Source organism: Hymenobacter sp. IS2118 (genome assembly GCF_000715495.1).
Taxonomy (GTDB): Bacteria; Bacteroidota; Bacteroidia; order Cytophagales; family Hymenobacteraceae; genus Hymenobacter.
In genome coordinates this window covers 1-57,671 of sequence record NZ_JNLX01000157.1, presented here as the reverse complement: position 1 = coordinate 57,671, position 57,671 = coordinate 1, and the positions used below count along the sequence as shown (strand labels likewise).

The following is a 57,671-nucleotide window of genomic DNA, read 5'->3' as shown; positions in this document are numbered from 1 at the left end:
CCATGCCCAACCCCATCGCATATACCCGGCCGTTGAGCTCAAACTGCGAGTAGGCGAAGAAATGGCTGCCGTTGAGCAGCGCCAGCACTCCCGCCGCCAGCCCCAGACCGAGCACCCCGCCCAGCAACGTCAGAAAGATGTTCTCCACCAGAATCTGTCCCACCAGCCGGCTCGCCGTGGCCCCGAAAGCCTTCCGCACCCCAATCTCGGAGCTCCGCTCCAGGGTACGGCTCACGTTGATGTTGACGAGGTTGAGGGCCGGCAGCACCAGAAACAGCAGCCCCAGCCCCAACAGCACGCGCAGGAAGCCGCCCACGCCGCCATCGGCCCCGGCATCGCCGTTGTACTGCGCCGTGATGGAAGCCAGCAGCGGATGCGCCCACGCGTTAATTTTGCTAAACTCCTTCGGGTCGGGCAGCGGCACGCCGGCCAGCACCCGCTGAAACTCGTCCTGCACGCGCGGCACTTCGGCCGGGGTGCGGGCCAGCACAATGGCCTGGAAGGAGCCCTGGTAGTTAGGGTCACGCAGGTTGTAGGTCGATACCGTGTTGGGCAGCCACACATCGGCGTAGGAATGAAAGCGCGCGAGGCCCACGTCATGCACCACGCCCACCACCCGGTAGCGCACAGCATCGAGCACCACGAAGCGGCCCACCGCCGTAGCCGCATCGGGGCCGAAATAGCGCCGGGCGCTGGTTTGATTGAGCACGGCCACGTGGGCGGCTTCGCGCACCTCCTGCAGGTTGTAAGGCCGGCCGGCCACGAAATCAAAATCCAGCACCTGCCAGAATTCGCCGTCCGTAAACTTGAGGTCCAGCTTCAGCACCTGATTGCCCACGTACGCCACCGCCGGCTTGAAATTGGCCAAACTGAGCGACACCTTTTCGGGTGTTTTCAGGGTACGGACCCACTTCTCCAGAAAAGCGTAGCCCAAGCTTGAGTTGCCGGTGCCACCGTCGCGGTACACCAACTGAATACGACTGATGAACATCAGCCGGTCGGTGCGCAGCTCGGGCCGACGCGGGCCGGCCGTGTAGTCAAACATGGCATAAACCACCAGCAGAATCATCAGCGTGAAGCTGATACCAAACAAACTAATGGCGGTAAAGAACTTGCGGCGCATCAGCACCTTCCAGGCAATTTTTAAGTAAGAGAGGAGCATGGGTTTGAATTAAAAATTATGAATTAAAAATTAAAAATGAGAGCAAATCGAGCCTGTTCAGAATCGTCCTGTCGACTCATTTTTAATTCTTCATTTTTAATTTTTAATTATCCTACCCCACCTGGCTGCCGTCAAAAAACCGCACCACGCGCTGCGTTTTCTGGGCCTGCTGCTCGTCGTGGGTCACCATCACGATGGTCACGCCGTCCTGGCGGTTGAGGCCCAGCAGCAGGTCCATAATTTCCTCGCCCATCACCGAGTCGAGGTTGCCGGTGGGCTCATCGGCCAGAATGATTTCGGGGCCGCCGGCCAGGGCGCGGGCAATGGCCACCCGCTGCCGCTGCCCGCCCGAGAGCTGGCCGGGAAAGTGGCCGGTGCGGGCGCTCAATCCCACTTTGTCGAGCGCAGCCATTGCCCGCTGCCGACGCTCCTTGCCGCCCATGCCGGGCCGGTAGAGCAGTGGCACTTCCACGTTGTCCACCACCGACAGGTCGTTTATCAGGTGGTAGCTCTGGAACACGAAGCCAATTTTGAGATTGCGCAGCCCGGCCAGTTCCCGGTCCGAGTACGAAGTCACGAGCCGGCCATCCACGGCAATGGTGCCGCCGGTGGGCTCGTCGAGCAGGCCCATGAGGCTGAGCAGCGTGGACTTGCCGCAGCCGCTGGGCCCCATAATGGACACGAACTCGCCCCGGTTAATGGTCAGGTTCACCCGGTTCAGCGCCACTGTTTCGATGGTGCTGGTCTGGTACACCTTCTCGATGTTGGTGAGCTGAAGGACCGGCGTTTCCGCAGCGGCCGGGCCGTTGGGCAGCAGCTCCGGGTGGGTATCGAACGAGGTGGCGAGCAGGTTTTCCATATTAAAAAATCAAATAGTGAAAGGTGCAGAAAAGGTGAGAAAAGCGCGAAGAGAAATCAGGTAGTTTGGAGCTGTCATGCTGAGCTTGTCGAAGCATCTCTACCGCTTCGTTGAAATTAGTTGCGCGGTAGAGATGCTTCGACAAGCTCAGCATGACAACTTACTTATTGGCAATCAGCGAGTAGCCACGATGGGCACCTGTTTATCAAAGTCGTATAGCGTGAGGGCGCGTAGGCGGTAGTGGGCTACCCAGCACGCCCGTAGCGCGAAAATGCGGGTGCGCTTGGCGCTGTCCTTGGCGTTGGAGGCCAGGCTCAAATCGGTGAGGCTGAGGCGGCCCAGCAGGTAGGTGGCCCGCGTGATGTCGTAGCGGCGCTGGGCCAGCGAGTCGGCCCGCTCGGCCAGGCGCAGCTGCTCGGCCAGGGCCGTAAACTGGCTGGCCTGCGTGAGCACGGTTTGCTCGAAGCTGCGCTCTTCCTGGGCTACGGCGCGCTGCACTTGGTCGCGGGTCAACTCGGCGGTTTTCACAATGGATTTGCGGCGGCCCCAGTCCACGAGCGGAGCGGAAAACACCAAGCCCACCTGCTGCTGGTTTTGCAGGTTGGCGTAAGTATCGGTGAAGGAAGTGGCTTGATTCACGTAGCCCAGGTTGGCCGTGAGGGTGGCCCGGAAGCCGGTGGTGCCCCGCGCCTGGGCCACGTCGCGCTCGGCCTGCAGCAGCCGGCGGCGGAAGGCCAGCGTGGTGCTGCGGTGCTGCCGGGCCTGCTCCAGCGCCCGGGCCGGCAGCACTACCGGCTGCGGCGCCGGGGCCGGCTCGGCCAGGGCCGGAGCTTCGGTCAGGCCGGTGTAGGCTTGCAGCTCCACGGTGGCGTTTTGGGCGTTGAGCTGGGCCTGCGTCTGGGCCTGGCGGGCGTCGAGCAGGTTGAGCTCCAGCTGCAGCAAGTCGCTCTGCGAGAGCCGCCCCAGCCGGTATCGCTCCTGGCCAATACGCAGCAGCTCGGCGGTGGCTTCGGCGTTTTGGCGGGCCACTTCGGCGTTCACCTGCTCCAGCAACACGTCAAAATACAGCTCCGTGACGCGCTGGGCAATGGTTTCGCGCTCTTCCACGTACTGGCGCTGGCTTTCCTGGTAGCGCAGCGGCTCGATGCGCCGGGCCCAGCGCAGGCCGTTGAACTGGCCCAGCGGCTGCGTGAGGCCCACGGCAAAGGGCTGGTTATTGTAGCGCCGCAGCTGGCCATTGAAATCATCGAACCGCTGCACCACCGACCCCACGAATACCTGCCCGCCGGTGAGGCCAATGTTCTGGCTCAGGGTTAAACCCAAATCCGAGTTATTGATGCGTACCGACTGGAAGCTGGTGGTACCATCGGGCTGCACCACCGGCGCAATGGCCCGGCTGAAATTGGGCAGCGTCCCCTGCAAGCCCAGCTGCGGCCGGTAGTTGGCCTGGTAGCCGCGCCAGGCCCAGTAGCTGGTTTCGCGGGTGGTATAGGCCTGCTGGCCCACGGCCGACTGGCTCAGCGCCAGGGCAATCACGCCGTCCAGCGTGAGGCCGCCGGGGGCGGTCTGGGCCCCGGCCGGCAGCTTGGGCAGCGCCAGCAATACGAGCAGAAAAAGAAGTCGAATTTTCATCACCGGGCCGTGTTATTCCTTAATGAGAAGCTCCGGCGTTTCGGCGTGGCTTTTCATGTCCGACACCACCACCTCATCGCCAGCTTGCAGGCCGTCAATAATTTGCACGTGGTCGAAGTTGCTGTCGCCGAAGCGCACGGTGCGGCGCACGGCCCGGCCGTTCTGCACCACGAACACAGCCTGCTCCTTTCCTCCCTGGTAAAACGGACCGTTTTTCAAACGCAATACCCCGTGGTGGGCGCGGGTCACCACAAACACATCGGCCCGCAGGTTGGGCCGCAGCACCGGGTGCCGGGGGTTTTCCAGTTGGGCATAAAAGGTAACCACGCCCTTGTCCACACTGGGGCTGATGCTGGCAACGCTGCCGCGCAAATCCGTGTCGTTGATGCGCACCACCACCGGGTCGCCGGCGCGCAGGGCCTCGGCGTAGGAATCCGAAATCGTGGCCCGCACCCGGAAGCTACTCAGGTCGGCCACGCGGGCCAGCGGGTCACCAGCCTGCACCGTGGTACCAATGTTCTCGTTCACCCAGGTCAGCACGCCCGGCTGCTGGCTGCTGATGTTGGCCTGCCGCAGCTTGGTGGCCAGCTCCGAAATGCTGCGCTGCTGCATCGACACGGTGTAGCCCAGCTCGCGCACATCGGCCGCGTTGGACCGCTGCTGGGTTTGAATCTGGCGGGCCAGGCGCTGGGCTTCCAGCTGGGCCACGGCTAGGTTCAGCTCGGCCTGGCGCACGTTTTCGGCAGTGCCGCCCCCTATTTTTAGTAGTTGCTCTTCGTCGCGCAAGGTCGATTGCAGGCTGCGCACTTTCACGGCCTGCACCTGGGCTTGCACGCGCAGGTCGTTGAGGCTGCGCTCCAGGGTCAGCTGCAGCTGCGAGTTCTTGTTTTGGTTACGCAGCTGCTCGTCGTCGAGCTTGGCCAGGGCGGAATTGGCCAGCTCCTTATCCAGCTCCAGAATGGTTTCGTTGGGCTGCACGCGGGCGCCCACCGCCACCGCCACCCGGCGAATCGTGCTCTGGATGGGACTGGTCAGCACCGCTTCCCGGCCCGGAATGATGGTACCCGCGGCCGTTAGCGAGGCTTCCACATCACCGGTCTCTACCCGCGCCGTGAGAATGTCGTTGCGGCTGATACTAGGTTTCAGCACCGTGCGAAAGGCCAGCACCGCCACCAAAAGCACCGCCACCACGCCCGCCCCTAGCAGCCAGCGGCGCCGCTGTCGTTGGCTTTGAATTGATGGGGCAATGGCTCTGTCCATTTTCGGGCGGGAATAGGTATGATTCCACTACCTATTGCCAAGGCCCGTGCCATTTATATAACCATCTGATTACCATTAAATAACATATAATTAAGCCGAGTTGGTTCTCCTAAAAAGTGTCCGTTACCGGACAACTGCTTTTAAATCGGACAGTACGCCCGCTTACTCCCATCAGCCGAGCCCCACTCACGCAGGCTCCAGGCCCGGCTCGTCGCCATATAGGTTGTCCTTTAGCGCCCCTTTTATGAATTGTTTGTCGTAGTGACGGTTGCGCCGGCTTTTTTTAGCCTCGGCCCGCTTGCCGTTGCGCTTGTCCACCACAATTTCGCCGAGCCGGTTGAGGTCGCCAATTTCCCTAATGTCGTTGGGCGAGTTACGCTTGGCCATGGCTTTTCCTTCCCGAACCCGGCCACGCCCGAAAAGTTAAGCCCGGCCCTTTCGGCGCACGTTATGGGCTGTTAGGCCAGCATCTGGTACACCGCCAAGGCCGCCACGTAGGCCAGCCCGGTCATGTACACCAGCTGAGCCATCGGCCACTTCCAGCTCTTGGTTTCGCGGTACGTCACGGCCAGCGTGCTCATGCACTGCATGGCAAACACGTAGAACACAAGCAGCGAAAACGCCCGGGCTGGCGTGAAGAACGGCTGCCCGTTGGCGTCTTTCTCGGCACGCAGCTTGTCCTGCAGCGTGCCCATGTCGGCGTCCTGCCCCACGCTGTAGATGGTGGAAATGGTGCCCACAAATACCTCCCGCGCCGCAAACGAGGTGAGCAGTGCAATGCCAATCTTCCAATCGTAGCCCAGCGGGCGGATGGCCGGCTCCAGGGCCCGCCCAAACGAGCCAGCGTAAGAGTTTTCGAGACGGGCTGAAGCCACGCGACGGCTGGTTTCCTCCTCGTTCCAGCCCTGGGCGGGCACTTGCTGGCGCACCTGGGCTTCGGCGGTTTCCTGCTTTTGGCCGGGGCCGTAGGTGGCCAGCACCCACAGCAGCACCGAAATGGCCACAATCACCTTGCCCGCCTGCATCACAAAGGCCTGCACTTTCTGGTAGATAGTCAGGCCCACGTTTTTCCAGCGCGGCCACTGGTACACGGGGAATTCCATGATGAAGTAGCTCCGCTCCCGGGCTTTGAGCACGATTTTCAGCGCCCAGGCCGAGCCCAGGGCCGAAAATAGGCCCAGCAAATACAGCCCCATGAGCGTGACGCCGCGCAGGTTGAAGATGCCCCACGCAGCTTGGTCGGGCACCACCAGCGCCACCAGCACCGTGTACACCGGAATGCGCGCCGAGCACGACATGAGCGGCGTCACAAAGATGGTTATCATCCGGTCCTTCCAGCTCTCAATGGTGCGGGCGCCCATAATGGCCGGCACCGCGCACGCCAGCCCCGATATCATCGGCACCACGCTTTTGCCGCTAAGGCCAAATGGCCGCATCAGCTTGTCCATCAGAAAGGTAACGCGGGCCATGTAGCCCGTTTCCTCCAGCACGGCCAGGAAGCCAAACAGCAGCGCAATCTGCGGAATGAATATCAGCACCCCACCCAGGCCAGCCAGCACGCCCTCGGTGAGCAGGCGCACCAACGGCCCGTCGAAATTGTCCTGAATGGTGGCGCTCAGGGCCGCAATGCCCTGGTCAATCCAGTCCATGGGGTACTGCGCCCAGGCAAAAATGGCCTGGAACAACAGGAACAGAATACTCAGAAAAATCAGGTAGCCGCCGATGCGGTGGGTCAGCACCTTGTCGATGCGGTTGCTAATCGGCTCACGGGTTTCGGTGCGCGTCACCGTCACGGTTTCGAGCAGAATGTCGTTGATGCGGCCGTAGCGGGCAATGGTTTCAGCCGCTTGCCGCGCCGTAGCGTCGAACTCGTACTTGTGCGTCAGCTCCTGCAAATACGCCTTGTCGTCGGCGCTCAGGAAACCGATGTGGCGGTACTGCTGGGCGTAGTGCAGGGCCAGGTAGTCGTTATGCAGGTCGAAGTAGTAGCGGATTTGCCGTACCAGCGGCAGCAGCGCTTCATCGGGCTCCCAAAAGCGTTCCGGCGCGGCATCGAGCCGCTGGGCCATCACAATCTTGAGGGCCGCCACGCCAATGCCCTTGCGGGCATTCATCGGGATAATGGGCACGCCCAGCTCCCGCTCCAGCGCCGGCAAATCGATGCGGATGCCGTGGCGCTCGGCCACGTCCATCATGTTCAGAGCCAGCACGGCGGGCAGGCCCAGGTCGCCGAGCTGGGTGAAGAGCAACAGACTGCGGCGCAGGTTATTGGCGTCCACCGTCACCACCACAAAATCGGGGTAGTTACCCGCGGCCCGGTCGTAGAGCAGGTCCGTAATCACCTTCTCGTCCAGGCTCTTGGGGTAGAGCGAGTAGGTGCCCGGCAGGTCCACAATCTCGGCCCGCTGCGCCGGCGTGAGCTGCGCGAAGCCCGACTTGCGGTCCACCGTCACGCCCGGAAAGTTGCCCACCTTCTGGTTCAGCCCGGTGAGTTGATTGAATAACGACGTTTTGCCGCTGTTGGGGTTGCCAATGAGGGCAATGCGCAACGGCTGCGGGCCGGCAGCCAGCCCGGCCGGCGGGGCGAGGGACTCGGCCGTCGCGGGGGTGCGCTCTGTTGCCGCCATACGCTGCGCTTTACTCTTTCAATAAAATGGTAGCGGCCTCACTGGCCCGAACCGACAGCGTGTATTCCTGGTCGCCAAGCACCAGCATCAGCGGGTCGCCCAGGGGCGCCCGGCCGCTCAGGCGCACCTGCACGCCGGGCACGCAGCCCATCTCCAGCAGCTTAAGTGCCATTTCGGGGTCTTCGAGGCAGCAAATGGTGCCGGATTCGCCCAGGCGCAGGTCTTTGGCAGTACGGCGGGCGGCCACACCGGCAGCAACAAGCGGAGAGGAATTGCGGAAAAATGCCACGGGCAGGAAACGGGGAAAGCTTATTTAGAAAGAATACAAACAAAGGTACAATGCCAACCGCTTATTCGCCACCAGGTTTTTTTGAAGCAAAAAATGCCACTTTGCGGGCCTCCAATAAGGTTCATGGCCTTACACTCAAAAAGAAGGGTTGTTTCTCCCGAAATTTTACAATAACTTTCACCCCACTATTTGTAATTTTGTGCTTTCTACCCCTAATAATATGAGTTCACGCCTACTTCTTATAGCATTATTCTCAGTCATCACTGCAACGTCAGGTTGGGCTCAGCAGAGTCAGATAAAGGGCGTGATTGTGGACAAAGACACCAAAGAGCCATTACCCTTCACGTCTGTTGGGCTCAAAAGTGAACAAATTGGCGCGCTCAGCAACGAGCACGGCCAGTTTGTGGTACCCACGCCCAGCAAAAATGCGGAAGACTCCTTGGTCGTGGAGGCGCTCGGCTATTCCCGGCGGACGGTGCTGGTGCAGCGCGGCGTGGCCGTAGCCAACCTTACCATCGAAGTAGCCAAGCGCGCGGTTCAGCTGAGCAACGTGGTGGTGAAGGCGGGGAAAATCAAAAACTTAGGCCTTGGTGCCAAGTCCAATGACCCCGGCGAAGGCATGATTCAGGGCCTGCCCGGCAGTCAGTACGCCTTCTTTGTGAAAAATGATAAAAAGAAGCGCCTGGGCAGCGTGCGCACCGTATCCTTCTACATCGGTGAAAATGGTTTCCCCCGCGAGCCCTTCCGGGTGCGGCTTTACAAAGCTGACGGCAACTACAACGCCCCCAACACCGACTTGCTCACCGAAAACGTGGTGGTTTCCGCGCCGCAAGGCGGGCAGTGGTACACCGTCGACCTGACGCCCTACAACATCATGGCGCCGGAAGAAGGCTTCTTCGTGGCCATGGAATGGGTGGTGAGCGGCGATAAGTTCTTCGCCACCAACTTCATGGACGACTACACGCCCTACGGCCAGATTATGCGGCCCACCTTCGAGTTTAAGGAAAGCCGCACCTGGAACTACTCCATCGGCAAGGGCTGGAGCCTCATCACCGCCGCCAACAGCCAGGGCCTGCGCTACAACGCCATGATTAAGGCCGAAGTAGACATGATTAAATAAGCTTGCAGCTTTTGACTTGTAGCTTATTTAGAGAATAACACTTTGCTTGGCTTGTCCAAATCAACCAGCCACTGCCGAATCGTTTCCTGTGCCACAGGCGAAAACAGGGGACTCAATTCGCCATTCATCAGTGTCCATTCCGATTTCGCGGGCTGAAAAAGGTGGTTGACGCCCGGCAAACGCTTGGCAACCGTTTGGCGATTGAAGCTTTTCAGCTCTTTTTCCAGCGCTACCTGATGCAGCTCGGCGGGAGCCACTTCATCGGCAGTGCCGCTGAGCAGCAGCACCGGGCAGCGCACTTCGTTCAGGTCCTCCAACGGGTCGAAGGCCAGAAAAGAGCGCTGCCAGGGCGTCAGCAGCTGTGATGCCGCCTTTTGAATAGCCTGAGCATCAAGGCCGGGCTGGTCCTGGCGCAGCATGTTGCTCACAATGGCGCGGGCCTGCGCCGGATTAGTTAGCCGGATGATGCTGTACATCGTACGCCGCCGCTCGTAGGCCGCCTGCATCGCAGCAGGTTCCAGTTTCTGGGCGCGCTGCTGCATCAGCAGCTGTTGCAGCAACGTTTGTTCGCCCGTGAGGCCGTAGCCCGCCAACGAAACCACGAAGGCTGGCGGCAACGGCTGCCCCGCAGCCAATAAGGCCACGTTGGCGCCTTCGCCGTGGCCCACCACACCAATGCGGGCAATGTTGACTTCCAGCCGGGAGCGCAGAAAGTTGATGGCGCCTTGCACGTCGCTCACCCGCATGGCGGTGGTGGCGGTGGCCGTGCTCCCGCCCGACTGCCCCACCCCCCGGTCATCATAGCGGAGTACGACGACGCCCCGGCGGGTAAGGTAATCAGCCAAGGCGCCCATCATGCGATAGTTGCCCACGGTACCGTCACGGTCCTGAGCGCCGAGGTCGCTCACCAGCACCACGGCCGAGAAGGGCCCGGTGCCGGGCGGCACCGTGAGCGTGCCGCTAAAATTTAAGCGCGATACGGCATTATCAAATGCAACCTCCTCTTCGCGGTAGGGCGGGGCCAGGCGTGTGCCGGGTCCGCTGAGGCTTGGCATTGGCGCGTACCGCAGCCGCAGCGGGGACTTTACCCCGCCCTGGGTCCAGACGCCAATCAACTCCCGCTTGGCGGCATCGAAGCGGGCGGCGTAGCGGCTGCCCGCCGCCGGCATGTACAACAGCACGGAATCGCCGCGAACGGTCATTTCCGTGACCATGCGGTTCACCTTTTGGGCGGGCACGTCGAGGGCGGCAAAGTACTGGCCGTTCGCCAACGGCACCACGCTGATGGTCAAATCCAGCTGCCCCCCTAAAACGGACAGTTTCCCCTTCCATAAGCCCCCCAGAGGCAGGCTTTCTCCCCTCGGCGCGCGGCCGTTGGCCCAGGCAGTACCAATGCTGCATCCAGTCAGCAACAGTACCACCCAAATTACCCACCTTTTCATTGTGCACTTGTTGTAAATAGACTTATGGCACCCGAAAGATAAGCAATAGCATAACTCCCGCCGTAACCAGCGCCACCGCCGGGCCTTCCGTCTCAGCAACAAACGCTTCAATCAGTTCATTATAAATATATTGCATTAAATATTTAACATCACCTTCGCAGCCAAGCCAAAGCCCGTCTATGGTACCCGCCCTGTGCCGGAAGCATTGGCCCTGATGTCCCTTGATGCAAGTCGTGCCAATCCGTTTTCAACCCTGCCACGTAATGAATTTCGAAGCAATTACCGGCAAATAAGGAAAATGTACTGTGGTCGTAAAACTCTGGTTAGGCAGAAAAAACACTTTTCGTTACTTTCGATGTGCAGTACCGGGGCCTTTTTTTTCAAAACCTAAAGGCTTGATTAATAAATTTTTGCCCAATATTTATCTTCTTTTTAATGGTATTGGCCCATTTAATTTGGATTTAACAAATCATTTGTTGCGCTCCCTGGCCATGGATGGCGATATAATGACTGAGAACTAGTAAATTTGCCAAACTACATCCATTATTATTATCTCCGGCGATGATGAAACGCATACCTGTTCTTGCATTTTGGGCTTTGTTGCTGTTGCCAGCACTGGGCTGGGCACAGGAAAACCGTGTTACGGGCCGGGTTGTGGATGCCAAAACCAAAGACCCGGTTCCCTTTGCCTCCATTAGCCTGCGGGAAGAGGGCACGGGCGCACTAACCAACGAGTACGGCTACTTTCAGCTGGCCGGCCTCGAAAAGGCGAGCCAGGATTCCCTTATTGTTATGACGCTAGGCTACGCGCGCAGTGCCGTCGTAATCAAGCGTGGCGGTACCGAAGACCTTATCATCGAACTTGATAAGCGGGTTATTGAGCTCGCCAACGTGACGGTTAGAGGCGGTAAGGTGAAAAACCTTGTGCTCGGCTCCAACTCAAACAACCCCGGCGAAGGCATGATTCAGGGCTTGCCCGGCAGCCAGTACGCCTTTTTCGTGAAAAACGAGAAGCAGAAGAAGCTGGGCAACGTGCGCACGGTGTCCTTTTACATCGGGGAAAATGGTTTCCCCCGCGAGCCCTTCCGGGTGCGTATCTACAAGGCCGACGGCAACTACAACGCCCCCAACACCGACCTGCTCACCGAAAACGTAGTGGTGTCGGCTTCGCGCGGCGGCGAATGGTATACCATCGACTTGAGCACCTACAATATTCCAGCGCCGGAAGAAGGCTTCTTCGTGGCCATGGAGTGGATTGTGGGCGGCGACAAGTTCTACACCACCAACTTCATGGACAACTACACGCCCTACGGCCAGATTATGCGTCCCACCTTCGAGTTCAAGGAAAGCCGCACCTGGAGCTATACTATTGGCAAGGGCTGGAACCTGCTCACGTTGGCTAACGACCAGGGCCGCCGCTACAACGCCATGATTAAGGCCGAAGTGGATATGATTAAATAAATCGCTGATTAGCGGTGATTAACCGTGATTTCGCTGATTGAGGGCGTCGTGTTTAACCATTGGTTTAGCTACACCGATAGTTCCTGTAAAACCCTGGTTCTACCGAGCCAGGGTTTTTTTATTACAGTTGATAGTTGCTAATCAGCGACTAAGCAGGTGTGCATAAGTAATCGTATTAAATTTGGGGCTTAGGAAGCAAACTTGGTTAGAGGGGCTGTTGGCGAAGTAATTTAAGGAGCAGTTTATAAAGGTCCTCGTAACGATGATTGAAGCGAAATTCAGACTCTTTCAGGTGCAGCAAAAAGGTGTGCTTGGGTACGCCCTTGAACTGCTGAAGGCGGGCTTTGGCGAAGCTCCAGAAGGATTCAATGACATTGATATGCGAAGCGCCGCCCACGAATTCGTTCTGGCCGTGGCGGACGCGGAAGTGGCGGTCAAAGCCCACGTCCACCAGCCCGTCGTAGCCGCGCCAGCCGTCGGTATTGACCATGGCGGCCACGTCGATTTTGCCGCGTATGATGGCCTGCAAGGTTTTTTTCGAGCAGTCGGGTACGATTTCCGTGTACACCTGCCCGCCACGTTTGAACAGGCCAAAGACGATGGTTTTACCGCCGGCCCCGCGGCCCCGTTTGCCGCGCACCCGGCGCGGGCCGAAGTAGCTCTCGTCGAGTTCGACGGCCCCGTCGAGTTCAGCCGGCACGGGGCTCCAGGCCAGGAGCCGGTGGCGCAGCCGCAGGTAAATTTCATTGACAGCCCGCACGCTCAGGCCCGTGAGCCGGGCCGTATCCGAGGCCGTCAAATCCAAGGCAAACAGGCGCAGCAAGTAGCGAAATTTGACCTCTGAAATTTTGCTGCACTTATAATAGCGGTTAGCTGATTGCATAACAGTAAGTTATGCCCCATTTTCTGGTTTTTGCTTCCTAAGCCCCTAAATTTTAACCGTCATGCTGAGCTTGTCGAAGCCTCTCTACCGCCTCGTTGAACAACTCCAACGGTGCGGTAGAGAGGCTTCGGCAAGCTCAGCATGACCCGCTTTTTTGCTACGGTTACTTTTGCACCACTGCTTAAATAATCGCGCACATGAAGCGTGTTGCGTGTGGTCATGTCGAGCGCAGCCGAGGCATCTTGCTCGCTTCATTGAGCGGTGCGAGCGAGATGCCTCGGCTGCGCTCGACATGACAGCCTGGAGGCTATGCTTACTCGTGCGTGCTCACTTATCAACCGTGATTTCGCTGAAGGAGAGTGGCACGCTCGACCACTGTAGAGCAGTGCTGCCAGCACATAAAAAAATCCCCTGACTCTACCAAGCCAGGGGATTTTTGAATCAGCGAAATCAAGGTTAATCACCGAGAGTCAGTGATTATTTTTTGCTCTGCGCCACAATCCATTCCCGGATAGTTTCCTCGGCTTCGGGCGAGAAGTTGGGCTGCTGCTGGCCGTTGATGATGGGCCACTTGGTAGCCTCCGGCTGAAAGAGGTGGTTGACACCGGACAATTTCTTGGCCGTCACATTCTTATTGAGCGCCAGTCCTTTTTGCAATGCTTTCTGGTTAGCATCAGCATTGATGGTCAGGTCGTTGGTGCCGTTCAGGAGCAATACCGGGCAGGAAACGCCCGTGAGCTGCTGCACCGGGTTGAAGGCGAGGAAAAACCGGTAGCGGGCCGACGTCATCTCGGCCGCGCTCGATTGGGCGGTAGCATTGTCGATAGCGGCGTTGTTCTGCTTGAGCATGTTGGCCACAATGGCCTGGGCCTGGGCGTTATCGGTCGTTTGCCGAATGATTTCGAGCATGGCCTGCTGCCGCTTGGTCGCGGCCTCAATCTGGTTGTTGTCGGTGCCCAGGGTGCGGAGCGTGGTAGCCTGTTGCTGCACCACAATTTCGCGGCCCGGCAGGCCGTAAGCGGCCAGGGCCACTACAAAAGCCGGCGGCAAGGGTTGCGCCGCCGCCAGCAGTGCCACATTACCGCCTTCGCCGTGCCCAATCAGGCCCAGATGTGCCAAATCAATTTCGGGACGGGTGCGCAAGAAATTCATGCCTGCCTGGGCATCGCTCACCAAATCGGCGGTGCTGACGGCAGCCGTACCGCCGGATTTACCCACGCCCCGGTCATCAAACCGCAGCACGGCGATGCCCCGGCGCGTAAGAAAATCAGCCAACAGGCCCAGTGGGGCAAAGTCGCCCACGGTGCCGTCACGGTCCTGCGGGCCAGCATCGCTGAGCAGCACTACGGCCGGAAACGGCCCCTGGCCGGCCGGAATGGTGAGCATGCCGCCGAGCCGCGTGTTCACGGTGAGGTTGGTGAAAGTGGCTTCCTCCTCGCGGTAAGGCGGGGTGAGGCGCACATTTTTAGCACTTATATCGGGCATGGCGCTGAAATTCAGCACCATTGGCGTTTTAAATCCCGGCGATTGCCAGGTGCCGTTCATCTGCTTGCCATCGGCAGAGAGGCGGCCGATGAAGCGGGTAGCGGCTTCCTCGGCGTAGAGGCGCACGGTATCGCCTTTCACTTCGGCTTTCACCGCCATGCGGCTCACTTTCTGCTGGGGCACGTCGAGGTCGCAGTAATAGTCGTTGCCCATCAGCTTACGAAGCCGAAAAATGACTTCGAGCTGCCCGCCCGGCACTTTCAGCTGGCCCTTCCACAGGCCATCGAGGGCCGGGGCATCGTCGGTAGCGGCCACTGCGACCGCGGCCGGCCGGGCGGCGGCCGGCAGAACGCCCGCGCAAATGAGATAAAGAATAAGACCGCCCGTCAGGCGGGATAAGCGCAGAGTATTAATTGACATAGTTAGAAAAGAAACGCTTTAGGACATGATAGCAACCCAAAGTTATTAAGGACGCGGGACGCCGACTGTAAAGTAGCAAAATAAATACCTTGCCAACATCTTATTTAAATGAGCACTCCGTGAATAATCACGGAAAGCGCCGGCCAAAATCAGCTGTACGCACCGCCCACCGGGCATTAATTCGGCCACCTACGGGTGAGCAGTGGCAAATTATCTTTCACGTTGAAGGTGCAGCAGAGAGCGCCGTTGCCCGCGTACGGCCAAAACCACGTGGCAAAATTTGTGCCGCTACTCGCTCACGAACACGCGCTTCACCCGCTCGCTCACGTTGGTCAGCAGCTCGTAGGCAATGGTGCCGATGCGGCCCGCCAGCTCCGGAAGCGGCAACCCCTCGCCGAACAGCAGGGCTACGTCGCCAGCCCGGGCCTGGGCAATGTGCGTGACGTCGACCATGCACATGTCCATGCACACCGAGCCCACCACCGGCGCCCGCTGGCCATGAATGAGCGCCAGGCCCGCCCCGTTGCCGAAGCGCCGGTCGTAGCCGTCGGCGTAGCCAATGGCCAGGGTGGCAATGCGCCGCTCGCTGGCGGCCGCCGCCCCACGGCGGCCGTAGCCCACGGTGTGGCCCGCGGGCAGGGTTTTGATTTGGGAAATGGTAGTGCGCAGCTGGCTCACGGGGTGCAGGGCCGCGGTGTCGCGGCCGCTGGCGTCTACGCCGTAGAGGCCGATGCCGAGGCGCACCATGTCGAAATGCGCAGCGGGAAACCGCAGGATGCCGGCGGAGTTCAGCGCGTGTTTCAGCACAGCATAGCCCAGGGCGGTCTCCAGCGCGGTGGCCATGCGCCGGAACGCTGCCAGCTGCGTTTGGGTGAAGTCGTCATGCGCGTCGTCGTCGGCGGCAGCCAGATGCGTCATAATGCTGGCGATGGGCAGCCGCGCGGCTTGCTGGCCCAGCAGCGCAACCAGCGCCGGCAGGTCGGCCTCATCGAAACCCAGGCGGCGCATGCCGGTGTCGAGCTTGAGGTGAATGGGCGGCCCGGGGCTGGCCGCGGGCGGAAAGGCCGCAAGGTATTCAGCCAGCATCTCGAAAGAGTAAATCTCGGGCTCCAGGCGGTAGTGCTGCAGCGCGCCGAAGGAATCGGGGGCCGGGTTCATCACCATGATGGGCAGGCTGATGCCAGCTTCGCGCAGGGCCACGCCTTCGTCGGGGTAGGCCACGGCGAGGTAGTCGGCCCGCTGAAATTCGAGCAGGCTGGCCACTTCGTAAGACCCCGCGCCGTAGGCAAAGGCCTTCACCATCACCATGAGCTTGGTGGCAGGCTGCAGCTGACGGCGGTAGTGCTGCAGGTTGTGGGCGAGGGCATCGAGGTTGACTTCCAGCACGGTGCCGTGCTGCTGGGCCTGCAGCGCCGCCACAATGCGCTCGAAGCCAAACCGCCGGGCACCCTTTATCAGGATGACTTCGCGGGCGAAGGCAGCGGGGTCGAGCTGGGCGAGGAAGGCCTCGGTGGTGGGGTAGGTTTCAATTAAAAATTGAGAATTAAAAATTAAAAATGAGTCCTGATTAGTCGAAGTATTCGGGGTATCGGGACCTTCTTCAATCTCACTTTTTAATTTATAATTTATGATTGTTAATTCCCTCGAAATCTCTTCTCCGATGCCTACCAGACGTGTGACGCCTGCGGCGGGTAGCAGCGCGGCTACGCGGGAGTACAACTCGGCGCCGCTCAGGCCCGACTCCAGCACGTCGCTCAGTATCAGGGTGCGGCGGCCGGGGCGGGACTGCCGGCCCAGAGTATTGAGGGCCAGCGCCAAGCCGGCCAAGTCGTTGTTGTAGGTATCGTCGAGCAGGTAGGAATCGTGGCGGCCCAGCTTCATTTCGAGGCGCATGGCCACGGGGTGCAGGCGGGCGAGGCGGCGCTGGATTTCGGCTGGTTCGAGCTGGCGGTGCAGTAGTACGGCCAGGCAGTGCAGGGCATTTTCTACCGAGGGCTCATCGGAGAAGGGCAACGTGAATGCGGCTCCCAGGCCCGTGCCGGCGTAGCGGGCGTGCAGGCTGGTGCTGCCGCTGGTGCTCTGGTCGAGGGCAAAATAGATATCGGCGGGCTGCCCGGCGTGGCGCGTCCAACTGAAGCCGGGCAGCTGCTGGGTGGCCACGGCGTGGCGCACCAGTTCCTGGTCGTGGCAGTAGAACAAGCGCTGGAACCGGGGGCCTTGGAACAGCTGCAGCTTTTCGAGCAGCTTCTCCTGGGCAGAGGCAAAGCCGGCGTCGTGCGCCGTGCCCAGCGTGGTGAATATCCCTTCGGTGGGCTGAATGACCGTGGCCAGGCGGGCCATTTCGCCAACCTCGGAAATCCCGGCTTCGAAAATGCCTAGGGTGTGGCGTTCGGGTAGCAGCTCCCACACGCTGAGAGGCACGCCCACCTGGGAGTTGTAGGAGCGCGGCGAGCGGCAGATATCCTCGTCGGGGCTCAGCAGCTGGGCCAGCCACTCCTTGACAATGGTTTTGCCGTTGGAGCCGGTGATGCCGAAAACCGGGCCGGCAAACGTGGCCCGATGGGCGGCGGCCACGGCTTGCAGCGCGGCCAGCGGGCTTGGCACCGCCATAATGCCCGCCTCCGCATAAGCGGCCAGGCCACCGGGCAATGCCCGCCCATCCTCCACGATGAACAAGCGCACGCCCTGGGCGTAGAGTTCGGGCAGGTAGCGGTGGCCATTGTGACTGGGGCCGCGCAGGGCAAAAAACAGGGCGCCGGCGGACAGGCCCACCCGCCGGCTGTCGAGCAGCAGGTGGCGGACTTCGGCGGTTGAGGCAGCTGGGGCTTGCAGCAAGCGGCCGCCAAGCAGGCCCGGGAGAGCAGAGAAGAAGAACACAGCGCAAAGGTCGGCGGTGGGTGGGAGAATGCGACGCAGGCCTTACGTCCACCTCACCCCCTAGCCCCCTCTCCAAAAGAGAGGGGGAACTGGGTTTTAGCTTTAGCCTTAGAAATTAAGGTTAGTCCCCCCTCTCTTGGGGAGAGGGGGTTAGGGGGTGAGGTGGGCGTTAGCTCAGTCAGCAACTACTGCAAGTGCAAGATTTTCTGTGACTTTGCCAAATATTACGTAAATCGGATTTACTTTCTTCACCCACTCCACACCTTTTTCCTATGAAACAATACCAAGTATTGGGGCGTGCCCTGCTGTGGGCACCGGCGGCAGCGCTGGCGCTGGTACCTGCAGCCCCAAAACCAGCACGGGCGTAACGGCGGCTTCGGCAACCAGTGCCGCACCAGCGGCAGCGCCGACTATGGCGACAGCGCCGGCCGGACCCGCTTTCCAGATTCCGGTGGACTACTACACCCTGCCCAACGGGCTGCGGGTAGTGCTCTCGCCCGACCACACCGCGCCCACAGCCACCGTGGCTGCGTACTACGCGGTTGGCTTCCGCACGGAGCCGCGCAACCGCACGGGGTTTGCGCATTTGTTTGAGCACCTGATGTTTCAGGGTTCGCAGAACCTGGGCAAGAACGAGTTTATCGGGCTGATTAAGAAAACGGTGGGGCGCTGAACGGCTCCACGCGCTTCGACTTCACGAACTACTACGAGGTGGTGCCCGCCCACAAGCTCGAAACCATTCTGTGGGCTGAGGCTGACCGGATGCGCGGGCTGGCCATCACCCAGAGCAACCTGACCAACCAGCAAGAGGTGGTGAAAAGCGAAGTGCGCGTGAACGTGCTCAACCAGCCCTACGGAGGCTTTCCGTGGCTGATGATGCCGCAGAAGGCCAACAAGAACTGGAACAACGCCCACAATTTCTACGGCGACCTCAAGGACCTCGACGCCGCCACGCTCACCGACACCAAGGACTTTTTCAAGACCTATTACGCCCCCAACAACGCCGTGCTGGCCGTGGTGGGCGACTTCGAGCCCGCCGAGGCCAAGGCCTGGGTAGAAAAATACTACGGCAACATCCCCAGCGCCCCGCAGCCGCCCAAGCCCGACCTGGCCGAGCCGCGCCAAGAGCAGGAGCAGCGCTTCGTGGAAGACGACAAGTTGGCCACCAAGCCGGCTCTGGCCTTCGCCTACCACATGCCCGAGCGCAACACTCCCGAATACTACGCCCTGATAATGCTGGACCAGATTCTGCTGCAGGGCAACGACAGCCGCCTCTACCAGGCCCTGGTGCAGAAGCGCGGCTACTCCGATGGCGTGAGCGGCGGCATCAACTCGGACCTAGGCAACCAGTTCAACTACAACGGGCCCATGCTCTGGATGGGCAGCCTGGTGTACGACCCCACCGTGCGGGCCGATTCGGTGGTGCGCGTGCTCGACCAGGAAATAGACCGCCTGGCCCGCACCGGCATCGACCAAGCCACCATGGATTTGGCGATGGTGAAAATCCGCTCGGCGTTTTACGACCAGGTAAGCGGGTCCGACAACTTCGGGCGGGCCGATTTGCTGGCCGCGTTCGCCTTGTTCGACAACGACCCGGGCCGCATCAACCGCCTGGAGAGCGAATTCCGCAAGGTGACGCCGGCGCTCATGCAGGCTACCATCCGCGAGTACCTGCGGCCCTCCAACCGCACCATCATCACCATCAACCCGCTGGCCAAGAGCTAGCCCTCCCTCCTTTCGACATGAACAAGCTAGTGATTGGGCTGCTCAGCACGGCCCTCGTAACTGCCGTCCCGGCAGCGTGGGCCAGCTTCCCGCCCGGTCCCGCCCCCAGCATCGAAGTAGCCAAGCCCGTGAACAAAGGCGAGGTGCTGACCCAGGACCGGCCCAACGCGCCGCAGTCGACCATTGTGGTGGGCCTGCCGGTCGTCGACCCCAGCCACCCGGACTACATCCGGCTGCGCGTGATGAACTCGCTGCTCGGTGGCTCGTTTGGCTCGCGCATCACCCGCAACATTCGGGAGGACAAGGGCTACACGTACTCGCCCTATAGCTACCTCGATACCAAATACCGCACCTCCAACTGGACGCAAAACGCCGACGTGACCACGGCCGATACCTACAATTCGCTGCGCGAAATCATGAAGGAAGTGGAGCTGCTGCAAAAAACGCCGCCTTCGGCCGACGAGTTGCAGGGCATTCAGAACTATGAGGGCGGCATGTTCGTGCTCCGCAAGTCCAACCCCGGCGGCATCATCGGCCAGCTCAATACCCTGGACCTGCACGGCCTGCCCGAAACCTACCTCACCGACCAGGTGAAAAACATCAATGCCGTGACGCCCCAGCAGGTGAGCGAAACGGCCCGCAAGTATGTGCGCCCCGAGGCCATGACCGTGGTGGTAGTGGGCGACAAAAAGGTGATTGAGCCACAGATAAAGAAGTTTCAGGCCGAGCGCAAAAAGGCACTGTAGCGCTGGCTGCCTGCTGATTTCGCGTGCATTGTTTCGTTCCTTTCCGTGGCAATTCGAAAGATTTGCGGCGGGAAGGAACTTTTTTTGCGTGGCAATTCCCATTTGGCCCAGCCTTTGCCTTGGCAGCTACTGCCTCACTCGGCTACCTGCCACGCCCACTTATCCCTATGAAAACACCTGTCCGCACCCTCTTTATAACCGTCTTCACCGCCGCGTCCGGACTAATTGCCGCTTGCTCCGATAAGGCCAAGGACGAAGCCCCCATGCCCGCCGACCCCACGCCGGCACTGCAGATGAGCAGCTACTTCGACTTTGTGACCATCACCCCCGCGGGCGGTACCGCCCATTCAGGCTACGGTACCGGCTACCGGCCAGCCGACATCAAAGGCACCGCCACCCTGGGGCCGCAAGTATTGGCGTTGGATTTTGAGGCAGGCACCGACAACACCTACTTTGAAGTAGACCGCGCCAAGATTTCGGCCAAGTGGACGGGCACCTACGCGCTGCAGTGCCGCAACCGCCCCACCGACCCGGTTTTTACCTCCTATATCTACACCGTGCGCACCGCCACTGGCAGCAGCGGCGCCATCTACCGCTTCAGCGAAACGACCCGCGAGCTCACCGGCAACGTCACCATTACGGCCTACGACGCCAAGCGCCAGCTGGTAAGCGGCACCTACGAAGTGCGGGCCCCCGAGCAGAATGAGCCCAGCGCAACCATCACGTTTGGCGGCCCCAAGTGCACTATCATCATGGAAGGCAGCTTTGAAAACCTCAAGGTGAAGGGCCAGTAAGCAGTCGTTACTTGTTTTCAGAAAAGCCGTTTTGAGCAATCAGAACGGCTTTTTGAGCAGTAATACCAGCAACTGTGAGTTCCTTCAGAAGCTGCAAGCGTGGAGATGCATGCGTTTACTGGTTGCGCGCTGGCCGGTGTTGCAACAGCAGCCCGCGCACAACCAGCGAACGCACGCAACGCCTGGCCTGACATACAATGTCAAAAGGTATCAGTTGGGATTTACCGAGGCCGACAGCGCCCCTATGCCATGCCAAATCCGGCCAAACTGTTTGCCGGGTTCACGGTCCAAATCCCCGCCTAACTTTGCCGGCCCTTGTTTGTCTGTTTCTTACATGAGATTTTTTCGATTGCTATTAGGCCTGAGTTTGATTGTGCTGTTGGCCGACTGTGCCCGCCGGCCCACCAAACTGGAAATTTACGACGTGGTAATCAACCACGTAACCGTGGTGGACGTGGTAACCGGCCAGCTCCGGCCCAATCAGGTAGTCACCGTTTCGAGGGGCAAAATTGTGGGTGTTGAGCCCGCCGACCGCGACAGCTACGCCGCCAAGCAGTACGTGAACGGCAACGGGCGCTACCTCATTCCGGGCTTGTGGGACATGCACGTACACTTTCGGGGCGGCGACAGCCTCATTGCCGCCAACCGCAAAAGCCTGACGCTTTTTCTGGCCCACGGCGTGACCACGGTGCGCGATGCCGGCGGCGACCTCACGCCCAGCGTGTTTCAGTGGCGCCAGGATATGAATGCCGGCAAGCTGGCCGGGCCGCGCATCTTTACTTCCGGCCCCAAAATCGATGGTCCCGGAGGCTACTGGCCCGGCTCGCTGGCAGTGGAAACGCCCGCCCAAATTCGCCAGGCCGTGGATTCGCTCAAGCGGCTGGGGGTGGACTACGTAAAAATTTACGATAGCAAAATTTCCGGCCCAGCCTTCCTCAACACCATCTCTGAGGCTCAGAAGCGGGGTTTGAAAACCACCGGCCACATGCCCTACTCCGTGACGTTGGCCGATGCCGTGCGGCGCGGCCTGGACGCCACCGAGCACCTGTATTACGTCTTCAAGGCAGCCTCCAGTAAGGAAGACAGCCTAACGGCACTGGTGCGCAGCAGCCTGAGTACCCCCAAGCCGCTGGGGCTTTTTGCGGTGCTGCCGGCCGTGTACGACACGTACAGTCCGGAGGCAGCCGACCGCATTTTCAAGCTCATGGCCAAGCGCAAAACGGCCGTGGTGCCTACGCTTTTCATTGGCAAGACCCTGAGCGAGCTGGCGGAAAACGACCACGCCCAGGATACGCTGCGGGCCTACATCGACCCCAAAATTCAGGCCACCTATCAGCGGCGGCTGGCCGGCGCCCGCCAGCAGTCGCCCGCCGCACAAGCATTCAGCCGCAAGCTGGAAGCGAAGTTCTACACGCTGGTGCCGCTGATGCAGGCGGCCGGCGTCAGCATTCTGGCCGGCTCCGACAGCGGGCCGTTCAACTCCTTCATCTACCCCGGCGCCTCCTTGCAAGACGAGCTGCAGCAGCTGGTGGTAGCCGGCCTTACGCCCCTGCAAGCCCTGCAAGCCGCCACCATCAACGGCGCCAAATTTATGGGCGTGGCCAGTAGCACCGGCACCATCGCCCCCGGCAAAGATGCCGACCTGCTGCTGCTCACCGCCAACCCGCTGGAGAACATCGCCAACATCAAGCAGATTGACGCCGTGGTGTCGCGGGGCAAAGCCTATCCGACGGCGGCGCTCAAAAACATGATGCGGGCGGTGAAGAATCCGTGAGGAGGTTTGGTTGAATTACATTCTGCTGTTACATTCTTCGTGTACATTAGCTTTTAGGAAAAGATTTTTGTCACTGCTATGCAACCCTGCTGTTGTCGCGTTGCTCATTCTTTTGCACTACCTCCAATTACATGAAACTGCTTTCTACTCTAACGGCTTTCCTGGGCATCTGCTTACTATTGGGTGGGTGTGACCGTTCCAAAACGCCGGAGCCTGGGCTGCCGTTACCTGCCGCCACAGCCGTTGGCGCCAATACCCTGGGTTTCCAAATCAACGGACGTGTTTGGACCACCCACGGGCAAACGTGCGTCTTTTCTGGACCCTGCCGAGACAATATGCTTTCGGCCCGCGTCGACCGCGGGCCAGGGGGGCTGTATAGATTGCTCGTGACCACCCGACTCACTACGGCGCAGCACGCAGAAGACTTCCTGCTACAAGTCGACTCCATTCGAGGGCCCGGGAGCTACCGGTGCTCGCCCCATTTTACGGGCACAGTACGCCCGGTGCCCACCGGCTTCGCCCTGCAGGACAATAGGACGACAGATGCTGCCCATCAGTTGGCGCTAAGCACGGCCGCGACCAGCCGTATTGTGTTAACGCAGGTGGACACCGTGCGCCGTATCATTGCCGGCACGTTTGAAGGACAATTGCGTCAGACGTGGACGCCCTACGTGACCAATGAATTAACACAAGGTCGCTTCGATGTCCACTATTGAGACCGGTTATTTATCGGATAAGGCTAAATAAGTGCGCGTTTCCGGCAGCGGCGAATTGGCGGCCTTTACGGCCTACGCCAATCCCAGCAGGACGGCAACGCTACCCCGTTACATCCCTATTTTCAAGCCGTTGCCCCGGGGCGAGGGGGGGAGCTGCTGCTGGAGCAAATTGAGGCCACCGCCTATGCCCTCACGTGCGTAGATGGCAATGGGCAGTTGCGTTGGCAGCGGCGGCTGGACGTCGGCGGATTTCCGCTGGGAACGGAACTTGACTATTTCAACCTGGCCGTTGCGCCTAGCACGGGCGCCGTTGTGGTCTTCGCCGCCAAGCGGGCCAGTGGACAGGCGCAAATTCTGAGACTGAGCGGGACGGGGACCCTCGAAAGCAGCGCCCTCTATTCAGCAACCGCTGGATTTGTCACGTTTGGGGCGGTCGGGTTCGGGTTACGGGAGGAGGTCTGCTGGACCGTGGAATCGGATAATGGACTCTCCTACTATGCCGTGGATGCATCAGGTCGTGGCTTTGCGGCGCGCGCGCTCTCGCCAGCTCCCAGCAGTTCCATTCCCAACACCAGCACTGTCTTTACAGCTTATGGCATCGTGGGGATGGGTCAAAATGGGGCGTATGCCTTGGGCACACTGGTGGGTCCTGACCCCATCAGGTACCCCGGGACTAGCATCAATTTTCTGCGCCTCACCCTGCAAGGGCAAGCGGGCTGCAACACCGGCGATGCCCCTGCCCTAAGCCAGTTCCCCGGAGGCACCGGCAGTCGCATTGCCGACTTGCCGCTGCCTCCGGGGACCAATGTTGCCGTGTCGGCCTCCTCCTATGGCTTAGTGAATAAGCCAATGGTATTAAAACAAAGTCGCTCTTGTCTGCCCTAATTTAGGCATGTTGGTGCTCGTAATGCGAGCGAAGTCGGTACAAGCCCGAAACTGGCGCGAGTTACGCTATGTTAAACTCGCGCCAGTGCAGCGTCGCCCCCAAAATCCGACCAATCCGCTACATCCCCGCCTAAAACCCCATGCCTACCCGCACGCCGGTGCCCAGCTTTTCGCCGCTTTGTAGGGCCGTATAGAAATCAACCCGCAGCACTTTCACGATGTGCTCGATGCCTACGCCCAGCTCCAGGTAGTGGCCAGCCTGGGCCGTGGTGAGGTAGTTGACCGTGGCCACTTCCTGCCACTTCAGCTTGCGCAGCAGCGGGATATTATTGAGGAAAAAGCCGTTGAAATGGTGGTCGTAGTGGCCTTCGACGTAGCTGTTGTTGGTGCTGAAGCGGTAGTAGTCGAGCAGCTGGAAGTTGTTGAAGCTACCGGCCAGAATAGTCTGGTTGCCCGAGAAGTGGCGGTAGTCCATGAACTGCACGCCCCGCTGCCGACCCACGAAGCTGCCCACGTTCACCCGGTAGCTGCTGGTGCCCAGCAGGCCCAGCGAGAAATTGTCGCGCACGCCGGCTTGCAGCAGGGTGTAGCGCACGTCGGCCCCCAGCGCGCCCGCCACCGCCGTGCGGCCCTGCACGGTGAAGGTGGGCCACTTCGAGCCGAGGTTGAACTTGCCATCGGGCCGGCTGATGTAGCGCTGACCGGGCTTGAAGTCCAGCGACAGACCCAGCGTGAGCACCTGGCTACGGCCGAAACCGGGGTTGGCCAGCTCCTCGCTCACCGGCAGGTTGGGGGTGAAGGCCCGGCCGGGCACGTCGCGCAGCAGCTCGGTGGTGGTGTTGAACAGTTCCCGACGGTCGAAATAGCTGGCGCTGACCGACAGGTTCAGGCCGTTAACGGGCTCGGTGAAGTAGGACAGCTCCGCGCCATCGCGCCGGTATAGCTTGGCGTAGTTGCGGTTGGCTAGCAGGGTGTACACGCTGTTGATGGCGGGCGTGAGCTGCGAGTTGCGGTCGAAATTCTCGATGGTGCGGCCTGCCGTCAGCGCAATCCGCTTCGCCTTGGCCGGGTGCAGCTGCCAGCTGGCTTCCAGACTGGGGTTCAGCTCTTTGCTGCTGAATCCGTAGCGCAGCGTGGGCGTGATGGTGAAGTAGCGCCGGTCGTCGGTGCGCTGCCGGAAAACGGCCTGGGCATTCAGCACGCCGCCTTCCACGGTGTTGTACTGCAAAATGCGCGACAGCGGCAGCACCGTTACCGACTGCTTTTTGAAGCTATTCTGGTACGTATAGCCGCCCAAAATCAGGTTGATGGGTTCGAATTCGTTGCGCTTGCGGTCGAGCGAGTCCTGGTAGGGGCGCGAGGCGCGGATGACTTCGGTGCTGTCCTTCACGGCGTAGTCCTTTTTTTCCTCTGCCGTGAGCGGCACGGGGCGCACCTGGTCCCAGTAGGCCGAGTCGCGCTCGTTCACGCCTTTTTCCACCAATTGTACCTGGCCGCGCGGCATTTGGGCAAACGGGTCGTTTTTGAGCGAGTCGCGCTCGGTCTTTTTCACCTGCTTGCGTACCTGGGCGCTGAGGCCGCGCAGGTCGGGCTTGCGCTTGCGGATTTGGGCGGCGGTTTCCTGGCCCAGCGGGGCCTCGTCTTTGCCCTCGGCCACCACGGGCGGCGCGGTGCGGGCAACGGGCGGCGTGGGGTAGGTGGCCACCACGTTGGCGTAGTTCGACAGCACCGCCGTAATGTAGCCCGACCCCTTGAAGCCCATGCCCGACAGGTCGGCCCGGATTTGCTGCGACTGAATGAGCCACACGTTGGGGTTGCCGGGGGCCGGGGCGTACTGCTGGGCAATGTGCAGCACGTCCACGTAGTCAATCTGGGCGTCTTTGTCGAGGTTCAAATCCACGGAATGAATGCGCCAGGATTCGTCCACGATGTAGATGAAGCCCGAGAAAACCGGGTCGGTGCGGCGCCGCGGCGTCACCCGAATTTTGTGCACCGTCACGCCGCCCTGCGGGGTGCTGCCCACCAGCTCGTACTTGTAGAACAGCATGGCGTTGCTGGCGATGGGCGACACGAAGCCGCGCTCCGAGAAGCCGGGCTTTATCAGGTTTTCGTAGAAGCCCAGGTTGCGGGCCGCGCTGGCCCGGTTGAAGCTGATGCCCCGCGAGTCGCCGCTCACCCGGCTCGATATCATGCGCTCCTTCACCACGTTGGGCTGGGCAAAGCTGATGTCGGAGAGGCTTTCGGACAGGTAAAAAATGCCTTTTTTGATGTCGGGGCCGAGCTTGAACAGGCCCATGATTTTCTCCGGCGTGTCGTTGATGCGGCCCAGGCTTTTGATGTAGACGCGGGCCCGGTAGGCGGCCACTTCGCGGCGGTGGTAGGCGCGCCACTGCTGCGCCTGCTGAATAATGGCGTAGGCCGGGTCGCGGTCGGTGGATTTCACCAGCACCTCGCCCAAGTTGTAGGACTCCGGCTGGAGCGTCACGTTCACCGTCACGGCCGTGTCGCCACCCTGCACGCGCACCGGCTGAATAAGCGGCCGGTAGCCCACGTACTGAAACACCAGCTCGTATTGCCCCGCCGGCAGCCGCAGCTGAAACTCGCCCTGCTCGTTGGAGCCCGTGCTGGTGGCCGAGCCCCGCACCGCCACGTTGGCAAAGGCCAGGCCCTGCTGGTTGGCCCCGCTCACCGTGCCTTTAATCACCCCGGCAAAGCCCACGAATGGCAACCAAACGAGCAACAGTAGAAAAGTGGGCAGACGTAGTGTAGATAATAACATAAAGCAGAAAACTTAACCCGGCCAAGTTACGGCCTTCGCGCAACTGATGCCGCCCAGAGGCCAATGGTTGCCTGTGGGGCCTATTTAAGTGGTCGTGTAGAAGTAAGTGTGTTCTTGACTTGGTGTTGTCATGCAGAGCGCAGCGAAGCATCTCGCTCGCTGGGTTGAAGCAGCCCAACGGGGCGAGCGAGATGCTTCACTGCGCTCTGCATGACGATTTTTGCTTCGATTACTTTTGCTCGAGTACTTAAAAGCCAAATCAAGCCACAACTTCTTCGGCGGGCGCCAAGGCGGCGGCATGGGCATCAACGCGGGCCGTGTACCAGGCATTCAGGCCCACGCCCAGCACCACCAGGGCCATGCCGCCGTAGGCCAGCGGACCAAAGATTTCGCCAAAAAACACGTAGCCCAGGCCCAGCGCGTAAAACAGCCCGAGGTAGTTGAGCGGCGCCACCCGGCTCAGGCGTTCGAGTTGGTAGGCGCGCGTCATGCTCACCTGGGCCACCTGCGTGAACGCACCGCAGGCCAGCAGCCAGAACCAGTCGGCGCCTTGCGGCGACTGCCACTGAAACAGGCAGCCCAACGCCGCCAGCGGCAACGAAATCAAGGGGAAATAAAACACAATCACCAGCGGATGCTCGCGCCCGCGCAGCTTGCGGATGGCGTTGTAGCTCAGGCCCGAAAGCAGCGCACCCAGCACGCCCACTCCCAGAAACGCCAGGCCCGCCGCGGCCGTCCCAGCCCCGGCGCTGGCCGGTGGCCCACCCTGCTGCACCAGCACCACGCCGCCAAAGCTCAGGGCGAAAAACAGCCACTGCCAGCCGCGCACCGGCTCGCGCACCAGCCAGATGCCCATCACGGCCGTGAAAATCGGGGCCAGGTATTGGGCGGTCACGGCTGTGGCCAGGGGCAGGTTTTGCAAAGCCAGAAAGTAGCACACCAGCGCCACCGCGCCCGTGCTGCCGCGGCTCACGAGCAGGCGGCGGTTGTGGCCCAGCGGGGCTACGCCCAGCCGCCGCAACGCCACGTAGCTGGCCACAATGGAAAAGATGGACCGGAAGAAAATAATTTCCAGGGCGGGCAGGTGAGACAGCTGTTTCACGCAGGCATTCATGCCCGCAAAGAGCACCGTACTCAGCAACATATGGCGAATGCCAAGAGATATTTCCAGTTTCAAACCAAGAGTCAGACCGGTAGCCGAGTATTTAATTGCGTAACGATGCGCCCAATTGGGTAACGAAGTGCCGAACGCATTGTTCAGGATTATCTGCCCCATTCGCGCTAAATCCCATGTTTAAAACCGACAAAACGCCCAAGCAGTACACGCCCGGCGAAGCCCTGCAAAAAATTGCCGCTTTCTGCGCCTACCAGGAGCGCACCCAAAAAGAGGTGGAGCAAAAGCTACGCTCCTACGGCCTGGACGAGGACGATGCCGGCGAAATCATCATTCGCCTGAGCCGGGAAAAGCTGCTCGACGAAGAGCGGTTTGCTCAGGCTTTTGTGCGCGGGCACTATCGCCAAAAGAAGTGGGGCCGTCGCCGCATTTTGCAAGAGCTCAAGTACAAAGGGCTCAGCGAGTACTGCATCAAATCCGGCATGAAGGAGATTGACGGCGAGGAATATTACCAAAACCTCGTGGAAGTGATGGAGAAGAAGGACCGCCAGGAAAAGGAAAAGAACCCGCGCGTGCGCCGCATGAAAATATCCCAGTACCTCACCGGCAAGGGCTACGAGCAGGACCTGATAAAAATGGCCTTGGACGACCTGGGCAAAGAGCTAGAGGACGACGAGTAGCGTGCCTTCTCAAGTATTTCAACCTAAATAATCAACAGGTGATTTTAAGGTAGTAGACTTGTTCCTAAAGAAGTACAAATCAGAGAAAGAGAGGTCATGCTGAGCTTGTCGAAGCATCTCTACCGCACAACTAATCTAATTGATTCAACGAAGCGGTAGAGATGCTTCGACAAGCTCAGCATGACTACCGACCTTATGATTTTTAGCTCTAATGCATTGATAATAAATCGAAAAGCTAACGGCTAGTAGCTGAGAGCTAACGGCTAATTACCTACTGCTTGGGGCCGGCTTTCGGCAATTGCATTTGCTGGCCCAGGATGACGCGGCGGCCGGTGAGGGTGCGCAGCATGGGCACGAGAATCTGCTCGGCATTGCGCTGGGTGGCGGCCAGAATGCCGGACTGGAGCGCGGCGTTGCGCACCTGTGCTTCGGCGTACTTGTAGCCCTCGTCCACCAGCTCGGCATCCTGAAAAAAGCCGTTTTCAGTGCTGAAAACCCGGCTCTGGTTGTGGTTTACCTGGAAGCTGCACAGCTCGGGCGCGGGCAAGGACACGCGCACGATGGAATCACCTTCCAGCACCACGTCCTGCGGCTTTAGCTTGCGCAAATCGATGCAGCCCACGGCCTCGCCCGCCACCACCAGCGCCACTTTCGACTCGGGCAGAAACCGGTAGGTGCGGCGCTTGTACTCCACCACGTCTTTGAAGCGGTAGCGCACCAGCTCCAGCCGGCCCAGGGCTTCCACCTGCGTCAGTACCGTGTTGTGGGTCACGGTCACCTGCGGGCGGGTGTCGGCCAGCGTGCCCAGGTCGCCGAGCGCGGGGCTCACTTTGCGCCACAGAAACCAGCCCAGCCCCACTAAAAACAACAACGGAAGCAGACGGCGAAACAGACGGACAAGGTTCATAGGCTCTACAATACGGCGGCGGCGGCGCGGTGTTCGGCGGCGCGGGCAGCTAGCTTTGCGGTTGATGCGCGTGGTTCTCTTTTTTCGTTCGCTGGGCCGGCGTCTGTGGCCGCAGCACCGGGCCGGGCTGGTTGGCCTGTGGGTGCTGGTGCAGCTCTGGTACCTGTGGCAGTTTCGGGGCCCGCACTTCGCCAACGACAGCGCCCGTTACCTCGAATACGCCGCCAACATTGCCGAGCGCAGCTACTTCGAGCCCGGCCACAACCTGCGCTACGTGCTCTACCCGCTGTTCCAGAGCCTGTGGCTGCGGCTGGGGCTGGGGTGGTGGGGCATTGTGGCGGGCCAGATGGCGGTTTCGGCTCTGGCCACGCGGGCCATTTACCGCGGTACCCGCCGGCTGGCGCTGGGCCATCGTGCGGCCGCAGCTGGGGCTACGCTGCTCTTTATCGCCTGGCCCGACATTCAGCGGTTCAACGTTTTTCTGCTCACCGAGTCGCTGTTTATCAGCTTGGTGGCGCTCTCGTTCGGGGCCTTCACCCGCGTGCGTCACGGCCGCCGCCAGGATTGGGCCCTGCTGCTGCTGGCCCTGCTACTCACGGCGCTGGTCCGGCCCAACGGCTTCCTGGTGGGGCTGGCAGCGGGGCTGGCCGGGCTGGATGTGCTGCGGCGCCGGCGCGACCCACGGCCCTGGCGCGCCGCGCTGCTGCTGCTGGTGCTGCTGTCGCCCGCGCTCTGGCAGGCGCTCAACCACCAGCTCGCCACCTACTACCTCATGGATACTTACGAGCGGGGCGAGCTGATTTTTCGTTACCAGCTCTGGGCCGTGCACCAAACCGAGCCGCTGCATATGCCGCCGCCCGGCACCGGCCCGGCCGCGCGCGTGCTCTATTTCGCCTTCCACAACCCAATCTATCTGGGCCGGCTGATGCTGGGCAAGCTTTTCGTTTTCCTTAGCTACCTCAAGCCGCATTATTCGCTGGCGCATCGGGTGGTGGGCGTGGCCGTGTTGTGGCCAGCCTATTGGCTGGCGGCGCGGGCCACCGGGCGCCCGGCCATCTGGCGCCCGGCGCGGGTGTTTCTGGCCGCCATCGTTCTGCTCCAAACGGCCATCATCATGCTCACCGTCGATGACTGGGACGTGCGGTTTCTGGCACCGGTCCTACCAGTAATTTTCGTACTGGCTTCGTTGGAAGTGGCTCGCCTGGCCAAGAAGCTGGTTAAGCAGTAGCAGTAACCTATCCAACTGGTCATGCTGAGCGCAGCCGAAGCATCTCGCTCGCTTCGTCGAAAGGTGCGGCCGAAGCGAGCGAGATGCTTCGGCTGCGCTCAGCATGACAGGACAACTCAAACGGTTTCTAACCCTGCTACTCAACGCCCAAACCGCTCGTGCCAACCCGCCCAGGCTTGCAGCCCCCCAGTGTGAATGGCCACCACGGTACTGCCGCGCCGGAAGTAGCCTTGCGCTATCAAATCGAGCACGCCAAACAGCAGCTTACCAGTATAAATCGGGTCGAGAAGCACGCCATGCCGCGCCTCAAACTGCTGAATAAACGCCAGCAGTGGAGCCGAGTATTTCGCGTAGCCGCCAAAATGATAGTCGGTTTGCAGCGAATAATCGGCGACCGTCCGGCCTTGGGCCTGCTGCGTCAGCGCGTCGATTTCGGCGCGCAGGAAGGCGCCATTTTTCAGGGCGGCCACGCCCACGGCCTGCTCCTGCCCGGCCAGGCCGGTAAGCAGGCCAGCCAGCGTGCCGCCCGTGCCCACGGCCACCGCCACGGCATCGAACGCGGTGCGCGCGCGCAGCTCGGTCAGCAGCTCGGCGCAGCCGAGCAGAGCCAGGGCGTTGGTGCCACCTTCGGGCAGCACGTAGGCCGGGCCGAACCGGGCCAGCTGCCCGGCAATGAAGTCGGGGTCGGCGCGGCGGCGGTAGGCGGTGCGGTCAAGGTAGTGCACGGCCATGCCATCGGCGGCGGCCTGGGTTAGCGTGGGGTTGAGCGCGAGTGCGTCGTCGCCCCGTATCAGCCCGATGGTTTTGAAGCCGAACAGCCGGCCGGCCGTGGCCACGGCGGCAACGTGGTTGGAGTACGCGCCGCCAAACGTGAGCAACGTATGGTGGCCCTGCTGCCGGGCGGCGGCCAGGTTGAATTTGAGCTTGCGGGCCTTGTTGCCGGGCAGGTCCGGATGCGCCAGGTCATCGCGCCACAGCAGCAGGCGCACGCCCTGCTCTGCGGCGGCAGGCTCGTTCAATTCCTGCAAAAAATCAGCGACCACCGGCATACTTAGAGCGGTTTCCAGGTTGGTGTACAGTTTTTGAGAAAATTAAAAATAGGACTTACGCAGTCAGCCGCTGGCGCGCGTCTCCGCCGCGGTGCCTACTGGCTTGGCATTTCCAAACGCCGCCGTTCTCACCATCTGGCCTCATTGGCCCTGCGCATCACAGACGCGAAACCAGTAGGCAACGCGTCGGAGACGCGCGCCAGCAATTGAGCAGGGCGCGCCGGGTTAGGCTACGGCCACCACCGGCGCATCCAGTTCCGGCTTGCGGCGCACGGCGTACACGCCCGCGCCCACCAGCACCAGCAGCAGGGCAATGCTGGCAGCCAGCGAAACCCCGTTGCCCAAAGCATACGCCTTGGGCTCAAACCGGAACTCGATGGCGTGCGAGCCGGCGGGCACCGGCAGCGCGCGCAGCACGTAGTTAGCCCGGATGTGCGGTACCGGCTTGCCATCGATAAAGGCCTGCCAGCCATCGGCATAGTAGATTTCCGAGAACACGACCAGGCCAGGCTGGGGCGAGGTGTAGCTGTACTTCAGCTCGTCGGGCGTGTAGCCGGCCAGCCGGATAGTGGCGCCGGTTACGTCGTAGCTGGCGGCCTTTTGGTCAGCAAACTTGCTGACATCCACCACGGCTTCGGTGGCGGGGTTGAGCGTGCTGAGGGCCGCCATTTCCTCGTCGGGGCTGCTCACGGTTTTCACCTCGCGCACAAACCAGGCATTGCCCAGGGCGCCGGGGTTGCGCTGCACCGGCTGCTTGGGGTCGCCAGTGATGATGTAGCGCGTGTTCAGCATGTTGAGCACCTGCTGGTTGTTGGTGGAAATCTGGCGTTCGATGAGGTCCTGGTAGCGGCGCAGCTTGGCGCCGTGGTAGCCGCCGATGCTCTTGTGGAAGTACGATGTCTGCGCTTCGTTGAACGGGTTCTGCACGTTGAGCACGCGGTAGCTTAGGTCGGGGTCGCGCAGAATAAGCTGGTCGGCGGGCGAAGGCTGGAAGGTTTGGGCAATGGTTTCGCTCTGGAATTTATCGTTGCCGAGGTAACGCTTGTCCACGCCCCACAAATCAACCAGCACCAAAAACACCATGAGCGCAGCCGCGGGCATCCTATTCAGGCGGCCCTTGAGGTAGAAATAGAGCACCCCCAGCGCCGCCCCGATAAAGAGCAGGCCGCGCCACACGTCGCCGCGCAGCAGGTCGGCCCGGTCGGCGCGCAGGGCCCCGAGCAGCTCCGGCGTGAAGCCCTGCTTGGTCAGCTCCCCGTCAATAGGCGCCGAAAAATCGAAGCTGAAGCTGGCCAGCCACGCCAGCACGCAAATACCGGCCGCGATGGCGCCCGCATACAATACTTTGGGCAGCAGCGCCGTGGCATCGGCCGAGAGGGGGGCTTTGGCAGCACCGACGGCTTTGGCTAGGGCGGGGTGCTGCTGGGCATCGGTCGGGTCCAAAGGCACCACTACGCGCGGACGCAGCACGCGGCTCAGGGCCAGCGCACCCAGAATGGGCATGGCCAACTGCGCAATAACCAGCGCCATGCTCACCGCCCGGAACTTGTTGTAGCCGGGTAATAAGTCAAAAATCAGGTAGTTGAACGTCTCGAAGTTCTTGCCCCAGGCCAGCAGAATGGACAGCACCGTGCCGGCCAGCAGCCAGTAGCGCGTCCGCTTATCCACCACAAACAGGCCCAGAACAAACAGAAAGCAAACCACCGCGCCCATGTAAACCGGGCCGGCGGTGTAGCTCTGCTGACCCCAGTAGGTGGGCATGCCGGCCAGATATTCCTGCGGCAGGCCCGCCTTGGCGAGGTTAGAATCGGTGCCGAGCGGCATGGAGCTGGCCCCGCCGTAGAAGTTGGGAATGAGCAGCGTGATGGTTTCGCCCACGCCGTAGCTGTACTGGAAGGCGTAGTCGCGGTCCACGCCCGTGCTCTCGTCGGCGGCGCTGGCGGCGGGGGCCTGACCAGGTCCCGGGGTCGTTAGCTCGGTGCGGCCCCGGTTGCTGTACTTGCTATATTCGAGGGTGGTGTAGAGGCGGCCGAAGCTGACGCCCACGGCCAGCGCGGCGCCCAGCCCCAGCAGTGCCGTGCGCTGCAAAAACGCGGGCAGCCGCCCGGCGCGAATGGCCGCCACCAGTTCGATGATGCCAAAAATGGCCAGCAGCAGCAGCAGGTAATACGTAATCTGGAGGTGATTGGCGCGCACGTTGAGGGTGAGGCCCACGGCAAACAGCGCGGCTCCCAGCCACTTATCGCGGCGGTAGGCCACCAGCACGCCGGCCAGCACCAGCGGCGCGTAGGCCAGGGCAATGCTCTTGGTGTTGTGCCCGGCGGCCAGAATGGCTATGTTGTAGCTCGAAAAGCCCAGCGCCACGGCGCCCGCCACGGCCACCAGTGGCCGCACGCCTATCGCCACCAGCAAAATATAGCCGCAGAGCAGCGCCAGAAACAGGTTGGCCACCACGGCGGGCAGGCCCAGCGTCATGATACTTTGCAGGTACCCCGACCAGTCGCCCGGAAAGTGCAGGCTGATGAGGTAAGTGGGCATGCCCGAAAACATGGAATTCGTCCACAGCGCTTCCCGGCCCATGGCTTTGGCATACTCCTGCGCCTCGTGAGCGCCGCCCTGAAACTGGGTGATATCGTGCTGCGTCAGGCTTTTGCCCTCGAACATGATGGGCGAGAAATACAGACCCGCCAGCACCACGAAAAACAGAACCGCCAGCGCGTGCGGCAAAGCCCGCTGCCACCACGGCGCGGACGAAACAGGAGAAGCAGAAGTAACAGCAGCCATCAGGGCAATTTTGGAGGAACATAAAAACGTGCCCGAAGGTACAGTCGCGCAGGGCTACGCGAAGCAAAAAGAAAGCCTCGCCAGAATGTGAGTACAATCCTTAGCGAGACTTAATTTCTACTTCGCGCAACCTTGCGCGCTATTTTATCTCCTCAAAGTCAACGTATTCGCCGCCTTTAAAGCCCGATGGCTTCTCCGCTTCGGGCGCAACCGGAGGCACGTAGTCTACCCGAACTTCGCCGGGCACGGGCGGCGGGCCGGGCTGCGACTGCGGGGGCACCACAAAGCCGCCGTTGCGCATTTGCTTGCGCACAAACCCCGCCAACACCAGCCGCAGCACGATGGGCAGCAGGTAGCGCAATGCAAAAATTACCAGAATCAAGATGAGCCAGAAACGCATAGTTATAGAACGGTAAATGCCGCCGCAAGGTACAAACCACTCCCACTGCCGCTCAAAAACCGCGCCCGCCCACGCCGGGCAAAACTTTTCCGGGAGGGCGGTTGCGCGGCGTCCGGCGCGGTGCCTATCTTTGCAGTCCGTTCCGAAAGCGTCGGCGGGAAAACAAGCCTCTTTAGCTCAGCTGGTAGAGCAGCTCATTCGTAATGAGCAGGTCGTTGGTTCGAGTCCAATAAGAGGCTCTTTAGCAAAACCCGAAAACATCCTTCCTGCTTGGCAGGAGCATGTTTTCGGGTTTTTGCGTTTCGGGGCCTTCGCATCTAATGAGCCTGTTCCATGTTAAGCGCGCAGTACGTTTGCTGTAACTCCTTGTTGGTAAGCACAAAACCTGGCTGCCATTGACTCAGCAGCTAACCGAAAAGGCCAACGGGTGTTATACCCCCACCACAACCACGAATAGACAGCACCGACACCCGCCTTTGTTTCGTGCCCACCCAAGTCAATGCCCCACAGGCTTCCCTGCATGACGTTCGCCGCCGACTCTCCCTCTTCACCGCCGTCCCCGGTCATCATCATTGGAGCCGGGCTGTCTGGGCTGGTGGCAGCCCAGCGGCTGCAGGCCGCCGGCCGGGCGGTGTTGGTGCTGGAAGCCCGTGCTCGAGTGGGCGGGCGCACAATGGCCGTGCCCGCTGTGCCCGGCCGCCCCGCAGCCGAGCTACTGGACCTGGGCGCAACCTGGGGCTGGACCCACCACCCTTACCTGACGCAGGTATTGGAAGAATTGAAAATTCGGCCGTTTACGCAGTTCAGCGCCGGTGCTACGGCTTACGAAACGCCACACGGCGTGCACCGGCTGCCGCAGCCGGCGGGCTCGGCGGGCTACCTGCGCCTGGGCGGTGGGGCCGCCGTGCTCTGCCGTACCCTGGCCGACGAATTATCGCCGGATACGCTACAGCTGGCTACCCGCGTGACCCGGCTGCGCCGCTTGCCGGAGGGCGACATCGAAGTGACGGCCGTGCACGGCGGCCTTCCCCGCACCTACCGCGCACCGGCCGTGATAGTGGCCATGCCCCCGCGGCTGGTAGCCCACAGTATGGCGTTTGAGCCCGACCTGTCGGCGGCGCTGCAACACACCATGCAAACCGTACCCACCTGGATGAGCCACGCCATGAAAGCGGTGCTGGTATACGAGCAGCCTTTTTGGCGCACCCAGGGCTGGTCGGGCTTCGGTGTGAGCCAGACCGGACCGCTGGTGGAGCTGCACGATGCGTCGCCGCAGAGTGCGGCAGTGGGGGCGTTGTTCGGGTTCTTTGCCACCCCGCACCCGCTGCGGGCAGCGGGCCGGGCCGAGCGGCAGGCCGCAGTGGTGGCGCAGCTGGAGCGGCTGTTTGGCCCGGCCGCCGGCGCCCCACTGGCTTACCACGAGTTGGACTGGTCCCTTGAACCGTTTACCAGCACCCCCGGCGACGAGCAGCCGCCCCTGGCCGTACCCCTGCAGGGCCCCGCGCTACTGCGCCAGCCCCAGTGGGCCGGCACCTTGCACTGGGCCGGCGCCGAAACCTCCGTCAGCGAATGGGGCCGGCTTGATGGGGCCGTGGAATCGGGCCGGTGGGCGGCCGCACAACTCCTGCAATTGCTGCCCGATGCCGTGGCTGCCAATTAAGCGTCGCGGCTCCTGTTTGCCGATTGGCGCCCAACAAAAAGGTCCCGCATCAGTGATGCGGGACCTTTTTTATAACGTGTGCGGCAGCGCCTTACTTCACGTTCAGGAGTACGCCCAGGTAGGCGAGGCGGCCAATCTGCGGGCCGCCGATGATTTGCACGTTGTTCGCATCGAAGGCATTAGAGATGCCGGCCTGGAACGTGGTGGCCAGCTTGGGCACCGTGTAACCGAGGTAGGCATCGGTGGTGCTGTACGTACGAATCTGACCGTTAGCGAAGGGTAATTCCTGCTTGTGGCCTTCCACCCAGCGGTAGTTAACCGAATAGGTGAGGTTGCTCAGCACGGTACCGCTGGCAATCAGGTTGTACTTGTGCTTGGGCGTATTGAAGAACGTGAGGAAGCCGTCCGGCAGGTTGCTGCGGTCCAGGAGGTTGAAGGAGTAGTTGCCGCCAATGTTCAGGGCCTTGCTCATGTAGTAAGTGAGGCCGAACGTGGCGCCTTGGGTACGCACTTCCTGACTGTTGTTGCTGGCCGTGTAGATGATGCGGGCCGGCGAAGCATTCGGATTGGTGAAGCCCGAGGCCAGGCCGGCGTTTACCTGCTGAAAGGTGGGGCGGGTGCCGTCCACATTGCCCACAAAGGCAGTGCCGCCGATGAAGTCGTTGTAGCGGCTGCGGAAGTAGCTGGCATCTACATACACGTTGGGAATGATGGCGCCCTTGTAGCCAATTTCAGCCGTGCTCACCCGCTCCAGCTTCAGCTTGTCAATCGACAGCTCAAAATCGGCGAGCGGGGCGCCCGGCGTGTAGGGCTGGCCCTGGGAGTTGGTGAAGTTGTAGCCCTGGAAGCCCGCGCCCACGTTGCCGAGTAGAATGAAGTTACCCACGTCGGAGCGCAGGAACTGGTCGGGCTGCGTGGGGCTGCGGAACGCCTGGCTGAAGCTGCCCCGGAAGTTATGCTGCATGTTTTTGCCCAGCGAGTATACGGCCGCCACGCGGGGCGAGAACGACGGGTCAAAGTTCTTGAAGTTGTCCAGGCGACCGGCCAGGGCCAGTTTCAGCCGGTCGTTGAGCAGGGCTTGGGTCAATTGGCCGTAAGCCCCGTACTCGTAGTTGGTGAGGCGCTCGCCGTCGGTATCGGCAAACAGCTTGCCGCCCGAACCCAGGCGGTACTCGCGGTAGGCGCCGCCCACAATCAGGTTGGTTCCCGCCTCGCCCAGCTTGAAGCTGTACTGGCTGCTGATGTCGTTGAGGAAGGAATTGAAGTTCTGTTGGGCGCCCCGGCCGGGCTGGTCGTCGTTGGCAATGTTATCGCGCAGCGTGGTGAAGCGCGGGTCGGACGACGACAACTGGGTGCTGTTGGCGACGTTTTGGGCAAAGGCCTGCGCCTCGGCCATGCTCAGGCTGCCGCCCGGCCGGCCCGGATTGCGGGCCGCGCTGTACGCGCTGTTGTACGCTACCACGTACTGCTGGAAGTAGCTGCCCGTGTTGCCGGCTTCCGATGCCGGCGACAGGCCTATGAGCCGGCTCAGCTGCGACAGCTCGTAGGAGCTGCCCGTGAAATCCTCCGTCGAATACACCCGGACAAAGCCTTTTGCGTTCTTGAGCTCGGCCCGATACTGATTGGTGCCCAGGTCTTTGATACGGAAACGACTCAGGTTCTGGTAGGTTGCCGTGCCCACGCCCCGCTTGGCCTCCACGGTCAGTTTCAGGTCGTCCTTCAAGAGGTACGACACGGCGCCCTGCACGCGGTAAGACTGCGTTTTTTCGTCGCCTTTAATCAATTCCTGCTCCGTGAAGCCGGGCAGGTACACCGTTTTGCCGTAAAGTTCGGGGTCCACCGTGAAACCCGGCTGGTTCTGGAAGGGCGAGTACAGGTTGCTCAGCTCGCCGTAGCGGTTCACGGCATCGTAGCCCAGCGTCGAGCCGGCCGGGTTCACTGAGCCCGAATTGGCTTCGAAGTTGTTGGCAACCCAGTCGGTGGCCCGGAAGCCACTGGCGTTCACCTTAAAAGCAAACCGCTCGCCCACCTTTTTGGCGTAGCGCAGCTGGCCGTCGAGCAGGCTGCGCTCGCCGCCGCGCAGGCGCACGCTCAGGCCGTCGTACACAAAGGCGTCTTTGGAGTTGAACAGCACCACCCCGCTCAGGGCGTTGGAGCCGTAGAGGGCCGAGGCCGGGCCGTGAATGATTTCAATGCTCTCCATGTCCAGCTCGGGAATGCCCACCAGGTTGCCGGGGCTCAGGTTGAGCGAAGGCAAAGCCGTGTCCATGTAGTCCACGAGCTGAATTACCCGTTCCGATTTGGCCGTGTTGAAGCCGCGGGTACTGATGCTGGTGAAGAGCATGGAGGCCGAGTTCACGTCCACGCCGGGGAGCATGCCCAGGCCGGCCAGCACTTCGGGCGTGCTCATGCGCTCGAGCTGGCGCCCCGATATTTTGTCGATGGTAACAGGGGCCCGCAGAATGTTTTCCTCGATGCGCGAGGCCGATACTACCGTTTCGTTCAGCAGCGTGGCGCTGGGCAGCAGCTGCACAATGAGCGCCGTGGGCTGCGTGAGCTGTAGCACCTGGGTTTCGTAGCCCACATAAGACACCACCAGCTCCACCGTACCCTCGGTAAAGGAAGGATTCAGGCTGAACTCGCCCAGCTGGTTGGTGGCAGTACCCACGTAGGTACCCCGAATAAAAACGGTGGCACCGGGCAGCGTTTCGCCTTCCTTGGTTTGCACAATACCTCGAATCGAGTTTTCTGCAGGGTCAGTAGCTAGATGCAGCGTCCGGCGTTTAGCTTCCAAGCGCCGAGCCGTATTCTTCTTAGCAGTCGGTTTTTGGGGGTTGTCAGCAGTAGCTGGGATGGCATTAGCCGGATAAACGTGCAGCAATGTTGCAAGCATTGCCGAATAAACGTGTTGCATTGGAGTAATCAGAAATAAAACATTTACAAGAAGACCTCAAAGCTACTATTTCAGCCTGCGATTCCTTTTGTGTTTTCTTCCAATGGTACTTATTACTGGTTAAATTGACCGAAAAGCCCGGTCAATAGTTTAAGCCGAAACCGTTCTCAAGGCAGCAGCCTAAAAGCAGAATAACTGAATAATCAACTTATTTCCCACTTTCTACTCATTGTCATTTATGGCCCCAATTCGCGCAACCGGCCCGGTTTCAACCTTCCCTTACACCATTTTGGCAGCGACTGCAGCACGTTCCACGGGTGCTACAACTTTACCCCATGACAGCGCGAAACAACCGTTCCACATAATGATGCCGCAACCCATCTTCGACGTATAGCTAGTGTGCTCACGGGTCGCACACTGGCGGCCAGAGCAACTGGCCCACTGATAAGGCTGCGGAAGAAATTACGCTTCGGCAGCGGCTGCGACGGCGTTGAATGACGCCACCACGCCCACGGCCTCCGCCAGAAACTCCGGCTCGGCTTCAATGTGGTTGCCGACCACCACCACGTCGGCCCCGGCCGCGAGGGCGGCGCGCACTTTAGCTTGGGTATTGAGCCCGCCCCCCACGATAAGGGGCGTGCTCACCGTTTCCCGCACGGCCGCAATCATGGCGGCCGACACTGGGTTTTGGGCGCCGCTGCCCCCATCGAGGTACATTAGCTGCAAGCCCAGCTGCTCGCCGGCCAGGGCCGTGCAGGCCGCAATGCCGGGCTTATCGTGCGGCAGCGGCACGGTGCCGCTCATGTACGAAGCCGTGGTGGCCCGTCCCGAATCGACCAGCATGTAGCCGGTGGACAATAATTGCAGGCCGCTGGCCCGCAGGCGCGGCGCGGCCACAACATGCTGGCCAATCAGAAAATCGGGGTTGCGGCCCGAAATCAGCGACAGCAGTAGCACGCCATCGGCAGGCCCGTCGAGGTGCAGGCTGTGGCTGGGAAATAGCAGCACGGGCACTGTAGAGTGCACCTTTATTAACGCAATAAGGGCAGCCTGATGCGAACTAAGCACCAGGCTGCCCCCCACGAAAAAGTAATCGACCGGATGCGCCTGAGCCAGGCGCAGCAGGGTTAACAAGCTGGTTTCGTTTAAATTATCTGGGTCAAGCAGCACGGCCAGCGCTTTGCGGCCTTGTTGCTGCCGCGCCCGGAGCGTGTCATATAGCAGAAGTGTGGGTGGACGCATCCAGGAAGTCGGGAGAAGCGGGCGAAACGACGGGCGCAAACCCGGTTTCAGCGGGGGCGACGGCCGGGGAATCCGAAAGGTCGGGATTTTTGTCGGCCGGGAAAAACTCACTCACTTTTTTTGTCACTAGCGCCAGCACTACGGCAGCCGCTTGGGCTACGATAATCTTGCCCGTATCCGACTTCAAAAAGCTCTGCAAAACCTGTCCCACGAAGCTGGGGCGGGCAGTGGCAGCGGGTTCCGGCATCTCATCGAACCCGTCAAAATCGTGCGAGGTGGGCAGGCGACGGCTGTCATCGTAGGGCAAATCCTTGAACGGGTCGTCCTCAAAGTGTTCGGGGTTGAAGGCCGAGGGCACCAGGGCCGGGCTAGCGGCGGCCAGGGGCATCTGCGGTGCGGCCGTGGAGCCGAATCCCAGGTCGTCGGACTCGGAATCCTGCGCGGCGCGGCGCTCCCGGTCCTCATTGTCCATAAATGCCTGCGCGGAATTGGCAGCAGACTTGTGGAAAGGGACGCTTTTGTAACGCTTGCCATTGCCAGCAGTATAGTACTCGGCACCGAAACCGTTGTCGTTTTCGAACTGCTCGTCCGCGTTGTCGTCTCCGGCTTCCCGGTCCTTGCTGCTCTCGTAGGCCTCGCTCACGTTGCGCTTCTTTTTCTTCTTTTTACCGGAGCCAAAGGCTTTGGTAATCAGCCAGACGCCGCCAGCCAGCCCGGCCCCAACCAGGGCCACTTTGCCAAAAACCACCGACTTTTCTTTGATGTCATCGACATCGCCGCGCAGTGCCCGCTCGTACTCGAGCTTTTTGCGTTCCAAAAATTCTTTTTCCTCGTCGAACAGGGGGTTATGCAGGTCACTCATGGCAGGCTAGGCTTGGCGTTTGTCAGATTTATAGATGGTATCCTTGAGGGCTTTGTTGGCTAGGCCCTGGAAAGCGGCTTTATCAACGCCTACCAGCACCAGTATGAGCAGCAGCAGGTAGAAGCCAGCTACGATACCAAAGCCCCAGAAAGAACTTTCAAGAACCGAATTAAGGGCTAGTCCCGCAAACACGCTGAGAAAGATGACGAACATCAGGGCCAGAATTCCGAGGGCGGCCCCGTGAATGGTGCTCACCATAATGCCCGATACCTTTTGCTGAAGCTCCAGGCGCACCAAGTCGATGCGGGTGTCGAGGTAGCCGGTCAGGTTGCCAATCAGGCTGTCGTTACGGGGTGTTTTGGAAGTATCGTCGTCGAGAATCATGCGGCGCGAAATAGTGTGTCAAGAAGAAAAGAGGAATTATTTTCAGCCCGGAAGCTGCCCGAAAACAGCAGTGGACTGAGCCGGTTCTACGGAAAATATTAAGGTGTGGCTGACTTTTGTGCGGTCCTTTATGTTTGGTGCCCAGCGTGAGTCAAAATCATTATCAAGTCCTCGGAGTCGCTGCCACTGCCCCGGCCGCCGAAATAAAGCGGGCCTACCGGCAGCTGGTGGTGCGCTACCACCCCGATAAGCACGGCGGCGACGTGCGCTACGAAGAGCAGTTCAAGGCTGTGGCCGTGGCCTACCGCGTGCTGGGCGACCCCGGCCGCCGCGCCACCTACGATTTCCAGCTCACCCAGGCTGCCCGCCGCACCGAGGAAGTGCGGCGCCAGCAGCAACAGCGCCCCGCCACCCAGCATGTGTACGGCGTGCCCATGCCGCCGCCCGCGCCCCTGCGCACGCGCCCACCCGCCAACAGCCGGGAGCGGCATTACCAAACCATTCCGCGCCAGCGCGCCGGGTTCAACCGCCGCGACTGGACGCTAACGCTGTTGTTTCTGGCGGGCATCGTACTGTTTGCGCTGGCCGTGAAGGTGACCATGGACCGCGTGACGGCCAGCAGCAACTACGAGGACGGGCTGCGCGCGTACGGACAGCGGCAGCTGGCGGCGGCCTACAGCTTCATGGACGAGAGCCTGCACTTCCGGCCCGACTACGCGCCCGCCCTCCGCCGCCGCGCCGAGCTGGAGCTGCTCGTGAACCGGGACCCGCGGGCCGCCCGCGCCGATTTTCAGGCGGCCCTGCTCCAGCCCCAGCCCCGCCCCATTGCCGCCGACCTGCTGTACCGCCTGGCCCGCTGCGAAACCGACCTGGGCCTGCCCGCCGCCGCCGAACTCAGCTTCAACCGCGCCCTGGCCCTGGACAGTAGCCTGAGCGCCGCCTACCTCGCCCGGGGCCAGGCCCGCCTGCTCGACCTCGACCAACCCGAAAAAGGACTGGCCGACATTGAGTACGGCCTGGCCCAGCGCCGCCGGGCCAACCAGGCCACGCCCTGGCACTACGTGCAGGTGCGCGGACTGGCCCTCACCGCCCTGGGCCGCTACGACAGCGCCCGCACGGCATATTTCCGAGTGCTGCAAGCCCGGCCGCGCGACGGGCGCACGCATTTTCTGCTGGGCCGGCTGGCCGCCCACGGCAACGACACGGCTTCGGCCTGCGAATTCTACCGCCGCGCCCTGCTGCTGGGCTACGAGTACGCCCGCACGGCGGAGGGAAAGTGCCGGTAGCAGGCAAGCAGCCAACTCCCCTCCTTACCAAGGAGGGGATGTTTCAGCGCAGCTGAAACGGGGGTGGTGCCACCGGAGGGTGGCGTTGCCCAGCGCCTGCAAGGCGTTGAAAAACCTCAGAACCCCCCAAACGCAAACAACCGCTGCTGGCACGGGGCTGGCAGCGGTTGTTTGCGTTTGGGGGCTAGCTCAGAAAAACTAGTTGGGCAGCAGCACCGTGTCAACTACGTGGATGACGCCGTTGCTCTGCATTACGTCGGCGATGGTGACCATCGACATGCCGCCTTTTTCGTCCTTCAGCTCGATGCCTTTGCCTTTCATTTTGGCTGTCAGGGTGCCGCCGCTCACGGTTTTGAGGGTAGCGGTGCCTTTGCCGGCTTTGATGGCCTTCATCAGGTCGGCGGCGGTCATGCGGCCGGCTACGACGTGGTAGGTCAGGATTTTGGTGAGCGTTTCCTTGCTCTCAGGCTTCACCAGGGTTTCGACAGTGCCGGCGGGCAGTTTGCCGAAAGCATCGTTGGTAGGGGCGAATACGGTGAAGGGGCCGGCGCTTTGCAGGGTTTCGACCAGGCCAGCAGCTTTCACGGCGGCGACCAGGGTGGTGTGGTCTTTCGAGTTTACGGCATTTTCCACGATGTTTTTCGTGGGGTACATGGCCGCGCCGCCCACCATTACGGTCTTAGCCATTTTCTGGGCCGAAACGGTAGTGGTAGCACCAACGCTGAACATGGCAACCAGAGCGAGGGAAAACAAAGTCTTTTTCATCGGTATAAATAAATGGTTTGATTTTTTTGAACGATGACCCACCTACGCCACGGTTCGACGGGTTGGATTGCCGGGAAGCAATTTTTTTTCTGAATGCGGGCACATCCGTTTGGGAATGCGGGCGTGTCTGGTTGGGTAGGAACGCGCCTTGGCGCGTTCTGTCGTTGGACGGGGCATGTCCTGGCGGCCATTCAACAGATGCACCAGGCGCGGGCCAACGACAGAACGCACCGAGGCGCTTTCCTACATTTGACCTCGCCAGGCGCGGGCCAACGAGCAGAACGCGCCGAGGCGCGTTCCTACAAACCATTTACCGCACCTGTTGCTTGCTGCTACATGCGAATTCTTACCCTGCTGCTTGTTCTGCTGATTTCCCTGCCCGGCTTCGCCCAAACCGCCAGCACCGTGGCCGGCACCGTGCGCGACCGCGCCACCCAGGAGCTGCTGCCCGGCGTGAGCATTGCCCTCGAAGGCACCGACTTTGGCACGACTACCGACGCCGAAGGGCGCTACCGCCTCACCGGCGTGCCGGCCGGCCCCTACAACCTGCGCGCCACCTTCGTGGGCTACGACGCCCTGCTGCGGGCCAACATTGCCCTGAGCAGCGGCAACGTGAACACCATCAACCTGGAGCTGAACACCGCACCCCAGGCCCTGGCCGAAGTAACCGTGACGGCCAACCGCGCCATTCGCGTGGCCACGCCCGAAACGCCGCTCAGCGTGCAGCGCCTCACCACCGAGGAAATCAAGAGCAACCCCGGCGGCAACTTCGACATTTCGAGGGTGATACAGAGCCTGCCGGGCGTGGGCGGCGGGGGCAGCGGCGGCACGGCCGGCTTCCGCAACGACATCATCATTCGGGGTGGGGCGCCCAACGAAAACGTGTACTACCTCGACGGCATTGAGGTGCCGGTTATCAACCACTTTCCGACGCAGGGCAGCGCGGGCGGGCCGGCCGGCATTCTCAACGTGAGCTTTATTGAGGACGTGACGCTGAGCAGCTCGGCGTTTCAGGCGCGCTACGACAACGCACTGAGTTCGGTGCTGCAGTTCCGGCAGCGCGACGGCAACTCCGAGCGCATTCAGGGCAACCTGCGCACCTCGGGCACCGAAGTGGCGGCCACGCTCGAAGGCCCGCTCACGCCCAATACTACGTTTCTGGCCTCGGCCCGGCGCAGCTACCTGCAAGTGCTGTTTAAGCTGATTGACTTGCCCATCCGGCCCGATTTCTACGATTTTCAGTTCAAAACCACCACCAAGCTTTCGCCCAAAACCACCGTTACCACGCTGGGCCTGGGCGCAATTGACCACTTTGAAATCGTGGCGCCCAAGAACAGCTCGCCGTCCAAGGAATTCGTGCTGCGCTCCAACCCCACCATTGACCAATGGAACTACACCGTGGGCGTGAACCTGCGCCAGCTGGTGGAAAACGGCTTCGTGAACGTGGCCCTGAGCCGCACCCAGCAATACGGCAAGGCCGACCAGTTTGAGTACGGCTTCGAGGGGCAGGAAGCCTTCCGCAAGCTGGGCTCGCGCAACGGCGAGATAGAGAACAAGCTGCGCGCCGACGTGAACAAGCGCGTAGGCCGCTGGCAGTACAGCTACGGCGTGGTGGGCCAGCTCCAGCACTACAACAACGACCTGTTCAACCGCATCCGCTCCGAGGTGCGCGACGGGAACGGGGCCCTCGTGAGCCCGGCCGTGACGGTGCGCTTTGCCACCGACCTGGACTTTGTGCGCTACGGCGCTTTCGCGCAAGCCACGCGCACCTACGGCGCCGAAAACCGCCTCACCGTGTCGGCCGGCGTGCGGACCGATGGCACCTCGGCCCTGACCGAAGGCTACCGGCTGGACCGCACGCTTTCGCCCCGCGCCTCGCTCTCCTACGCCCTGCTGCCCACCCTGAACCTGAATGCCTCGCTGGGGCGCTACTTCAAAATCCCGCCCAGCACGCTGTTGGGCTTTCGGGACGAAAACGGCCGCCGCGTGAACGCCGACGGCCGCTACATCCGGTCCGACCACGCGGTGGCGGGGCTGGAATGGCTGCCCGGCGCGGCCACCCGCTTCACCCTCGAAGGCTTTTATAAGAAGTACGCCAACTACCCGGTGAGTGTGCGCGACGGCATCAGCCTGGCCAACCTGGGCGGCGATTTCAACGCCATCGGCAACGAAGCCGTGACGAGCACCGGCAAGGGCCGCGCCTACGGGGCCGAAGCCTTTTTTCAGCAGAAGCTCAGCGGCAAGCTCTTCGCCATTGTGTCGCTCACGGCGTTCCGCTCCGAGTTTTCGGGGCTTGATGGCGTGTACCGGCCCACGGCCTGGGACACGCGCTTTCTGGGCTCGGCGCTGCTGGGCTACCAGCTCGGCCGCGGCTGGGAAGTGGGCGCCAAGTACCGCGTGGGCGGCGGCGGGCCCTACACGCCCTACGACGAAGCGGCCAGCCGCGCCAGCTACCAGGCCGTGGGCACGGGCATCCTCGACTACACGCAGCTCAATACCCAGCGCCTGGACGCCTTCCAACAGCTGGACCTGCGCCTGGACAAGAAAATCAGCCTGCGCCGCCTGAGCTTCGATTTCTACATCGACGTGCAGAACGCCCTGCTCACCAAGCCCGCCTCGCCGCCCACCTACACCTTCGAGCGCATGCCCGACAACAGCGGCTACACCACCACCGACGGCCAGCCCCTGCGCCCCGACGGCCGCAACGCCAACCCGATTCTACTGCGCGACAACGACGCGCTGGTGGTGCCCACCATAGGATTTATCGTAGAGTTTTAAGCTGACCGATGCTACCTCTGGGGCATGTACAGACCGGATTTTTAAGGATTTCCGGGGCGGAAACCGTTAAAAAAGCGCCCGGCACTTCTGGAATTCCCGAATTCGGCCGGGCCTCCAAAAGCCATATTCTACGAAGCCGTAATGCTCAGCTTTAGGTACCGGAACAGGAAGGCTCGCTTTTTATAAAGTGGGCTTTTTTGTTTCTCTCGCGGCCCGCTTCCTCCGTCCGGCACCGTGTTAAACTACCTGTTTTTTAACTACAAAGCACGCATCAAGCCCAATAGCACACATTTATTATTTTAATTTTAATTTAATCTGAAAAGGTTCAATCTAATCAGCCAAAAGTGTCGTAATTCTACTATCATTGTCATGCCCGTCTTGGGCTGACGCCGTCACCTGTACGTTCACTTTTCTTTTTTAAACAACCCCAAGTAAGTATGAACACAATGGTACCTTCTCCCGCATTAGGATTTTGGCGGTACACCCGTAGGGTAGTGTCCGGCGCGGCCCTCGCAATGGGTTTGCTGGCCGCCGCTCCGGCTGCGCAAGCGCAAACCGCTTACGGCCTCAGCACCCTGGCTGGTGCCCCGGCGCTGGTTTCGTTAACCATCGCGAGCCCAACTATTCCCACCTTCGTGCCCATTACGAACGTGGCGATGGGTTTCACGCTGGTGGGCCTCGACTCGCGGCCGGCAACCGGCGAGCTGTTCGCGCTGGGTTACAACGGCGCGGGCTCGGCCCAGCTCTACACCCTGAACCGGACCACCGGTATGGCCACGGCCGTGGGCACGCCGCAGGCCCTGGCGCTGGGCAGCTCCACCGCCCGCATCAGCTTCGATTTCAACCCCACCGTGGACCGCATTCGGGTAATCAGCAGCAACACGGCCAACTACCGCCTCAACCCCAACGACGGAACCATTACGATGACCGACGGGAACCTGAACGGGGCGCCCGCAGCCGTTATCGACGCGGTGGCCTACACAAACAGTTTCATCGGTGCCGCCGCCACCCGGCTCTACGACATCGACGTGGCCGGGTCGCGGCTATACCTGCAAACCGACCCCAATGGCGGGGTACTGGGCACGTCGAACCTGATTACCGCCAATGGCGTAACGCCGCTGCTGCAAGGCACCGACATCACGGACCTCGATATTTACACCATCCCCAACGGCACCGGGCAGCAGGTGGCGGCTTTGTCGATAGTTCGGAGTGGCGCTACCATACTCTACCTCCTCGATTTGGCTTCGGGCCTTGCCGTGCAGCCGCAAAACCTTCCCTTCGCCGTTACCGACATCACCTTTGAAATCGACCGCACGGCGCCGGCGGCCAGCGGCCAGCGGCTGTTCGCGGTGAACACCAACAACGCTCTCATTTCCTTTAATTCGGGCCAGCCGGGGTTCATCCTTTCGGCGATGAGCATCATGGGCATTCCTACCACTCAAACGCTAGTAGGCACCGACTTCCGCCCCAATACCGGCGAGCTGTTTGGCCTGGGCTATGATGCCACCACCGAGCAGGGCCAGCTCTACCGCATCGACCAGACCACGGCGGCGGCTACGGCCGTGGGTAGCCCGCAAGCGCTGCCGCTGGGCACCACCGCAGCCGAAATCAACGGCATCGGCTTCGACTTCAACCCCACCGTGGACCGCATCCGCGTGACGGGCCGTAACACCCGCAACTACCGCCTCAACCCCAATAACGGCGCGATTGTCATCATGGACGGCGACCTGAACTTCGTGAGCGGCGCCACCGGCACGCCCACCATCGGGGCCGTGGCCTACACCAACTCGTTTGCCGGCAGCACCTTCACGGAACTCTACGACATCGACGACGCCCGCAACCAGCTCTTCATTCAGAGCGACCCCAACGCGGGCGAACTCACTTCGGCCAGCGGCACCAGCCTGCTGCCCAGCAGCGAGGTCAATGACCTGGATTTTTACTTCGACGCCGCCGCGCAGATAAACCGCGGCTTCATCGTCTCGAACACCGACGGGCCCAGCACCTCGGCCAATTTCAGTACCCTCTACACCCTGAACACGATGGCGGGCACCACCTCGCCCGTGGGCACCATCGGGTTGGGCATTCCGGTGCGCGACGTGGCGGCCCGCATTGCCCCGCTCACGCAGCCCGCGCTGATAGGCCGGCTGCTGTACGGCGTGGCCGGCGGCAACCTGATTTCGTTTGACTCGGGCAACCCCACTAACATTCGCTCGGCCGTGAACATCACCGGGCTGGGCGGCGGCCAGGCCCTGGTGGGCCTCGATTTCCGGCCGGCTACGGGCGGCTTGGTTGCCCTGGGCTACAACGCCGCCGCCGGCGAGGGCCAGCTTTACAACCTGAACCTGAGTACTGGTGCGCTTACGACGGTGGGCGCCCTCCAGGCCCTGCCGCTGGGCGCGACGGCGTCGGCCATCGCCTTCGACTTCAACCCCACGGTGGACCGCATCCGCATTATTTCGGCCACCACGCAGGCCAACCTGCGCATGAACCCCAACGACGGCACGTTCGTGAACGATGGCTCGCTAACGAATGCTAACGGCACCGTGCCCGCAGTGTCGGGCGCGGCTTACCTCAACAACGACAACAACGCCGCCACCGCCACCACCCTTTTCGGCTACGACCAGACGCGCAACGTGCTGCTCCGGGCTACCAATGCCAACGCCGGAACCTACGTGGACCAGGGCACGACCGGCATCACGGTGAACCCGGGCGTGGATTTCGACGTGTTTACCGACGTGACCAACCCCGCCGTACCCGTGAATACGGCCTTCCTGGTGGCCTCACCTACGGGCCAGGCATTTGATAATCTTTACACCGTTGACCTGACCTCGGGCGCCGCCAACCTGGTGAACCGCGTGGGCAACGGCAGCAACCTGACCGGCCTGGCGGCCTTCCCCACGGCGCCCGTAGTGGCCGACCTGACCTGGACCGGCGCCGTCTCGGTGGCCTGGGGCCTGCCCGGCAACTGGCTGCCCATGCAGGTGCCCACCGCTACCGACAATGTGTTCATCCCGAACGTGGACAACGACCCCGTGGTGAGCAATGCCCAACAGGCCAACAGCCTCACCATGGCCGCCGGCGCTACCCTGACCACCGCCCCCGGCGGCACACTGACGCTGAACGGCAACTTTGTGAACAACGGCGGTACCACCCTCGGCAGCGGCACGGGCAGGGTCGCCTTCGCGGGCGGCGGCGTCCAGAACGTTATCGGCACCACTACTTTCTTCAACAACGTCACCGTGGGCGGCTCCGGCCTCAACGCGGCGGCACCGGTGCAGGTGCAGAACGAGCTGCTCCTCGATGGCAGCCTGGCCTCCGGTGGCAACCTGACCCTGCTCTCCAATGCCACCGGCACGGCCTACGTGGTGAACGCCAGCGGCGTCGTAAGCGGCAACGCCACCGTGCAGCGCTACATCACGCCCAACAACACGGGCCTGGGCTACCGCCACTACTCCGCCCCCGTCATGGGCTCGACCGTGGCCGACCTGACTACGACGGGCTTCACGCCCGTGGTAAACCCGGCTTACAATTCGATTCCGCAGCCCAACCCGGTAACGCCTTTCCCCACCGTGTTTGGCTACGACGAAACCCGCGTGAACACCAGCGGCAGCGCCGGCACCATCGACTTCGACAAGGGCTTCGTTTCGCCCAATGCCCTGAGCAGTGCGCTGATGGTAACCCGTGGCTACACGGTGAATATTCCCGCCGAAGCCAAGGTTGACTTCGTAGGCACCCTCAACAATGGTCCCCAAAGCGCTTCCGGGCTCACGCGCGGCGGCGAGGACAAATCGGGCTGGCATCTGCTCGGCAACCCCTACCCCTCGCCCATCAATTGGGATGCGGTGGGCCGCACCGGCGTGGGCGCCGCCGTATACGTGTTCCGCTCGACCAGCCAGTACGGCGGCGAATACTCTTCGTACCTGGCCAATGGCGTGGGTACCAACGGAGGCACGGCCGAAATTGCCGTGGCCCAGGGATTCTTCGTGCGGGTAGGCGAACCCAACTCCAACGGTACGGTAAGCTTCACCAACCAGGTCCGCTTGACTCCTTTCGCCAGCCCGGTTTTTCAGCGCGGCGCTGCTACGGCCCCACTGGTACGCCTGGCTCTGCGGAACGCGGCCGGGGCCACCGACGAAACGGTAGTGTACTTTGATGCTGCCGCCACGACCGGTTTCGATGCTGAGTTTGACGCCTACAAGCTAGCAGGTAGCAGTGGCTCTTCGGTGGCCACGGAAACCGGCGCGCCGGTTACGGTCCTGGCCATCAACGGCCTGCCCGCGCTGGGTACCGCCGATGTAGTGGTGAACCTGCGGGTGCAGGCCAACAAGGCCGGTACTTACACGCTGCGCGCCGCCGAGTTGCTACGCCTGCCCACGGGCACGTTTGCCTTCCTGCGCGATGCCCTGACCGGGGCCCGCATCGACCTGGCCACTCAGCCCGAGTACTCCTTCCAGCTGACGGCGGCGGGCACAGTGGCCGGCCGCTTCACGCTGCTGCTCACCCAGCAGACGGTGCTGGCTAACGCCCCGGCGGCCCTTGGCCAGCAGGTGTCGGTGTTCCCGAACCCGGCCCGTAGCGCGGTATCCATCGGTCTGCCCGCCAACCTGGCCCGCCAGGCCACGGAAGTGCAGCTGATAAACGCCCTGGGCCAGACGGTACTGCGCAGCACGCTGGCCGCCGGCTCGCAGGCCCGCACCCTGTCGCTGAACGGAGTAGCCCGTGGCGTGTACACGCTGCGCCTGCAAACCGAGCAAGGCACCGTGAACAAGCGCTTGGTTGTGGAATAGCAAGCCTCATTTTAATTGCCAAAAAAGCGCCGTCTGCAATTGCAGACGGCGCTTTTTGCTTTGCAGTAGGCTGGAGCGCTGCTTAAGTATTGGGTTGCTCAGCGAGGCACGGCAGCACCGGACCGAACGAACGGGCAAGGACTGGAGGCATCATGAACCCGCCAAAAGAGTAACCTACTACCTAATACCAGTCGCTTCGCAAGGCACTGCATAAGGCACTTCTGAAACTGCGCCGGCGATGCCAGCCGCATTTTTCGTTGAACAACAGGCGACAAAAAACCCCAGCCGGTTGTGGCTGGGGTTGCTGCGGAACAAGAGGCCAAATTCCTCCCGTTATTTTCGTCACCTTATTTTGTTCACTGGCTGAAATTGGCGGAGCGACCGGTCCTTGCCAGCGCTTTATTGCTGCACCAGGCGGGTTTGCTGCGTGAACTCGCCCTGGTGCACGCGCACCACGTACAAGCCGGCCGCCAGCTGCGGGCCCCGAAGCGATACTACGCTGCTACCCGCTTTCAAAATTTCGGACTGGCGGTGGATTTTCTTACCCAACACGTCCAGCACCTCGATTTCGGCCGTGCCGGTTTTGGTTGCCTCCACCCGCAGGGCAAAGCGCTGGCCGGGGCCCGCGGGGTTGGGGTAGGCCTGCGTTTTGAGGGCGGCGTTGCTGGCAGCTTTGGTGGCGGTGGCCGTCGTAATCAGGGTGAGTCCCCAGCGCTGAGCCGTTTCGAAACCGTTGTCATCCCAGAGGTTTACACGAGCACCGGGGGAATTGCTGGCGAAACCAATTTCAAGCACCTGCGGGACACCCGCCGCATTGGCCGAATTTTTCAGCGTGAATTTGTAGCGCCCGTTGCCGTTGGGGTCGGTGATGAGCCAGCGCTGGCTGTCATCGCCGGTCGGCAGAAGCACATTCTGTTCGATTTGGGCGCCTGCAGTTTTGCTGAGGGCCACGGACTGCACATACATTTCGGTGCCTTTGTGGCGCAGCTTGTACGAACCATCGGTTTGCAGCTCGAAGATGAAACGCTGGGCATCGTTGCCGTTATCAACCCACTGCCCGATACTGGTGCCGGCAGTAGCCAGATTGGCGTCCACGTCCAGACACAGCGGCAGGTTGGGGTCGGCGCCCGGTGTGGTGTTGCCGGACAACACCCCGTAGTGCGTCATCTTATAAGTGCCGCCGTTTACAATGGCTCCCTGGGCCCAGGCAGAAGTCGTAGCGCCCGCCAGAAAAACGGTTAGCACAGAACCAAAAAGTAAGAATTTTGTCATGATTTTTGAAGAAATGGTGGATACAAAAAACAAACGATTGATAAACAAAACAGCAAATAATATTGTCTGTTAAGACATTTTCTGTCTGATTATTCAACAATTATATGGAATATAATTTGATTTAACACAATCGTTTGTGTTAAATCAAATTATTCCCGCCTTTGACGAGTGGCAGGCCCGGCTCCTATCAGTTTAAGAGGGGACAACTTCCACAACCTATGGAACCGTTGCCCACTGATTGCGCTTCCGCGCCAGAATTGGCATCCGTGTTTCCGGCAATCCGCCGGTTTCCGGCCTTGCTCCGGCTTCAGCCTGAAATATGATGCGGACGCCCTCGCCCGATACCCTGGCTGGGGCCACGGCAGCCGGTGCCGGGCCGGCGCTGAACAAGGAGTGCTTTATTGCCACTTACTTTTGTGCGTTAAAGCAAAGCACCCTGCGCGCTTATCAACTGGCAATTGCGGCCGTTATACCCTACCGCTTTCATGAAAGTATACGTCATAAGCCTGCGTCGTGCCACTGAGCGGCGTGCCTACATGCAAAAGCAGCTCACGCTTTTGGGGCTGGAATATGAAATCGTGGACGCGGTGGATTACCAGGAAATGACGCCCGCCGAGTATGCGGAATTAGTAGACCCGGCGGCGGTTGCGGCCAACCCGTACTTAACCAAAGGTGTGCTGGCCTGCGCCCTCTCCCACGCGAAAGTGAGCCGGCTTATTGCGGCTAGCAACGCCAAGATGGGCCTGGTGCTCGAAGACGATGCCCAACTGCCCGATAATATCAAAAAACTACTGGCCCTGATTGAGCAACACATTGCCAATGAGGAAGTGATATCGATGCACTACTACAGCCACTTTGGTACGCCGGTGGAAATAAGCCGGCAGCGCGCCCAAAAGCTGGACGAGGAGAGCAGCCTGTTTTACCCGGCAAATCTGCGCAACCTGGGCTCGGCCATGGCTTACGTGATAACTCCCGCGGCGGCGGCCAAGCTATCGGCAGCCATAGTTCCGGTTCGGGTAGCGGCCGACTATTGGGGCGAGCACTACCGACAGGGCGCTTTTACTTCATTTCGATGCCTGTATCCGATAAAGACGCACGACGCGGAGTTTCGCAGCACCCTGAACTATAATTCCATCAAGACGTCCACTACCCGCCAAGTGGCCAAGGACGTAATAGGCGGTGTGGCCGCTTTCGTGCGCCGAACCAAATTTCCCGTTCTATTCAACTACCTCAAAAAAAGGGACAAGGCCCGGCTCGAAACCCGAAACAACATGCGCTTTGTAGATGCCAAACCATTCAACGCAAACTAGAAAAGCACTGGATTTGGTTACTGCACCCTACTCAGTTGAAGCCATAATCAGTGCCTTCCGCAGCCGCAGTATGGCGCTAGCCCCGGGCTCTTGCTACCTGGCGTAAACCCACAAAAGCGCCTTTTTTGCCGCCCTCCCTCTCTTCTCCTATGCAACCATTAGTATTACTGATTCCCAACCTGGGCCTGGGCGGCGCCCAACGGGTATTCCACGACCACAGCGTGGAGCTGGCCAAGCACTACGCCGTCACGGAAGCCGTGTTCAACCTGGAAGGTGGCGACCTATACCCCAGCGGCAACCCAGTGCAAAGCCTCGAAGTGAGCGGCGGCGGCGGCGTAGTGGCCAAGCTCACCAACTTCCGGCGGCGCATCGCGGGTTTGCGCCAGCTGCGCGAACGCCTGCGGCCCACGGCCTGCATCAGCCATTTGGAGGGCGCCGACTACGTGAACTTACTCAGCGGCGGCCCCGGCAAAACCATTCTCTGCGTGCACGGCTCCAAACTGCACGATGCCAATATTAAGGGGCCGGTGGGCTGGCTGCGCAAAGCCGTGCTCATGCCCCTGCTCTACAACCGCGCCGACCGGATTGTGACGGTGAGCCGCGACATCATGCCCGAGCTAATCGACGGGTTTGGGGTGAAGCCGGAAAAGCTGCTCACGATTAACAACTTCTTCGACGTTCCGCAAATCGAAGCCAAAAGCCAGGAGCCCCTTTCCGCTGCCGAAGCTGCCGTGTATGCCACCGCGCCCGTGCTGGTGACGTCGGGGCGGCTCACCATTCAAAAAAACCAGGCGCCGCTGCTCGACATTTTTGCGGCCGTGCTGCGCCAGCAGCCCGCCAAGCTGGTGTTTGTGGGCGACGGTGAGCTGCGCGACGAGCTTACGGTCCATGCGCGCACACTGGGCCTGCGCGTGTTCGCGGCCTGGGAAAATACCGCCGAGCTCACCCCCGATTTCGACGTGTATTTCCTCGGCTTGCAGCAAAACCCCTTCAAATACCTGCGGCCGGCCACGGCCTTCGTTTTCCCCTCGGCCTGGGAAGGCTTTCCCATGGCCCTGGGCGAAGCCATGGTGTGCGGCCTGCCCGTGCTGAGCACCGACTGCCCCACCGGCCCGCGCGAGATGCTGGCCCCGGCCACCGCCACCCCGGCCGCGCCCCTACGCCGGGCTGAGACGGGAGAATTCGGCATCTTGCTGCCCATGCTCACCAGCCCGGCCACGGCAGCGGCCGACCAGGCCGTGTGGACCACCGCGCTGACGAGTCTACTAGGCAATGCACCCGAGCAGGACCGGCTGGGCCAGCTTGCCCGGGCGCGCATGCAGGACTTCACCCGCGAGCGGATTTTTGGCCAGTGGCTGCAAATGTTAGAAGAAGTTTGTCGTGGTTAAAGCCAAACACACAATTTTGGTGGTGGATAATTCCCGGGCCGTGACGGGAGCGCTCAACGCCATTCGCCACGCCACGGGGCCCCTGCGGCCCGACCTGGCGTTTGAGTACGTGCTGCCCACCGGCAGCACGGGCCGGGCCGTACTCGAGGCCGACGGCTACGTGGTGCACGAGCTGCCATTCGTCGAAATCAGCCGCCGTAAGGCCGATTTGCTGCGCTACGTGCCCATGCTGCTGCTTAACGGCTGGCGGCTGCACCGGCTGGCCCGCCAGCGCGGTGCTGGCCTGCTGCACCTCAACGATTTTTACAACCTGACCGGCTACGTGGCCCGCTTTTTAAGCCTGGGCCAGCTGCGGGTGCTGGTACACGTCCGCTTTTTGCCCCAGACGCTGCCGCAGTACTTTGCGCGGGTGTGGAAGTGGCTGGCCGAGCACGGCGCCCACCAGGTGCTGTGCGTGTCGGAAGCGGTGCGGTCGTATTTCACCCCCACCAACGGCCGGGTGCACACGGTTTACGACCCGCTGCCTGCTCGTGGCGAAATGCAGCCGCCCCACGTGCCAAACCTCACGAATGGCGCCCCCACCCAACTGCTGTACCTGAGCAATTATATCCGGGGTAAGGGCCAGAATTTCGCACTTGAGGCGTTCCGGCTGGCGTATGCCCTGAACCCCAACCTGCGCCTCCGCTTCGTGGGCGGCGACATGGGCATGGCCAAGAACCAGCAGTTTCGGCAGGAGCTGGAAGCCACGGCTCAGGCTGCGGGCTTGTCGGAAGTAGTCGATTTTGAAGGTTTCGCGGCCGATACCGAGCAAGCCATGAAAGCCCACGACATCGTGCTGAATTTTTCCGAGGCCGAGTCCTTCTCCCTCACCTGCCTCGACGCGCTTTACTACGGCGTGCCCCTCATTGCTACCGACTGCGGCGGCCCGGCCGAGCTGTTCGAAAACGGCAAATCGGGCCTGCTCGTGCCCAACCGTGACGTGCCCGCCATGACCGCCGCCATGCTCCAACTGGCCGGCGATGCCACGCTACGGCAGCAGTTTTCGATGGCCAGCCGCGTTTTCGTGCGCGAAAAATTTGCCCCCGCGCACACCTACCAAAAGCTGGCCAGCTGCTACCGCCAAGCCTTACGGCCAGACTAGGGCGTGAGGACATTAAGAAATGAGTTATTCATCTAAGCCAATCAAGTGCTGCTCCGATATGCCAGAACGCGAGGAAGGAAACGATGGTCTTCTCGTAGCGGGTGGCCAAGCGGCGATACTGCTTCATGCGTCCGAAAAAGCGTTCGATTTTGTTGCGGTCGCGGTAGGCATTCTCGTCCAGGGGCAGCGGTTGGGTGCGGTTGGGGTGGCTGGGGATGACGGCTTGAATACCGCGTTGAGCGCAATAGGCGCGGGTTTGGTCGCTGTCGTAGGCCGTGTCGGCCACTACCTGGCCCACGTCGAGGCCGTCGAGCAGGGGCAGCGCCTGCGGGCTGTCGCCGGCCTGGCCGGGGGTGGCGAGCAGGCGCACCGCGTTGCCCAGCGACTCGACGCAGGCGTGAATTTTGGTGCTCATCCCGCCCCGGCTGCGGCCGAGGCACTCGGTCTGAGCGTCGCTTTTTTTTGGCCCGCCGCGTGCTGGTGCGCCCGCACGATGGTCGAGTCGAGCAGCACCCAGTCCAGCTCCGGCGCTTGGACGACCTGGAAAAGGCGGCGCCAGACGCCTTTTTCGGCCAGCCGGCGGAAGCGTTTGCGGGCCGTGTCGGACTTGCCGAAGCGTTCGGGCAGGTCGGCCCACGGGCAGCCGGTGCGCATTATCCACACCACAGCGTTGAAAAACAGCCGGTTATCGACGGCCGTCGCCCCGCCATCGGCGGCCTTGCCGGAGAGGTGCGGGGCAACCAGGGCCCAGGTAGCATCAGAAATTTCGTGACGGCGCATGCTGAAAAGTAAATAAGCAGTAAAC

Annotated in this window: 39 protein-coding genes, 1 tRNA gene and 1 pseudogene (1 of these 41 running past the window's edge); 17 read left to right on the top strand and 24 right to left on the bottom strand. The window is 61.3% G+C overall.

Going from position 1 to position 57,671, the window contains the following annotated elements; translation table 11 throughout:
• From GM79_RS16235 to GM79_RS16205, 7 genes are all read right to left on the bottom strand, one after another.
• On the bottom strand, nucleotides 1–1,162 hold the 5' portion of the coding sequence (locus tag GM79_RS16235; protein WP_035565897.1) for an ABC transporter permease. The gene continues 95 nt to the left of window position 1, outside the view; 1,162 of the gene's 1,257 nt are visible here — the first part of the coding sequence; it begins with the start codon at nucleotides 1,160–1,162; its stop codon lies beyond the left edge, outside the window.
• Between the two features lie 112 nt (nucleotides 1,163–1,274).
• Nucleotides 1,275–2,021: an ABC transporter ATP-binding protein gene (locus tag GM79_RS16230; RefSeq protein ID WP_081867826.1), complete on the bottom strand. Its 747-nt coding sequence runs from the start codon at nucleotides 2,019–2,021 to the stop codon at nucleotides 1,275–1,277.
• Nucleotides 2,022–2,195: 174 nt separating this feature from the next.
• Nucleotides 2,196–3,653 (bottom strand): TolC family protein, encoded by a 1,458-nt coding sequence (locus GM79_RS16225; RefSeq protein WP_035565894.1) that lies wholly within the window; start codon nucleotides 3,651–3,653, stop codon nucleotides 2,196–2,198.
• 12 nt (nucleotides 3,654–3,665) lie between these two features.
• On the bottom strand, nucleotides 3,666–4,913 hold the full coding sequence (locus tag GM79_RS16220; RefSeq protein WP_035565891.1) for an efflux RND transporter periplasmic adaptor subunit: 1,248 nt from the start codon (nucleotides 4,911–4,913) through the stop codon (nucleotides 3,666–3,668).
• Between the two features lie 186 nt (nucleotides 4,914–5,099).
• Nucleotides 5,100–5,300, bottom strand: coding sequence for a hypothetical protein (locus GM79_RS16215; protein WP_035565887.1), 201 nt, complete (start codon nucleotides 5,298–5,300; stop codon nucleotides 5,100–5,102).
• Nucleotides 5,301–5,371: 71 nt separating this feature from the next.
• The gene (feoB, locus tag GM79_RS16210; RefSeq protein WP_081867825.1) at nucleotides 5,372–7,540 is read right to left on the bottom strand and encodes a ferrous iron transport protein B; all 2,169 of its coding nucleotides are present in this window, start codon (nucleotides 7,538–7,540) and stop codon (nucleotides 5,372–5,374) included.
• A gap of 10 nt (nucleotides 7,541–7,550) precedes the next feature.
• Nucleotides 7,551–7,829, bottom strand: a complete 279-nt coding sequence (locus GM79_RS16205) for a ferrous iron transport protein A (RefSeq protein WP_081867824.1) — start codon at nucleotides 7,827–7,829, stop codon at nucleotides 7,551–7,553.
• Nucleotides 7,830–8,049: 220 nt separating this feature from the next.
• Here GM79_RS16205 and GM79_RS16200 point away from each other — a divergent pair, with 220 nt between their 5' ends.
• On the top strand, nucleotides 8,050–8,949 hold the full coding sequence (locus GM79_RS16200) for a carboxypeptidase-like regulatory domain-containing protein (RefSeq protein WP_072008642.1): 900 nt from the start codon (nucleotides 8,050–8,052) through the stop codon (nucleotides 8,947–8,949).
• Between the two features lie 23 nt (nucleotides 8,950–8,972).
• Here GM79_RS16200 and GM79_RS16195 read toward each other — a convergent pair whose 3' ends face one another.
• Nucleotides 8,973–10,229, bottom strand: a complete 1,257-nt coding sequence (locus GM79_RS16195; RefSeq protein WP_161787201.1) for an alpha/beta hydrolase family protein — start codon at nucleotides 10,227–10,229, stop codon at nucleotides 8,973–8,975.
• Between the two features lie 723 nt (nucleotides 10,230–10,952).
• On the opposite strand from GM79_RS16195, the gene GM79_RS16190 reads away from it, so the two are divergent.
• Nucleotides 10,953–11,852, top strand: coding sequence for a carboxypeptidase-like regulatory domain-containing protein (locus GM79_RS16190; protein WP_081867822.1), 900 nt, complete (start codon nucleotides 10,953–10,955; stop codon nucleotides 11,850–11,852).
• A gap of 205 nt (nucleotides 11,853–12,057) precedes the next feature.
• Here the strand turns inward: GM79_RS16190 and GM79_RS16185 are convergent, their stop codons facing one another.
• The 3 genes from GM79_RS16185 to alr all read right to left on the bottom strand — a co-directional run bounded on the left by GM79_RS16185 (nucleotide 12,058) and on the right by alr (nucleotide 17,517).
• Nucleotides 12,058–12,735 (bottom strand): IS1595 family transposase, encoded by a 678-nt coding sequence (locus GM79_RS16185; RefSeq protein ID WP_035565873.1) that lies wholly within the window; start codon nucleotides 12,733–12,735, stop codon nucleotides 12,058–12,060.
• 477 nt (nucleotides 12,736–13,212) lie between these two features.
• Entirely contained in the window at nucleotides 13,213–14,640 is a 1,428-nt protein-coding gene (locus GM79_RS16180; RefSeq protein ID WP_035565870.1) for an alpha/beta hydrolase family protein, read from the bottom strand.
• Between the two features lie 288 nt (nucleotides 14,641–14,928).
• Nucleotides 14,929–17,517, bottom strand: a complete 2,589-nt coding sequence (alr, locus tag GM79_RS16175) for an alanine racemase (protein ID WP_081867821.1) — start codon at nucleotides 17,515–17,517, stop codon at nucleotides 14,929–14,931.
• Nucleotides 17,518–17,929: 412 nt separating this feature from the next.
• On the opposite strand from alr, the gene GM79_RS26120 reads away from it, so the two are divergent.
• From GM79_RS26120 to GM79_RS16155, 5 genes are all read left to right on the top strand, one after another.
• On the top strand, nucleotides 17,930–18,190 hold the full coding sequence (locus tag GM79_RS26120; protein WP_235184091.1) for a M16 family metallopeptidase: 261 nt from the start codon (nucleotides 17,930–17,932) through the stop codon (nucleotides 18,188–18,190).
• A 38-nt stretch (nucleotides 18,191–18,228) separates the two neighbouring features.
• A complete protein-coding gene (locus tag GM79_RS16170; protein ID WP_235184090.1) occupies nucleotides 18,229–19,242 on the top strand; it encodes a M16 family metallopeptidase in 1,014 nt (337 codons plus the stop codon).
• 17 nt (nucleotides 19,243–19,259) lie between these two features.
• Entirely contained in the window at nucleotides 19,260–19,988 is a 729-nt protein-coding gene (locus GM79_RS16165; RefSeq protein ID WP_051718978.1) for a M16 family metallopeptidase, read from the top strand.
• Between the two features lie 167 nt (nucleotides 19,989–20,155).
• Nucleotides 20,156–20,782, top strand: a complete 627-nt coding sequence (locus GM79_RS16160; RefSeq protein WP_035565867.1) for a hypothetical protein — start codon at nucleotides 20,156–20,158, stop codon at nucleotides 20,780–20,782.
• Nucleotides 20,783–21,116: 334 nt separating this feature from the next.
• Entirely contained in the window at nucleotides 21,117–22,556 is a 1,440-nt protein-coding gene (locus GM79_RS16155; RefSeq protein ID WP_035565864.1) for an amidohydrolase family protein, read from the top strand.
• A 1,731-nt stretch (nucleotides 22,557–24,287) separates the two neighbouring features.
• Here the strand turns inward: GM79_RS16155 and GM79_RS16140 are convergent.
• Both GM79_RS16140 and GM79_RS16135 read right to left on the bottom strand, forming a co-directional pair.
• Nucleotides 24,288–26,936: a DUF5686 and carboxypeptidase regulatory-like domain-containing protein gene (locus GM79_RS16140; RefSeq protein ID WP_072008641.1), complete on the bottom strand. Its 2,649-nt coding sequence runs from the start codon at nucleotides 26,934–26,936 to the stop codon at nucleotides 24,288–24,290.
• A gap of 259 nt (nucleotides 26,937–27,195) precedes the next feature.
• Nucleotides 27,196–28,080, bottom strand: coding sequence for a DMT family transporter (locus GM79_RS16135; RefSeq protein WP_051718975.1), 885 nt, complete (start codon nucleotides 28,078–28,080; stop codon nucleotides 27,196–27,198).
• A 146-nt stretch (nucleotides 28,081–28,226) separates the two neighbouring features.
• Between GM79_RS16135 and GM79_RS16130 the strand changes: the two genes are divergently transcribed.
• Nucleotides 28,227–28,730, top strand: a complete 504-nt coding sequence (locus GM79_RS16130) for a regulatory protein RecX (RefSeq protein WP_035565857.1) — start codon at nucleotides 28,227–28,229, stop codon at nucleotides 28,728–28,730.
• Nucleotides 28,731–29,001: 271 nt separating this feature from the next.
• Here GM79_RS16130 and GM79_RS16125 read toward each other — a convergent pair whose 3' ends face one another.
• Nucleotides 29,002–29,637 (bottom strand): DUF4230 domain-containing protein, encoded by a 636-nt coding sequence (locus GM79_RS16125; RefSeq protein WP_035565854.1) that lies wholly within the window; start codon nucleotides 29,635–29,637, stop codon nucleotides 29,002–29,004.
• Nucleotides 29,638–29,701: 64 nt separating this feature from the next.
• Between GM79_RS16125 and GM79_RS16120 the strand changes: the two genes are divergently transcribed.
• A complete protein-coding gene (locus tag GM79_RS16120; protein WP_035565852.1) occupies nucleotides 29,702–30,865 on the top strand; it encodes a hypothetical protein in 1,164 nt (387 codons plus the stop codon).
• 140 nt (nucleotides 30,866–31,005) lie between these two features.
• On the opposite strand, the gene GM79_RS16115 is transcribed toward GM79_RS16120, so the two are convergent.
• The 3 genes from GM79_RS16115 to GM79_RS16105 all read right to left on the bottom strand — a co-directional run bounded on the left by GM79_RS16115 (nucleotide 31,006) and on the right by GM79_RS16105 (nucleotide 35,098).
• Nucleotides 31,006–31,884, bottom strand: coding sequence for a 1-aminocyclopropane-1-carboxylate deaminase/D-cysteine desulfhydrase (locus GM79_RS16115; protein ID WP_235184089.1), 879 nt, complete (start codon nucleotides 31,882–31,884; stop codon nucleotides 31,006–31,008).
• Between the two features lie 255 nt (nucleotides 31,885–32,139).
• Nucleotides 32,140–34,698, bottom strand: coding sequence for a YfhO family protein (locus GM79_RS16110; RefSeq protein ID WP_051718974.1), 2,559 nt, complete (start codon nucleotides 34,696–34,698; stop codon nucleotides 32,140–32,142).
• 139 nt (nucleotides 34,699–34,837) lie between these two features.
• Nucleotides 34,838–35,098: a hypothetical protein gene (locus GM79_RS16105; RefSeq protein WP_035565845.1), complete on the bottom strand. Its 261-nt coding sequence runs from the start codon at nucleotides 35,096–35,098 to the stop codon at nucleotides 34,838–34,840.
• A gap of 166 nt (nucleotides 35,099–35,264) precedes the next feature.
• Between GM79_RS16105 and GM79_RS16100 the strand changes: the two genes are divergently transcribed.
• A tRNA-Thr gene (locus tag GM79_RS16100) sits at nucleotides 35,265–35,337 on the top strand.
• Nucleotides 35,338–35,618: 281 nt separating this feature from the next.
• Complete coding sequence (locus tag GM79_RS16095) at nucleotides 35,619–36,758, top strand: flavin monoamine oxidase family protein (RefSeq protein ID WP_051718973.1); 1,140 nt, start codon at nucleotides 35,619–35,621, stop codon at nucleotides 36,756–36,758.
• 91 nt (nucleotides 36,759–36,849) lie between these two features.
• On the opposite strand, the gene GM79_RS16090 is transcribed toward GM79_RS16095, so the two are convergent.
• The 4 genes from GM79_RS16090 to GM79_RS16075 form a co-directional block, all read right to left on the bottom strand.
• A complete protein-coding gene (locus GM79_RS16090; RefSeq protein ID WP_262489462.1) occupies nucleotides 36,850–39,651 on the bottom strand; it encodes a TonB-dependent receptor in 2,802 nt (933 codons plus the stop codon).
• A gap of 462 nt (nucleotides 39,652–40,113) precedes the next feature.
• Nucleotides 40,114–40,893 carry a geranylgeranylglyceryl/heptaprenylglyceryl phosphate synthase gene (locus GM79_RS16085; protein WP_035565840.1) on the bottom strand — a complete coding sequence of 260 codons (780 nt, stop codon included), beginning with the start codon at nucleotides 40,891–40,893 and terminating at the stop codon, nucleotides 40,114–40,116.
• Nucleotides 40,865–41,755, bottom strand: a complete 891-nt coding sequence (locus GM79_RS23255) for a hypothetical protein (protein WP_051718972.1) — start codon at nucleotides 41,753–41,755, stop codon at nucleotides 40,865–40,867. The genes GM79_RS16085 and GM79_RS23255 overlap by 29 nt, the downstream gene beginning before the upstream one ends.
• Nucleotides 41,756–41,761: 6 nt before the next feature.
• Nucleotides 41,762–42,139 (bottom strand): phage holin family protein, encoded by a 378-nt coding sequence (locus GM79_RS16075; RefSeq protein WP_035565838.1) that lies wholly within the window; start codon nucleotides 42,137–42,139, stop codon nucleotides 41,762–41,764.
• A 146-nt stretch (nucleotides 42,140–42,285) separates the two neighbouring features.
• Here GM79_RS16075 and GM79_RS23250 point away from each other — a divergent pair, with 146 nt between their 5' ends.
• Nucleotides 42,286–43,425, top strand: coding sequence for a J domain-containing protein (locus GM79_RS23250; protein WP_161787200.1), 1,140 nt, complete (start codon nucleotides 42,286–42,288; stop codon nucleotides 43,423–43,425).
• A gap of 198 nt (nucleotides 43,426–43,623) precedes the next feature.
• On the opposite strand, the gene GM79_RS16065 is transcribed toward GM79_RS23250, so the two are convergent.
• Nucleotides 43,624–44,154 (bottom strand): fasciclin domain-containing protein, encoded by a 531-nt coding sequence (locus tag GM79_RS16065; RefSeq protein ID WP_410471187.1) that lies wholly within the window; start codon nucleotides 44,152–44,154, stop codon nucleotides 43,624–43,626.
• Nucleotides 44,155–44,526: 372 nt separating this feature from the next.
• Between GM79_RS16065 and GM79_RS16060 the strand changes: the two genes are divergently transcribed.
• Together GM79_RS16060 and GM79_RS16055 are read left to right on the top strand one after the other, a co-directional pair.
• Nucleotides 44,527–46,968, top strand: coding sequence for a TonB-dependent receptor (locus GM79_RS16060; RefSeq protein WP_035565834.1), 2,442 nt, complete (start codon nucleotides 44,527–44,529; stop codon nucleotides 46,966–46,968).
• Between the two features lie 515 nt (nucleotides 46,969–47,483).
• Entirely contained in the window at nucleotides 47,484–51,755 is a 4,272-nt protein-coding gene (locus GM79_RS16055; protein ID WP_161787199.1) for a DUF4394 domain-containing protein, read from the top strand.
• Nucleotides 51,756–52,154: 399 nt separating this feature from the next.
• On the opposite strand, the gene GM79_RS16050 is transcribed toward GM79_RS16055, so the two are convergent.
• The gene (locus GM79_RS16050; protein WP_161787198.1) at nucleotides 52,155–53,000 is read right to left on the bottom strand and encodes an RICIN domain-containing protein; all 846 of its coding nucleotides are present in this window, start codon (nucleotides 52,998–53,000) and stop codon (nucleotides 52,155–52,157) included.
• A 512-nt stretch (nucleotides 53,001–53,512) separates the two neighbouring features.
• On the opposite strand from GM79_RS16050, the gene GM79_RS16045 reads away from it, so the two are divergent.
• From GM79_RS16045 to GM79_RS16035, 3 genes are all read left to right on the top strand, one after another.
• On the top strand, nucleotides 53,513–54,337 hold the full coding sequence (locus GM79_RS16045) for a glycosyltransferase family 25 protein (protein WP_035565827.1): 825 nt from the start codon (nucleotides 53,513–53,515) through the stop codon (nucleotides 54,335–54,337).
• A 149-nt stretch (nucleotides 54,338–54,486) separates the two neighbouring features.
• Nucleotides 54,487–55,725 (top strand): glycosyltransferase, encoded by a 1,239-nt coding sequence (locus tag GM79_RS16040; RefSeq protein ID WP_035565826.1) that lies wholly within the window; start codon nucleotides 54,487–54,489, stop codon nucleotides 55,723–55,725.
• A 19-nt stretch (nucleotides 55,726–55,744) separates the two neighbouring features.
• Nucleotides 55,745–56,866 carry a glycosyltransferase family 4 protein gene (locus tag GM79_RS16035; RefSeq protein WP_152560035.1) on the top strand — a complete coding sequence of 374 codons (1,122 nt, stop codon included), beginning with the start codon at nucleotides 55,745–55,747 and terminating at the stop codon, nucleotides 56,864–56,866.
• A 28-nt stretch (nucleotides 56,867–56,894) separates the two neighbouring features.
• Here the strand turns inward: GM79_RS16035 and GM79_RS25000 are convergent.
• Nucleotides 56,895–57,671 (bottom strand): annotated as a pseudogene (locus GM79_RS25000) (IS5 family transposase); the annotation flags it as partial.

What these genes read in the sequence shown, in the direction of transcription:
- GM79_RS16185 (WP_035565873.1), bottom strand. Translation starts at nt 12,735, where the DNA reads ATGCAATCAGCTAACCGCTATTATAAGTGCAGCAAAATTTCAGAGGTC.
- GM79_RS26120 (WP_235184091.1), top strand. Translation starts at nt 17,930, where the DNA reads ATGGCGACAGCGCCGGCCGGACCCGCTTTCCAGATTCCGGTGGACTAC.
- GM79_RS16045 (WP_035565827.1), top strand. Translation starts at nt 53,513, where the DNA reads ATGAAAGTATACGTCATAAGCCTGCGTCGTGCCACTGAGCGGCGTGCC.
- GM79_RS16160 (WP_035565867.1), top strand. Translation starts at nt 20,156, where the DNA reads ATGAAAACACCTGTCCGCACCCTCTTTATAACCGTCTTCACCGCCGCG.
- GM79_RS16125 (WP_035565854.1), bottom strand. Translation starts at nt 29,637, where the DNA reads ATGAACCTTGTCCGTCTGTTTCGCCGTCTGCTTCCGTTGTTGTTTTTA.
- GM79_RS16130 (WP_035565857.1), top strand. Translation starts at nt 28,227, where the DNA reads ATGTTTAAAACCGACAAAACGCCCAAGCAGTACACGCCCGGCGAAGCC.
- GM79_RS16165 (WP_051718978.1), top strand. Translation starts at nt 19,260, where the DNA reads ATGAACAAGCTAGTGATTGGGCTGCTCAGCACGGCCCTCGTAACTGCC.
- GM79_RS16140 (WP_072008641.1), bottom strand. Translation starts at nt 26,936, where the DNA reads ATGTTATTATCTACACTACGTCTGCCCACTTTTCTACTGTTGCTCGTT.
- GM79_RS16215 (WP_035565887.1), bottom strand. Translation starts at nt 5,300, where the DNA reads ATGGCCAAGCGTAACTCGCCCAACGACATTAGGGAAATTGGCGACCTC.
- GM79_RS16090 (WP_262489462.1), bottom strand. Translation starts at nt 39,651, where the DNA reads ATGCTTGCAACATTGCTGCACGTTTATCCGGCTAATGCCATCCCAGCT.
- GM79_RS16095 (WP_051718973.1), top strand. Translation starts at nt 35,619, where the DNA reads ATGACGTTCGCCGCCGACTCTCCCTCTTCACCGCCGTCCCCGGTCATC.
- GM79_RS16225 (WP_035565894.1), bottom strand. Translation starts at nt 3,653, where the DNA reads ATGAAAATTCGACTTCTTTTTCTGCTCGTATTGCTGGCGCTGCCCAAG.
- GM79_RS16135 (WP_051718975.1), bottom strand. Translation starts at nt 28,080, where the DNA reads ATGTTGCTGAGTACGGTGCTCTTTGCGGGCATGAATGCCTGCGTGAAA.
- GM79_RS16055 (WP_161787199.1), top strand. Translation starts at nt 47,484, where the DNA reads ATGGGTTTGCTGGCCGCCGCTCCGGCTGCGCAAGCGCAAACCGCTTAC.
- GM79_RS16065 (WP_410471187.1), bottom strand. Translation starts at nt 44,154, where the DNA reads ATGTTCAGCGTTGGTGCTACCACTACCGTTTCGGCCCAGAAAATGGCT.
- GM79_RS16105 (WP_035565845.1), bottom strand. Translation starts at nt 35,098, where the DNA reads ATGCGTTTCTGGCTCATCTTGATTCTGGTAATTTTTGCATTGCGCTAC.
- GM79_RS16180 (WP_035565870.1), bottom strand. Translation starts at nt 14,640, where the DNA reads ATGTCAATTAATACTCTGCGCTTATCCCGCCTGACGGGCGGTCTTATT.
- GM79_RS16220 (WP_035565891.1), bottom strand. Translation starts at nt 4,913, where the DNA reads ATGGACAGAGCCATTGCCCCATCAATTCAAAGCCAACGACAGCGGCGC.
- GM79_RS16110 (WP_051718974.1), bottom strand. Translation starts at nt 34,698, where the DNA reads ATGGCTGCTGTTACTTCTGCTTCTCCTGTTTCGTCCGCGCCGTGGTGG.
- GM79_RS23255 (WP_051718972.1), bottom strand. Translation starts at nt 41,755, where the DNA reads ATGAGTGACCTGCATAACCCCCTGTTCGACGAGGAAAAAGAATTTTTG.
- GM79_RS16155 (WP_035565864.1), top strand. Translation starts at nt 21,117, where the DNA reads ATGAGATTTTTTCGATTGCTATTAGGCCTGAGTTTGATTGTGCTGTTG.
- feoB (WP_081867825.1), bottom strand. Translation starts at nt 7,540, where the DNA reads ATGGCGGCAACAGAGCGCACCCCCGCGACGGCCGAGTCCCTCGCCCCG.
- GM79_RS16040 (WP_035565826.1), top strand. Translation starts at nt 54,487, where the DNA reads ATGCAACCATTAGTATTACTGATTCCCAACCTGGGCCTGGGCGGCGCC.
- GM79_RS16075 (WP_035565838.1), bottom strand. Translation starts at nt 42,139, where the DNA reads ATGATTCTCGACGACGATACTTCCAAAACACCCCGTAACGACAGCCTG.
- GM79_RS16085 (WP_035565840.1), bottom strand. Translation starts at nt 40,893, where the DNA reads ATGCGTCCACCCACACTTCTGCTATATGACACGCTCCGGGCGCGGCAG.
- GM79_RS16190 (WP_081867822.1), top strand. Translation starts at nt 10,953, where the DNA reads ATGATGAAACGCATACCTGTTCTTGCATTTTGGGCTTTGTTGCTGTTG.
- GM79_RS16230 (WP_081867826.1), bottom strand. Translation starts at nt 2,021, where the DNA reads ATGGAAAACCTGCTCGCCACCTCGTTCGATACCCACCCGGAGCTGCTG.
- GM79_RS16060 (WP_035565834.1), top strand. Translation starts at nt 44,527, where the DNA reads ATGCGAATTCTTACCCTGCTGCTTGTTCTGCTGATTTCCCTGCCCGGC.
- GM79_RS16200 (WP_072008642.1), top strand. Translation starts at nt 8,050, where the DNA reads ATGAGTTCACGCCTACTTCTTATAGCATTATTCTCAGTCATCACTGCA.
- GM79_RS16120 (WP_035565852.1), top strand. Translation starts at nt 29,702, where the DNA reads ATGCGCGTGGTTCTCTTTTTTCGTTCGCTGGGCCGGCGTCTGTGGCCG.